The 57,671-nt window shown below is 39.7% G+C and carries 49 protein-coding genes and 1 pseudogene (1 of these 50 running past the window's edge); 28 read left to right on the forward strand and 22 right to left on the reverse strand.

The window, feature by feature from the left end:
- Positions 1 to 225: 225 nt before the first annotated feature.
- From U2718_RS22095 to U2718_RS22125, 7 genes are all read right to left on the reverse strand, one after another.
- Positions 226 to 702 carry an NUDIX hydrolase gene (locus tag U2718_RS22095; protein ID WP_342002328.1) on the reverse strand — a complete coding sequence of 159 codons (477 nt, stop codon included), beginning with the start codon at positions 700 to 702 and terminating at the stop codon, positions 226 to 228.
- A 175-nt stretch (positions 703 to 877) separates the two neighbouring features.
- On the reverse strand, positions 878 to 2,104 hold the full coding sequence (locus U2718_RS22100; RefSeq protein WP_342002329.1) for an MFS transporter: 1,227 nt from the start codon (positions 2,102 to 2,104) through the stop codon (positions 878 to 880).
- Positions 2,105 to 2,165: 61 nt separating this feature from the next.
- Entirely contained in the window at positions 2,166 to 2,948 is a 783-nt protein-coding gene (locus tag U2718_RS22105; RefSeq protein WP_342002330.1) for a sulfite exporter TauE/SafE family protein, read from the reverse strand.
- 166 nt (positions 2,949 to 3,114) lie between these two features.
- A complete protein-coding gene (locus tag U2718_RS22110; RefSeq protein ID WP_342002331.1) occupies positions 3,115 to 3,807 on the reverse strand; it encodes an HAD family hydrolase in 693 nt (230 codons plus the stop codon).
- A gap of 35 nt (positions 3,808 to 3,842) precedes the next feature.
- Positions 3,843 to 4,742 (reverse strand): DMT family transporter, encoded by a 900-nt coding sequence (locus tag U2718_RS22115; RefSeq protein ID WP_342002332.1) that lies wholly within the window; start codon positions 4,740 to 4,742, stop codon positions 3,843 to 3,845.
- A gap of 139 nt (positions 4,743 to 4,881) precedes the next feature.
- Complete coding sequence (locus U2718_RS22120) at positions 4,882 to 5,781, reverse strand: CmcJ/NvfI family oxidoreductase (protein ID WP_342002333.1); 900 nt, start codon at positions 5,779 to 5,781, stop codon at positions 4,882 to 4,884.
- 88 nt (positions 5,782 to 5,869) lie between these two features.
- The gene (locus tag U2718_RS22125) at positions 5,870 to 6,541 is read right to left on the reverse strand and encodes a glutathione S-transferase family protein (protein ID WP_342002334.1); all 672 of its coding nucleotides are present in this window, start codon (positions 6,539 to 6,541) and stop codon (positions 5,870 to 5,872) included.
- A gap of 433 nt (positions 6,542 to 6,974) precedes the next feature.
- On the opposite strand from U2718_RS22125, the gene U2718_RS22130 reads away from it, so the two are divergent.
- The gene (locus U2718_RS22130; protein WP_342002335.1) at positions 6,975 to 7,187 is read left to right on the forward strand and encodes a hypothetical protein; all 213 of its coding nucleotides are present in this window, start codon (positions 6,975 to 6,977) and stop codon (positions 7,185 to 7,187) included.
- 15 nt (positions 7,188 to 7,202) lie between these two features.
- Here the strand turns inward: U2718_RS22130 and U2718_RS22135 are convergent, their stop codons facing one another.
- The 5 genes from U2718_RS22135 to U2718_RS22155 form a co-directional block, all read right to left on the reverse strand.
- On the reverse strand, positions 7,203 to 8,471 hold the full coding sequence (locus U2718_RS22135; protein ID WP_342002336.1) for an MFS transporter: 1,269 nt from the start codon (positions 8,469 to 8,471) through the stop codon (positions 7,203 to 7,205).
- A gap of 129 nt (positions 8,472 to 8,600) precedes the next feature.
- Positions 8,601 to 9,647 (reverse strand): ABC transporter substrate-binding protein, encoded by a 1,047-nt coding sequence (locus U2718_RS22140; RefSeq protein ID WP_342002337.1) that lies wholly within the window; start codon positions 9,645 to 9,647, stop codon positions 8,601 to 8,603.
- A gap of 106 nt (positions 9,648 to 9,753) precedes the next feature.
- The gene (locus U2718_RS22145) at positions 9,754 to 10,152 is read right to left on the reverse strand and encodes a ferredoxin family protein (protein WP_342002338.1); all 399 of its coding nucleotides are present in this window, start codon (positions 10,150 to 10,152) and stop codon (positions 9,754 to 9,756) included.
- Positions 10,149 to 11,777, reverse strand: a complete 1,629-nt coding sequence (locus tag U2718_RS22150) for an FAD-binding protein (protein WP_342002339.1) — start codon at positions 11,775 to 11,777, stop codon at positions 10,149 to 10,151. Before U2718_RS22150 ends, U2718_RS22145 begins: the two co-directional genes overlap by 4 nt.
- A 252-nt stretch (positions 11,778 to 12,029) precedes the next feature.
- The gene (locus U2718_RS22155; protein WP_342002340.1) at positions 12,030 to 12,209 is read right to left on the reverse strand and encodes a hypothetical protein; all 180 of its coding nucleotides are present in this window, start codon (positions 12,207 to 12,209) and stop codon (positions 12,030 to 12,032) included.
- Between the two features lie 45 nt (positions 12,210 to 12,254).
- On the opposite strand from U2718_RS22155, the gene U2718_RS22160 reads away from it, so the two are divergent.
- The 4 genes from U2718_RS22160 to U2718_RS22175 all read left to right on the forward strand — a co-directional run bounded on the left by U2718_RS22160 (position 12,255) and on the right by U2718_RS22175 (position 18,313).
- Positions 12,255 to 13,544 carry an MFS transporter gene (locus U2718_RS22160; RefSeq protein WP_342002341.1) on the forward strand — a complete coding sequence of 430 codons (1,290 nt, stop codon included), beginning with the start codon at positions 12,255 to 12,257 and terminating at the stop codon, positions 13,542 to 13,544.
- A 392-nt stretch (positions 13,545 to 13,936) separates the two neighbouring features.
- Positions 13,937 to 14,998 carry a formylglycine-generating enzyme family protein gene (locus U2718_RS22165; protein WP_342002342.1) on the forward strand — a complete coding sequence of 354 codons (1,062 nt, stop codon included), beginning with the start codon at positions 13,937 to 13,939 and terminating at the stop codon, positions 14,996 to 14,998.
- Positions 14,988 to 17,345, forward strand: a complete 2,358-nt coding sequence (locus U2718_RS22170) for an arylsulfatase (protein ID WP_342002343.1) — start codon at positions 14,988 to 14,990, stop codon at positions 17,343 to 17,345. Before U2718_RS22165 ends, U2718_RS22170 begins: the two co-directional genes overlap by 11 nt.
- A 92-nt stretch (positions 17,346 to 17,437) precedes the next feature.
- Complete coding sequence (locus U2718_RS22175; protein ID WP_342002344.1) at positions 17,438 to 18,313, forward strand: bile acid:sodium symporter family protein; 876 nt, start codon at positions 17,438 to 17,440, stop codon at positions 18,311 to 18,313.
- Positions 18,314 to 18,373: 60 nt separating this feature from the next.
- Here the strand turns inward: U2718_RS22175 and U2718_RS22180 are convergent, their stop codons facing one another.
- Positions 18,374 to 18,979 (reverse strand): nitroreductase family protein, encoded by a 606-nt coding sequence (locus U2718_RS22180; RefSeq protein WP_342002345.1) that lies wholly within the window; start codon positions 18,977 to 18,979, stop codon positions 18,374 to 18,376.
- A 336-nt stretch (positions 18,980 to 19,315) separates the two neighbouring features.
- Here U2718_RS22180 and U2718_RS22185 point away from each other — a divergent pair, with 336 nt between their 5' ends.
- Positions 19,316 to 20,005 (forward strand): SDR family NAD(P)-dependent oxidoreductase, encoded by a 690-nt coding sequence (locus tag U2718_RS22185; RefSeq protein WP_342002346.1) that lies wholly within the window; start codon positions 19,316 to 19,318, stop codon positions 20,003 to 20,005.
- 155 nt (positions 20,006 to 20,160) lie between these two features.
- Here U2718_RS22185 and U2718_RS22190 read toward each other — a convergent pair whose 3' ends face one another.
- Positions 20,161 to 20,541, reverse strand: a complete 381-nt coding sequence (locus U2718_RS22190) for a hypothetical protein (protein WP_342002347.1) — start codon at positions 20,539 to 20,541, stop codon at positions 20,161 to 20,163.
- A 309-nt stretch (positions 20,542 to 20,850) separates the two neighbouring features.
- Complete coding sequence (locus U2718_RS22195; protein WP_342002348.1) at positions 20,851 to 23,151, reverse strand: FAD/NAD(P)-binding protein; 2,301 nt, start codon at positions 23,149 to 23,151, stop codon at positions 20,851 to 20,853.
- Positions 23,152 to 23,413: 262 nt separating this feature from the next.
- On the opposite strand from U2718_RS22195, the gene U2718_RS22200 reads away from it, so the two are divergent.
- The gene (locus U2718_RS22200) at positions 23,414 to 23,728 is read left to right on the forward strand and encodes a DUF433 domain-containing protein (RefSeq protein WP_411813350.1); all 315 of its coding nucleotides are present in this window, start codon (positions 23,414 to 23,416) and stop codon (positions 23,726 to 23,728) included.
- A 43-nt stretch (positions 23,729 to 23,771) separates the two neighbouring features.
- On the opposite strand, the gene U2718_RS22205 is transcribed toward U2718_RS22200, so the two are convergent.
- Positions 23,772 to 24,266, reverse strand: a complete 495-nt coding sequence (locus U2718_RS22205; protein ID WP_411813351.1) for an NUDIX hydrolase — start codon at positions 24,264 to 24,266, stop codon at positions 23,772 to 23,774.
- A gap of 205 nt (positions 24,267 to 24,471) precedes the next feature.
- On the opposite strand from U2718_RS22205, the gene U2718_RS22210 reads away from it, so the two are divergent.
- The 4 genes from U2718_RS22210 to U2718_RS22225 all read left to right on the forward strand — a co-directional run bounded on the left by U2718_RS22210 (position 24,472) and on the right by U2718_RS22225 (position 27,347).
- A complete protein-coding gene (locus U2718_RS22210; protein WP_342002351.1) occupies positions 24,472 to 25,128 on the forward strand; it encodes a class I SAM-dependent methyltransferase family protein in 657 nt (218 codons plus the stop codon).
- Between the two features lie 2 nt (positions 25,129 to 25,130).
- Positions 25,131 to 26,351: a glutathione S-transferase family protein gene (locus tag U2718_RS22215; RefSeq protein WP_342002352.1), complete on the forward strand. Its 1,221-nt coding sequence runs from the start codon at positions 25,131 to 25,133 to the stop codon at positions 26,349 to 26,351.
- A gap of 115 nt (positions 26,352 to 26,466) precedes the next feature.
- Entirely contained in the window at positions 26,467 to 26,799 is a 333-nt protein-coding gene (gene cutA / locus U2718_RS22220) for a divalent-cation tolerance protein CutA (protein ID WP_342002353.1), read from the forward strand.
- 374 nt (positions 26,800 to 27,173) lie between these two features.
- A complete protein-coding gene (locus tag U2718_RS22225; protein ID WP_342002354.1) occupies positions 27,174 to 27,347 on the forward strand; it encodes a hypothetical protein in 174 nt (57 codons plus the stop codon).
- A gap of 196 nt (positions 27,348 to 27,543) precedes the next feature.
- Here the strand turns inward: U2718_RS22225 and U2718_RS22230 are convergent, their stop codons facing one another.
- The gene (locus U2718_RS22230) at positions 27,544 to 27,666 is read right to left on the reverse strand and encodes a hypothetical protein (RefSeq protein ID WP_342002355.1); all 123 of its coding nucleotides are present in this window, start codon (positions 27,664 to 27,666) and stop codon (positions 27,544 to 27,546) included.
- 635 nt (positions 27,667 to 28,301) lie between these two features.
- On the opposite strand from U2718_RS22230, the gene U2718_RS22235 reads away from it, so the two are divergent.
- The 5 genes from U2718_RS22235 (at position 28,302) to U2718_RS22255 (ending at position 33,275) form a co-directional block, all read left to right on the forward strand.
- Positions 28,302 to 29,372: a Photosystem Q(B) protein 1 gene (locus U2718_RS22235; RefSeq protein WP_342002356.1), complete on the forward strand. Its 1,071-nt coding sequence runs from the start codon at positions 28,302 to 28,304 to the stop codon at positions 29,370 to 29,372.
- 1,067 nt (positions 29,373 to 30,439) lie between these two features.
- Entirely contained in the window at positions 30,440 to 31,126 is a 687-nt protein-coding gene (locus tag U2718_RS22240) for an NYN domain-containing protein (RefSeq protein ID WP_342002357.1), read from the forward strand.
- Positions 31,127 to 31,893: 767 nt separating this feature from the next.
- Positions 31,894 to 32,814, forward strand: coding sequence for a phosphorylase (locus U2718_RS22245; RefSeq protein ID WP_342002436.1), 921 nt, complete (start codon positions 31,894 to 31,896; stop codon positions 32,812 to 32,814).
- 67 nt (positions 32,815 to 32,881) lie between these two features.
- On the forward strand, positions 32,882 to 33,085 hold the full coding sequence (locus U2718_RS22250) for a hypothetical protein (RefSeq protein ID WP_342002358.1): 204 nt from the start codon (positions 32,882 to 32,884) through the stop codon (positions 33,083 to 33,085).
- A gap of 19 nt (positions 33,086 to 33,104) precedes the next feature.
- Complete coding sequence (locus tag U2718_RS22255; protein ID WP_342002359.1) at positions 33,105 to 33,275, forward strand: hypothetical protein; 171 nt, start codon at positions 33,105 to 33,107, stop codon at positions 33,273 to 33,275.
- A 62-nt stretch (positions 33,276 to 33,337) separates the two neighbouring features.
- Here the strand turns inward: U2718_RS22255 and U2718_RS22260 are convergent.
- Positions 33,338 to 33,575, reverse strand: a pseudogene (locus U2718_RS22260) (Tn3 family transposase); the annotation flags it as partial.
- A 743-nt stretch (positions 33,576 to 34,318) separates the two neighbouring features.
- On the opposite strand from U2718_RS22260, the gene U2718_RS22265 reads away from it, so the two are divergent.
- From U2718_RS22265 to U2718_RS22305, 9 genes are all read left to right on the forward strand, one after another.
- Positions 34,319 to 35,701 (forward strand): AAA-like domain-containing protein, encoded by a 1,383-nt coding sequence (locus U2718_RS22265; RefSeq protein ID WP_342002360.1) that lies wholly within the window; start codon positions 34,319 to 34,321, stop codon positions 35,699 to 35,701.
- 273 nt (positions 35,702 to 35,974) lie between these two features.
- Complete coding sequence (locus tag U2718_RS22270; protein WP_342002361.1) at positions 35,975 to 38,281, forward strand: TOMM precursor leader peptide-binding protein; 2,307 nt, start codon at positions 35,975 to 35,977, stop codon at positions 38,279 to 38,281.
- Between the two features lie 134 nt (positions 38,282 to 38,415).
- Positions 38,416 to 38,598, forward strand: a complete 183-nt coding sequence (locus U2718_RS22275) for a hypothetical protein (protein WP_342002362.1) — start codon at positions 38,416 to 38,418, stop codon at positions 38,596 to 38,598.
- Positions 38,599 to 39,091: 493 nt separating this feature from the next.
- On the forward strand, positions 39,092 to 39,532 hold the full coding sequence (locus tag U2718_RS22280; RefSeq protein ID WP_342002363.1) for a hypothetical protein: 441 nt from the start codon (positions 39,092 to 39,094) through the stop codon (positions 39,530 to 39,532).
- A 236-nt stretch (positions 39,533 to 39,768) separates the two neighbouring features.
- The gene (locus tag U2718_RS22285; RefSeq protein WP_342002364.1) at positions 39,769 to 40,824 is read left to right on the forward strand and encodes an amidohydrolase family protein; all 1,056 of its coding nucleotides are present in this window, start codon (positions 39,769 to 39,771) and stop codon (positions 40,822 to 40,824) included.
- Positions 40,821 to 46,586: an AAA family ATPase gene (locus U2718_RS22290; protein WP_342002365.1), complete on the forward strand. Its 5,766-nt coding sequence runs from the start codon at positions 40,821 to 40,823 to the stop codon at positions 46,584 to 46,586. Before U2718_RS22285 ends, U2718_RS22290 begins: the two co-directional genes overlap by 4 nt.
- A gap of 482 nt (positions 46,587 to 47,068) precedes the next feature.
- Positions 47,069 to 47,602 carry a ferric reductase-like transmembrane domain-containing protein gene (locus U2718_RS22295; RefSeq protein ID WP_342002366.1) on the forward strand — a complete coding sequence of 178 codons (534 nt, stop codon included), beginning with the start codon at positions 47,069 to 47,071 and terminating at the stop codon, positions 47,600 to 47,602.
- Positions 47,603 to 47,667: 65 nt separating this feature from the next.
- On the forward strand, positions 47,668 to 48,717 hold the full coding sequence (locus U2718_RS22300) for a WD40 repeat domain-containing protein (RefSeq protein WP_342002367.1): 1,050 nt from the start codon (positions 47,668 to 47,670) through the stop codon (positions 48,715 to 48,717).
- Positions 48,718 to 48,866: 149 nt separating this feature from the next.
- Positions 48,867 to 50,255, forward strand: coding sequence for a vanadium-dependent haloperoxidase (locus U2718_RS22305; RefSeq protein ID WP_342002368.1), 1,389 nt, complete (start codon positions 48,867 to 48,869; stop codon positions 50,253 to 50,255).
- A gap of 83 nt (positions 50,256 to 50,338) precedes the next feature.
- Here U2718_RS22305 and U2718_RS22310 read toward each other — a convergent pair whose 3' ends face one another.
- Complete coding sequence (locus U2718_RS22310; RefSeq protein ID WP_342002369.1) at positions 50,339 to 50,464, reverse strand: hypothetical protein; 126 nt, start codon at positions 50,462 to 50,464, stop codon at positions 50,339 to 50,341.
- A 313-nt stretch (positions 50,465 to 50,777) separates the two neighbouring features.
- Here U2718_RS22310 and U2718_RS22315 point away from each other — a divergent pair, with 313 nt between their 5' ends.
- Positions 50,778 to 52,214: a hypothetical protein gene (locus tag U2718_RS22315; RefSeq protein ID WP_342002370.1), complete on the forward strand. Its 1,437-nt coding sequence runs from the start codon at positions 50,778 to 50,780 to the stop codon at positions 52,212 to 52,214.
- Positions 52,207 to 53,826, forward strand: coding sequence for a CHAT domain-containing protein (locus U2718_RS22320; RefSeq protein ID WP_342002371.1), 1,620 nt, complete (start codon positions 52,207 to 52,209; stop codon positions 53,824 to 53,826). The genes U2718_RS22315 and U2718_RS22320 overlap by 8 nt, the downstream gene beginning before the upstream one ends.
- Before the next feature lie 218 nt (positions 53,827 to 54,044).
- Here the strand turns inward: U2718_RS22320 and U2718_RS22325 are convergent, their stop codons facing one another.
- Positions 54,045 to 54,962, reverse strand: coding sequence for a DUF3365 domain-containing protein (locus U2718_RS22325; protein WP_342002372.1), 918 nt, complete (start codon positions 54,960 to 54,962; stop codon positions 54,045 to 54,047).
- 342 nt (positions 54,963 to 55,304) lie between these two features.
- On the opposite strand from U2718_RS22325, the gene U2718_RS22330 reads away from it, so the two are divergent.
- Positions 55,305 to 56,369, forward strand: a complete 1,065-nt coding sequence (locus U2718_RS22330; RefSeq protein ID WP_342002373.1) for a DUF1822 family protein — start codon at positions 55,305 to 55,307, stop codon at positions 56,367 to 56,369.
- Positions 56,370 to 56,570: 201 nt separating this feature from the next.
- On the opposite strand, the gene U2718_RS22335 is transcribed toward U2718_RS22330, so the two are convergent.
- Both U2718_RS22335 and U2718_RS22340 read right to left on the reverse strand, forming a co-directional pair.
- The gene (locus U2718_RS22335) at positions 56,571 to 56,903 is read right to left on the reverse strand and encodes a hypothetical protein (RefSeq protein ID WP_342002374.1); all 333 of its coding nucleotides are present in this window, start codon (positions 56,901 to 56,903) and stop codon (positions 56,571 to 56,573) included.
- A gap of 25 nt (positions 56,904 to 56,928) precedes the next feature.
- A protein-coding gene (locus U2718_RS22340; RefSeq protein WP_342002375.1) for a hypothetical protein crosses the window boundary here: on the reverse strand, positions 56,929 to 57,671 show its 3' portion. The gene runs 127 nt beyond the window's last position; 743 of the gene's 870 nt are visible here — the last part of the coding sequence; its start codon lies off the right edge, out of view; it ends in the stop codon at positions 56,929 to 56,931.

Below are 57,671 nucleotides of genomic sequence, written 5' to 3' on the forward strand. Positions count from 1 at the left end.
TGTTCGTGCAACTGTGCGATCACTTCTTCTTCTGTTGCACCATAGCGCGGTAAGGTATGACTATAGCCAGCTAAAGAGGATAAAATCAGTCACTTGTTCAGAGATTCCAGGTGGAAATCCCCGTGTAGCATCGTAAATATCAGATACACGGTCAAATGAAATTGTTGAAGTCATAATTTTTCCCTTTATGAATAGTTGATTGGTAAATAGAAGTCAAATTTGTAATTAAGTAATTTGCAATTTGCCAAGCTTTTTTAAAGCTAAAAATAATGAGCTAACATGTAATGCTTGAAAAAATTCACCGCTATCAATAAGTTCAATAACTTTATTTAGTGGGAGTAAAACCACATTAATATCTTCTGTCACATCTAATTTAACAAAACTTGTCAGCTCAACATCTGTGGCTAAAAAAGAATGAATTAAATTAGTGTGAGTTGCTGAATTAGGTGATAGTTTACCTATCTCTAAAAAATTTTTGCCTGTATATCCTGTTTCTTCTAACAATTCACGTTTGGCTGCTTCCACTGGAGAAATATCTTCTGCTTCTATAGAGCCACCAGGAAATTCTAAAACTGTTTTTTGAATACCGTGACGATATTGTTCAACTAATACAACTTCCTGATTATTTGTTAGAGCTACAACATTTACCCAAGGTGAATATTCAAATACATAAAAAGGCTCAACTATTTTACCATCTGACATTTGGCAGGTGTCAACTCTTAATGATAGCCATTTATCTTGTACTAGATATTTATAATTTAATAGAGTCCAATTAAATGAAAGCATATGAGTTAAGGCAGAAATGTTTTGATTAATCTAAGTAATTATTTCTAATGAATTTAAATAACTAATAATTGAGCTTCTTTCTCTAATAGCGTTAAGAACTATCTACATTTAAGTTCAAGCGAACTAAGTCACGGAAAGTAGAAATTTGTTGCATAAAGATGATTGAACCTGCAATACAAATACTTCCACCGAAGATGACAGTGTTGACAACACCGATGCGGCTTGCCAATGCGCCAGCTATCAAGTTACCTAACGGGACTGCACCTGTAGAGGCCATCACATAAAGACCTGTGATTTGCCCGCGTTTTTCATCGCTGACTAACAACTGAAGTAAAGTACGTCCGGCAATTATCTGCAAAATAAAACCGAAACCAGATGTCAACAGTGAGAAGAAGGAAAGCCAGAACCCACGGGATAGAGCAAAGGCAATCAAGCTCACACCCATAAAACCTATACCCAATGCCAAAACTTTGCCCAATTCATGTACATTTCGATGCCTAGTTAAATAGATACCACCAGCTAAGGTTCCTAAACTGGATGCTGTCATCAAGAAACCGAAGGTGTTAGGCCCGCCGTGCAAAATCTCTTTAGCAAAAATCGGCCCTAAAGCTAAGTAAAATCCCCAGACACAGCAGACTAAACTTGAACCAATCAAGATAGACCGAATTGGCAAAAATCCTACAGCATAGTTAAAACTAGCTTTCAATTCTTCTATCGGTTTACGTTTAGAAATGACAGCTTGTTTAGGAGCAAGTCTGATTACTAGGAGGGCAATAATTACGGCAATGTAACTAATACTATCGAGCAAAAAACACAGCCCTGCTCCCAACCTTGCAATTAACAAACCTGCGATCGCTGGGCTTACCATACTCGTCACACTCACAAGAGATGAGTACAAAGCCAAAGCATTACCGAGATTTTCTTTACTAACTGTTTCCGGTAGAAAAGCTTGCCGAGTGGGAATATCAAAGGCGTTGATAATCCCTAACAACACACCAAGAAAAGCAATGTACCAGATGTTAATCGTACCGCTCAGAGCCAGCCATGTGAGAGCTAGAGACCGCAGCATCCCCAAATTTTGAGCGACAAGCAGAATGCGGTGACGATTAGTGCGATCGGCAATGATTCCTCCTAGAGGAATTAAAAGCAATGTAGGAATTTGGCTGGCAAAACCCACTACACCTAATAACAAAGCAGAATCAGTCAGGCGATATACAAGCCAACTAGTAGCAACCTGAGTCATTGACGTACCAATTAAAGAAATCACCTGGCCTGTGTAGAACAAGCTAAAATTCCTAGAACGAAAAGCACGGAACATAATTTGTGATTTTTTGGTATCTGTCGCTATACATCATTCCTAAGTTTCCAGCCTCTACTCCCTAGCCACGTACAAAAAAGTAGATGGTCATACTAAAAGCAACAACTATGACAAATCTGCGAATTAAATGAGGTTCAAGTTTACGCGCATAGTTGGCAGTTAAATAACCACCCAAAGAACCACCTACTGCCATCAAAATTGCCTGCTGCCAAGCAATTACATCTGCAAAAATAAACGGAATAATAGCAATGCCATTAATACAACTGCCTAAAAATGTTTTAAAGGCATTCATTGTATGAATACTTTTAATACCTAAGAATGATAAAGTTGCCAGCATTAAAATTCCTAAACCTGCGCCAAAAAAACCACCATAAATTGCGATCGCTAGTTGTGCTAAAACTAAATTCAATAAAGGTACAGAATCAGATGTTGCTTTCTGGCTTTGAATTTGTACCCATCTTTTGAAAGAATTGCTAAAAGTAAATACAAGGGTTGCCAATAATAATAAATATGGAATCAGTCTTCTAAATATATCTGGCGAAGTATACAACAAAGCTACAGAGCCTATAAAACCACCCATGAGACTAATACCACACAAGAGCAAGAAAACTTGGCGTTGAATACCCAAATCTTTACGGTAGGCTCCTGCACTAGCTAAAGCAGCTACCCAAATAGCTGTATTGTTTGTTGCATTAGCTATGACAGGCGGAACACCTATAAAAATCAGTGCAGGAAAAGTGATGAAACTCCCACCACCGGCTACAGCATTAAGTCCACCTGCTAAGAAGGCAGTGCTGAATAAAAGTAAACTATGGAAAATTGTTACAGGGTGTGAATCAATCATGTTCACCAGATGAAAAATATTTGGGTGAGGTTAAGGAAAAAATAACGAAAGATGATTGTGATTATGGATTGAATGTATAAATAAAGTTGGCAACGGTTTCACGTTCAATCCAGCCTTGTTTACGATAAAATTCCCGTTGATATGCGCATCTGATTGTTTTGCTTTTCTAATTTTTGCATTTAACATGAGTCTCTAGTCTCAGTTCATAGCCATCAACAAGTAATCTGGCAATTTCATCTGGAGTATGGACAATCAAATCAGCACCGTTTTTCTTTAACTCTTCCTCAGTTCCGTAACCGTAGGTGACACCCATTGCAGTAATGCTATTGCGTTTCGCTCCGATTATGTCGTGCGAGCGATCGCCTACCATCACCACAGCCGAAGGAGAAAGCTGTTCTGTTACTAAGATGTGATGAATCAACTCAGATTTTACACTCCGGCTTCCGTCAAGTTCACTACCGTAAACACCATCGAAAAGCGACGACAAGCCAAAATGTTCAATGATCCGAGTGGCATAAATATGTGGTTTAGAAGTCGCAACAAAGATTCTATAACCAGCAAAACAAATAGTATCTAATGTTTCTAAAATCTGAGGATAAAGGGAGTTTTCAAATAATCCTATCGTGGCAAAGCGACTGCGATAAAGTGAAATTGCCTGTGCCAAAACTGTGTGATCTGAAGTATTCAATAGTAGCGAAAAACTATCTTTAATTGGAGGGCCAATACACCAATGTAATTCATCAGCATCAGGTGATTTTTGACCAAGTTCAGATAGAGCAAACTGAATACAGCGAGTAATACCAAGCTTGGGATCTGTCAAAGTTCCATCTAAATCAAAAAGGATAGCAGAAGCAGACATATCTCATGATTTTTAATTCATACTTTAGAAGACTTTTATAAATTACTACGCCTACGTATAAAGCCTTCTCCACTCAGCAGCCCGATACCTAATGTGACAATACCAATTCCCAAGCTTTGAATCACGTTTAAAGTTTCGCTAATTGTTGCCCATGCAACTAGCGCCGTCAATGCTGGACTGCTAGAACCGATCATTGAGGCAGTAGTTGCACCAATCATCCGAATTCCCAGATTATTCAAAGTGTGTCCAATAAAACTGACTACTCCCGAAAAAATACTGCCAATCCACAGAGGTGTCCAATCAAGTTGACTACTAGGAAACGGCCACAATAATAAGCACACACCAGAAAGCAATAGAGTAGAAGCAAAACTAATCCAGGTAAAGGGAACTGGATGGAATTTTTCCAAACATTTTTGGGCAATGATGTTATAAAAGGCGTAAACAATCCCGGCACCAACGCTAGCAAAAATGCCAATCATAATTTCATTAGTGCCGGAAACAGCAGAAGATTGGGGAATAGTTAAAACGCCACCCACCAGAATAATCCCCATCACCAGCCAACCCAAGAGCGTAGGGCGATCGCCAAAAAATCTCCAAGCAAGCAGCGCCGTAAACACGGGATAGGTAAAGAACACAGTCATAGCAATTCCAGTAGGAATTAAGCCAATCGCAATATAGAGTGAGGCAATATATACAAACATCAGCACTCCACAGCCCAATGCTTGGATCAAAACATCAGTGCGTTTGCGGCTGAACAACTCTCGAAATTCTTTTAGGGCAGATGGATATAGCTTGAATGTTAGAGATGCCATCAGTGGAACCACAAACAGCATTCGCATAAACATCAGCAAGAATGAATTCTGCAAATCTGGTTTAACGTATCCACCAACTAAAAATAAACCCAGTACAAGATGTTCTGAAAACAAAACTCGCACAGTAATGTTATGAAACGCCAAGACAAAGGAGGACAGAAGAACCGTCAGAATACCCAACTCGCCACAAAGGTTTCTTGAGACCTGAAAATATTGCTTTGCACTCTATTATTGTAAAAACTCAGCGTACCTTTGCGCTTACTCAGCGTGCCTTTGCGTTTAAAAAATTTCGATTTTCACCGTAAAAAACAAACGTCCGCAACTCAATACTCTCCCGTGGAGGCGCATCTGGCGGACTAGTTGGATCGTCAAACGCAGTATGGGCTGCAAAACGTGCGTATGCTGTTGCAGAATCGAAACACTTAATCAATAGTGCCTCCTCTCTGTGCATTTGCGGAAAGTAAAACCATTTATGTTCTGAATTATACGTTATTGCATATGTCTCGCCGATGCGATCGCGGTACACGAGATCGCCAGCCACAAGATCCTTTGACGCAATACTTTGCGCATCACACACTGCTAATGGCGATTCTTGGATTGGTTTAGCGATCGCTCGCCAAACATTAACTATGGCAAAGCGCTGTTGCAATAGTGTATCAATTTCTGCATCATCTATTCCTCGCGCTGCTAATTCCAAACAGGCGCGAGTATAGCCAGATTTGGCAGTGAAGTCATTGTGTACGCGTCTGACAGGTTCTTTAATACTATTCTCACCTGGCTTTGACTGACTGGCATTACGGAGGGTGTAATCGAATATCACCACCTTCGTTGCACCTGTCACCTCTTGTAATAATTGCTCGGCTTCTGGGTAGTAAACGCGGCGTAATTCCTCTTCATCGTAGAAGTCGCGGACACTGGTACGATGTCGAGTAAACGCAAAACCTTCCCTATCTAACAAGATGTTCTCTGAGATAGAACGAGCATTGTAAATTGGCAACTTGTACGTCTGATAAGTTCCATTGCTGCGAGGAATCCCTGCGGGTGGTTCGTAGGTGTAGTTAACAGGTTTTTCTGCCATTGGGATCAGGTAAGTGAGGTTAGCCTCCACGTATGGCAGTTCTTGGGAAATAGATTTTTCTAGAACTTGGTTGTTTAAGCTCATAGTTCATTCCTTTTGAGATTTTGGTTACTTATTTAGTTAATACTCAAGAGTTAATGAATCCTCACTCCCATCACCACATTCCTGTGTCCTATTTTTGTGCTGCACCAACGGAAACAGGTTCACCAAGAATTTTGGCGAATCTTTGCAAATAGAAGTCCACAGGATTTGCCACTGCTCGAATTGAGGAGCGATCGCGCACCAGATTCCACCATGTCTGCAAACGAGACGTTTCTGTTGGTAGTGTGAATTTGCGGAAGTGTTCTAGTAGTGGTAAACGTTCAAACCAGGGATAGAAGCTGATATCAACTAGGCTAAACCGCTCTCCCAACCAGTAATCACCTTTGCCTAATCCTTCCTGCTCAATATATAGAAGTGCTTCGGTGAATTCTTTGCGCCCCTGTTCCTGCTCTTGACTATCTTTTCCACGCAGGAATTTATTAAAGGCTGGGACAAACCGAGTATTGGCGTAGTCGATCCAGATGCGAGCGATCGCTTTTTTGGCGGGATCGGGGGGTAATAACGGTGGTTCAGGAAAAACCTCATCTAGATATTCATTGATGATGGCAGATTCGTAGATTGCAACATCCCCATGTTTGATAGCTGGAACTTTGCCATAATGCGAAATCTGGGTGTATCCATCTGGTTTGTTCTGTAAATCAATTTCTATGGGGGTGAAGTCAATGCCTTTTTCCAGTAAGACTACACGAGTGCGTTGAGAGAAGGTAGATGCTTTGGCAAAGTAAAGTTGTATGTTACTCATGAAATTCTTTCCTTGTAATTATCGTGAATACAGGCTATTTGAAATTGCACAACTCAAACTGAAGCAATAATACGGAAGCGAGATGTGTTGATTAGTGCAGTTAAATAGTTGACTGGCAGGTGTGTACGTCAGTTAGATGATATATTACAGTTTGTCGGTCTATTTAACGTAGTTTAGATATTATACAGTTTTTTCGAGAATAGAATCTTTTGTAAAGAACAATTTTATGTATAGCTAAATCTTAGTTCATCTAAATAAATTATCTAAATTGGAAGCTCATATTATGGGCTGGAATCACACCAAAAATTCTTCGTGCTTTGGCACAAAAGTTCTCATAACAAAAATTAGATTATGAATTAGTTAATTTTTATTTAAGAATTACTAAATAAACAAGCTTCAATCATTACTAAAGCCAATAACTTGAGGAGCAGGCTTGCAAAACTCAGAGCGTATTCAAGTAGGAGATAGAGTTCAGATTTTATATCCCACCTATGTAGCGGGAAAATATGGGATAGTTTATGGTCGAGAGTCAAACTCAAATAATCAAGCAAACCAACGATGGTTGATTCAAGTAGAGGATGTGGATTCGTCTAATATTTTAGTGTCGTTAATTTTGGGTGAGTTTATCTTGATTAAATCAGAATGAGTTGAAAATCCAAAGTTAATGATTTGCCACTTGCTTTGTCCCTAACTGAATTAGCTTCACCATCTGGGGCAATTGTTGCATGAATAGCACCGAACCCACGATACAAACTACACCACCTAAAATCAGTGTATTAGGAGCTTTCAAATAATACGCCAGAGTTCCTGCTAGCAAGTTACCAAAAGGAGCCATACCCATAAAACACATAGCATAAAAGCTCATCACCCTACCTCGTTTGCCATCCTCCACAATAAATTGCAGCACTGTATTACTAGCAGCTACCTGAAGAGTAGAACTCCAACCAACCAGAACCAAAGCTAACTGAGAAATCCAGAAGACTTGCGAGATAGAGAAAAAGATGAAACCAATTCCCATAATGGCTGGAGAAAAAGCGATGAGTCTTTCTAAACCCACTACACGATGGCGAAAGCTTAGGTAAACACAAGCAAACACCGATCCCATTGCTGCTGCGGCAGTTAAAAAGCCTAAGGTTTCCGAGCCTCCGTGCAGAACTTCTACTGCAAAAATGGGGAGAAGTGTTGTGTAAGACATACCGACTAAACTAGCTACTGCTAGTAACAGCAGGATAGAACGCACAGGTAGGAAGTAATAGGCATACAGGAAGCCTTCTTTCAACTTTTGCCAGGTATTGCCTTTCTGTATTTCCACGGGATGTAGTGTAATTTGCATAGCAGAGATTGCCCAGATAGCCACAATATAACTGAGGCTATCGTAAACAAAGCAGAATCCTGCACCAAACTGAGCAATCAAAACACCACCAATTGCAGGGCCAAACAAACGCGCACCATTTAGGAAAGCTGCATTCAGAGCGATCGCATTTCCCATCAGTTCACGACTAACCATATCACTAACAAATGCGTGACGTACAGGTACATCTAACCCCTTCAGCAAACCCAACAATGTACTCAGAACCAGCAATGTCCAAAAATTTGCCCAACCCAAAAATGTAATCACTGTCAGAGTTACAGATATAGAAATACCGACAATCTGAAGTAAGAGCAACAAGCGATGACGATTGTAGCGATCGGCTAAAATACCTGAAATTGGAGCTAGCGCAAATACTGGCAGTTGTCCAAAAAACCCTGCTAATCCCAACAGTAAAGCCGAATCAGTCAATTGATAAATCAACCACAGAATTGCTACTTGGGTCATGAAGTTGCCTGTCATAGACAAACCTTGTCCAGCAAAGTAGAGGCGATAATTACGCGATCTAAAAGCAGGTAGATCTAGATTAAGCTGGAATGCCAGTTGCTTTAGTAACTTCATAGAGGCGTATAAAATCTAGTAATCGCAAGGTTTAGAGTATGGGTTAACCTCATCTAGTCCTGTCAAGGTGAGTAATAAATCTCTTAATGAATTCTCTGTGTTCTTTGTGCCTCTGTAGTTAAAAAAATTTTAGGGATTCGAGATTTGCCAATCTTTGATATCAAAATCTGACTTCAACAATTTCTGATCGGCTAGAAACTGCTTTGTCGAATTCAGTAGTTTCAATCCTTGCGGTGTAAAAGGCTCAGTCGGATAAAGGTCTAGTGGATAAGATTCCTTAACGATCACCAATGGTACACTCCCACTTGCCTGAGCCGCAAACTGATAAAATTCCTCTGGACTTGCTTTGATATCTTGTAAGGCTTGTTGTCTAATCTGGTTCCACTTTTGCGGCAACTGTGGATAACGAGAAAGGAGATTTTCCGTTACGACACTTACCCCTGTCCCTACCAATCCCTGATGATCTTTAGCTTGATCGATGACTGGAAATCCTTGAGCAACTAACATTGGCCCAGTTCCCATCGCAAATGGATAGGCTGCAATATCCCCTCGCTCAAGTGCTGCTTTGGCATCGGCAGATGAAATTTGCACTACATTTACATTTTTAGTCAGTCCCTTGTTGTCTAACAGACCCATTAGATATCGATGCGGATAAGTGCCTTTTGCAACTCCTATCTTCGTACCTTTGAGTTGTGCTACTGAGCGCGGGCCATTTTTCTTGGTCACTAACCAGGCATTTTGACCAACCCGCGTTTGATTAATCAATCGAGTTGGAAGCCCTGCCGCTCTACCTACTAGAGCTGGAGTATCTCCATACAAACCCATATCTAATTGATCGCTGACTAGAGCTTCATTTAGAGATGGGCCTCCTACAAAGGGAAAAAACTTTACTTCAGTTATGCCCAAGCTTTTGAGTGCTGGAGTTAATGTCCCCTTTTTCAGCGCCCAACCCTCAGGCCCTATTGGCAACTTGCTTTCAGAACTGATGAAGCCGACTCGTAGAACCCGTGTTTTCGCCTCTGCTGGATTTGCTTTAGTATTTGATGAGGCTACTGCTGAGTTATTTGACTGGCTTTGTTGGGAAGTACAACTGGTGAGGGTAAATAAAAGTGCAACAGTTGTGACTGAAGCTAAAAGACGATTCAGAAAACCGCGCTCAAGTGCGTAGGTACTCATAAGACTGAATATAGAGACAGTGGGTGACGAGTAGTTCCCCGATTTCTTGAAGAAGCCGGGGAACTGAACACTTTTAAACTTGACGCACTACTAGGAAATTTCTCAATTACGAATTAGTCTGCTGTGTTCCCCAAGGAAGAATCCTGCCTTGAGCATCTGTAGTCAGGTTGTTGCTACTTTGCATAACTGGATAGTAGTAAGCAGACTTCTCATTTTTAGCGGCTGGGGTGCGTCCTTTTCCCCAGCCTACGTTTTTCCGATAGCTGCCAAGCAAGCCAGCTGCTACCAAAGTATCTTCATCCACTGGAACCGATCGCTCGGCATTGGGATCGACATACAATGCATCTACGGGGCAGTAAAGTTCGCACATATAACAAGTTTGACAATCACTCTGGCGGGCGATTTTGGGCGCACGTCCCGGTACTGCATCGAAAACATTGGTAGGACAGGCAGTGACACAAAGATTACATTTAATGCAGCGAGATTCACTGATTAATTCAATCACAGTGCTACTAACTCCCTATTCACTAGTTCTTGTTCAGGCTTGGCCCAGACTGTATCTAGTCCACCGCTAATTAACCGATATTGTTGGTTAGAATCTTGATGGGGATAGTCCTGGTGTTTGTGCATTCCACGAGTTTCTTTTCTTACTTGTGCTGAAGTATACATCCAACGTGCAGTAGCAACCATTGCAGCAGCTTCTCTTGCTGGTAATGCTTGGCTATCTGCTGGGGCAGCACTATAGCGGATTTCTCGCCACAAAGTATGCAGCCGTTCTAGGGAATCTTTCAAACCGCGTTCGGTACGAAAGAGGTTGCGATCGTAGGGTAATACTTCTGCTTGCACAGCGCGGATAATTTCTTGGGGGTTAAAAGTATGGCTACTTTCAGAACTAACGGCTGTCTGTCCAAATGAATGCACCTGTCTTTGGTTTGCTTTTGCTCCCAATTGACAAGCATATTCAGCTGCTGCTTGCCCTGCCCAATAGCCAGAAGACATTGCCCAAGCAGCATTGTAACTACCGCCACCTGTAAAGCCTCCACAGATTAATTCCCGTGTGGCTGCATCGCCAGCTGCATAAAGTCCGGGTACTGAGGTAGCACAGGAATTATCCACAATCCGAATCCCGCCAGTACCCCGTACTGTGCCTTCCAAACGTAGAGTGACTGGAAAACGTTGGGTGAAGGGATCAATTCCACTCCGGTCAAAAGGTAGGAAGAAATTATGCTGGATAGTTCGCATCCAAGCCCTGACTTCTTCTGGGGTTTCGTGTAAACTACAGTACACTGGTTGAGTTAGTAATGTCTTGGCAATTACAGAGCGTCCTCTTTGAGAACCAGCGCCTTCAATGACTGTGCCATCTTCGTAGGTAAATGTTGCCCAGCGATAGAAAGCTCCCTTAGTGACAGAAGCAAAGGCAGGGGTAAGGGCATAGGCATTGGAAAATTCCATCCCTGACATTTGCGCCCCAACTTCTGCTGCCATTAAATAACCATCTCCAGTTAGGACATTGCAACCTAGAGCTTTACTCAAGAAAGCACAACCACCAGTGGCAATTACAACTGCTCCGGCTCTTACTGTCCAGCGTCCACCTGCTTGACGACGTATTCCCTTCGCTCCAGCTACTGCTCCTTCCTGATCCATCAGTAATTCCAAGGCAGGGCTATGATCCAGAATTTGCACTCCGGCTCTGTTGACTTGCTTACGCATCAAGCGCATATATTCTGCCCCTTGCTGAAGCGAACGGTAGTAAGGTTTTCCCTGTTGATCCCAAGGAAAAGGATAATCCCAGCTACCTAACTGATGCAGATTTGCATAAGTTCGATCCAAAACTCGCTCCATCCACGATCGCTCAGATAAAAACCCTCCTAGAGCTTCCCGACTCGCCATCGCAGTTTCCCGTTGCTCAGGGTTAGCTACATACCACACACTGGTTCCACCTGATGCAGTTGCTCCACTAGAACCACAGTAGCCTTTGTCTACTAAAACAACTCGGACTCCCTGAACCGCCGCATTATAAGCTGCCCAAGCACCCGCCGGGCCACCACCAATAACTAAGACATCAGCCTCTATATTTAGATCGGAGACAGTAGCAGATGTTTGCTCAGACACTAATTGACTGGTGCTCACTAGCTCTCACCCCTCTATTTAACCTAGTAATACCTATTAAAAACACAGGCATGACTAAGAAAAGCCAGCTGTGCATTGCCTTTGAAAAACTTGAATGAATTGTTCTTACAGTTTTTACAGTATTTACAACAAAGCTTAAAATACTACTTATCTACCGATTTATCGGTGATTTGTTTAGCAGTATTACACGACCCCAGATAAAATTCAAGCCTTTCAGCAATAAAATTTATGAATTACTAATTTTATGTTTTACTAATAATTAGCAAACCTAAATAAATGAAGATGCGATCGCCCCAAAACTAATCTGTCTGGGTTAAAGATGGCTGTCAATGTTTCTGGGCATAGTTTAAGCAGTATGGCGTGTAATCCTATATCAGCAGATCGCACGAGTCCAAAGACCGGAGACACACCATGACAAATGATGTGATTCAACTTTATTTATGCTCGTGGTAAGAAGGTTTAGGGAGGCAATAAGCAGTGGGGTTCTGGCTAAAAAAGAAGATTTATTTTTATTTACCCGCATTCAAGTCACGTAACTTTCGGCTCTTCTTTAGTGGACAAACCTTGTCCCTGTCAGGAACCTTCATGACTCAGGTGACGATTTCCTGGTTGATTTATGACTTGACTAATTCTGCTTGGTTGTTGGGTTTAACCGGGTTTCTGCAATTTGTACCGACATTATTTCTCGCTCCATTTTCCGGCGTTTTATCCGATCGCTGGAGTCGGCGAGATTTGCTGATGTTGGTGCAAGTGTTGGGGATTATTCTCTCTTTTACCCTAACCACACTTATCTTTTTGGGGTTTGTCGATTTCCGATTGCTGATGTTTGTCAGTATTTTGGGAGGATTATTGAAGGGATTGGATATGCCAGTTCGGTATGCGATCGTGATTGAAACAGTGGACGATAGAGCCGATTTGGGCAATGCGATCGCTCTCTATTCTGCCATGCTTAGTAGTTCTTTGTTTATTGGCCCAGCGATCGGTGGTGTCTTGCTGGCAACTATTGGAGCCAAATATTGTTTTCTCTATGACAGTATTAGTTACGCGATCGCCCTGCTAACACTAACAGCGATGAGATTGCAACCAACTCTCCAACCAGATACACCCCAAATCAACGACACATGGCAGAAATTGCAAGAAGGATTTAGTTATGTCTACAGTACAGTGCCAATTCGGACTATTTTATTGCTGTTGACATTGCATGGTTTAGTTGGCATTTCTCACATGGCACTACTTCCCATCTTTGCAGCTGATATTCTCAAAGGTGGCGGGGGGACAATGGGCTTGTTGAGTGCGGCCAATTCTGGAGGTTCAGTCATTGGCTGTGCCTATCTTAGTTTGCGTCGGCAAGTGTTGGGGTTAGAAAAGTTAATTGCCTTGTGTCCAGTCGCAATTGGCATGGGGTTAATTGCTTTTGGTTTGTCCAGAGAAATCTGGCTGTCGTTGCTGATGTTGGTAGTTGTGGGTGGTGGGGGAATGCTCCAGGTTGCTTGTAGTAACACAATTGTCCAAACTCTAGTAGCAGATGATAAGCGGGGCAGAGTCATGAGTCTCTATTCTCTGGCTGTGATTGGTACGCTGCCCTTGGGTAACTTGCTCGCAGGCATTCTGGCACAGTACATCGGTGCGCCAAATACGGTGATGGGGTGTGGAATTGTTTGCCTTGGACAGGCGGTCTGGTTTTCCCGAAAGTTGCCCCTGTTGACAAGTTGGATTAAGCTCAAAACCAATTCCAGTGGCGAGTTATCCAACCCGGCAACACCTTGAATTGCCCAATCATGCTTGACTTATTTTTTCACAAGATGTAATTTATCAATATTAGATTTAACATCGGTAAATCTATCAATTTTTAGTATTCTTCAAGAACAATAAAATATTTCTATTAGCAATTAGTTCTTCTATTGAAGAATTTAGGACTTACGGAAAATCCCTCTAAAAACCTCTTGACTCCGTGTTCTCAGCGTCGCGCCAGTTGCTACAAGTCTCTTAACCCGCAAGGGCGTACTGGCTTCTCTGTGGTTTATTATTCCATAACTCGTGCGTAAGTCCTGTAATTTTGAATTGATTTATTTTATATTGATTATTTTTGGATAAACTCAGTATTAATTTTTTCAGACTTACGTAAGTTTTGAGTAAAGTCAAATCTTGTTAAGGAATTAATGAACTATAAAAGTTCAGTTGAAAGAGGTAATCTTCCGAAGATTAGATATGGGAAACAATTTTATTTCCTAACACTAATATTCATTCAAGGAGTAGCGATCGCGCTCCTATTTATAATTCCCTTTGCCGATGCCACCACCTCTAATCCCTGTCTACCAGGAATGGCAATGATTCCAGCAGGCACATTCACAATGGGATCAACTCATTCTGGTTTGAGAGAAGAACTCTCGGCTGAAGAGGTAACAGTTAGTTCTTTTTGTATTGATAAATATGAGGTGACAAATTCACAGTTCGCGGCATTTGTCAAAGCAACAGGATATATAACAGTTGCAGAGCGACCTTTACCCAAAGAACAGTTTCCCGACTTGCCAGATGAGCAGAGATTACCGGGCTCCTTAGTGTTTGAAATGGCAAAGCCAGGAGCAAAGTTGCTGAGTTGGTGGCATTGGACGACTGGAGCAAATTGGCAACATCCCTTTGGCTCTGAAAGTGCGATCGCGGGTAAAGATAACTATCCAGTTGTTCACATTGCCTACGAAGATGCAGTAGCCTATGCCCAATGGGCAGGAAAATCATTGCCTACAGAAGCCCAATGGGAATACGCCGCCCGTGGGGGGTTAGATGGTGCAACTTATGCTTGGGGCAATCAATACTCTGAGAAAAAAGCCAATACCTGGCAAGGAATTTTTCCCTTTTTCAACACCAAAAGTGATGGTTACGTAGGAATTGCTCCAGTTGGTTCCTTTCCACCCAATGCTTATGGTCTTTATGACATCACAGGTAATGTCTGGGAATGGACTTCTGATTGGTATAAGTCAGGACATAATGACAAAACCCACAGTATTAATCCTACAGGCCCACAGCAAAGTTTTGATCCGAATAAACCTACCGAAAGCGCTTTACACGTTATTAAAGGAGGCTCTTATCTGTGTGCGCCCAACTATTGCAGTCGCTTCCGTCCAGCAGCACGAGAATCTCAAACGCCCGATACTGGTACAACCCATATTGGATTTCGCTTAGTTAAGAACTTGACTACAGAAAGGATGAAGAATGAAGTCTGAATACAAGCTATCAAAAATAGCAAAGGGGATCGCCTTATCTTTGCTCATCACTTTGTTGATGGTAAATAGCCCTGTCCTAGCAGCCACATCAGAAGTTTTACCTGTTACCCCACCAGAGTTCAAGGGTAAAATCGGCATCACCTACAAAGAGTCACAGCCAGATTTTCCCCAACCAATTACCGCCCCAGCCAAAGCGCCCAACATCTTGCTAGTGCTATTAGATGATGTGGGCTTTGGACAAGCCAGTACTTTTGGCGGCCCGGTGGAAACTCCTAATTTGACTCGCCTAGCCGAAAGAGGACTACGCTACAACCAATTCCACACCACAGCCCTGTGTTCACCTACCAGGGCAGCACTTTTAACTGGACGCAATCACCATTCAGTCAATACAGGGGTAGTTGAGGAATTAGCCACAGGTTATCCCGGCTACACAGCAATTTTGCCCAAAAGTGCTGCTACCATCGCCGAAGTGTTGCGGCAAAATGGTTATAACACGGCTGCATTTGGTAAATGGCACAACACCCCAGACTATGAAACTAGCGCCGCTGGGCCTTTTGATCGTTGGCCTACAGGATTGGGATTTGAGTACTTTTACGGTTTTCTTGGTGGTGATACTAACCAGTGGAGTCCTGCCCTGGTAGAAAATACCAAACGAATAGAGAAACCAGCCAATAAGCCAGATTATCATCTCACTCCTGACTTAGTAGACCATGCGATCGCCTGGATTCACAACCAACAATCCATTGCTCCAGACAAACCCTTTTTCACCTATCTGGCTACTGGAGCCACCCACGCACCCCATCACGCCCCCAAAACTTGGATTGACAAGTACAAAGGTAAGTTTGATCGAGGCTGGGATAAATTACGTGAAGAAATCTTTACTCGTCAGAAACAACTGGGTGTAATTCCTGCTAATGCCAAACTTACTCCCCGCCCCAAAGAACTGCCAGCTTGGGATTCCCTCTCAGCAGAAGAAAAGAAACTCTCTGCTCACATGGCGGAGGTATTTGCCGGATTTTTAGCTCATACAGATTATGAAATTGGCAGGTTGATTGATACAGTTGCTCAACTTGGTGAACTAGATAACACCTTAGTCATCTATATAGTCGGAGACAACGGTGCTAGTGCAGAAGGTGGTTTAACAGGTACGGTCAATGAATTGAAATTCTTCAATGGTGTACCCGAAAATCTATCACAACTGCTAGCTTCTTATGATGAATTGGGTAGCCCCAAGACATTCAACCATTTTCCTGCGGCTTGGGCATGGGCAGTTAATAGTCCCTTCCAATGGACAAAGCAAATCGCCTCTCACTTTGGTGGAACTCGTAATCCCTTGGTCATTTCTTGGGGTGAAGGTATTAAAGACCGACGAGGTGGAATCCGCAGCCAATTTCATCATGTCATTGATATTGCACCCACCATTTTAGAAGTAGCGGGAATTACTACCCCCAAAGAAGTGAATGGTGTCAAGCAAAAACCAATTGAAGGTACTAGCCTAGTTTATACCTTCGATCATCCTGATGCTCCTTCCCATCGTCAAACTCAGTATTTCGAGATGCTGGGCAACCGAGCCATTTACGATCGAGGATGGGTGGCGGCGGCTCGTCATAGACGCTTACCTTGGGAACGGACAGTAAAAGCTGACTTTGATGCAGATCCGTGGGAACTGTATAACATTGCAGAAGATTTTAGCGAAGCGAACGACTTAGCAAAAGAGAATCCCGACAAGCTAGAAAAACTGCAAAAGCTCTTTTTTAAAGAAGCCCGCAAGTACAATGTCTTACCATTGGACGATCGCGCTCTAGAACGGTTTGATGTCAAAACCCGCCCCAGTTTCACCGCCGGACGCACGACCTTTACCTACTATCCTGGTGCGGTTGGCATCCCAGAAGGTAGCGCTCCAAACCTGAAAAATAGATCCTTTAGCATCACAGCTAATGTAGAAATTCCGGAAAGGGTAGCTGAGGGTGTTCTCTTAACTCAAGGCGGACGCTTTGCTGGTTGGAGTTTTTTTCTTGAGGATGGTAAGCCCACCTATGCCTACAACTATGCCAATGCTGCTCACTACATTATCCAATCCCCCGAAAAACTACCCATCGGTAAATCTACACTCCGGTTCAACTTTGATTATGATGGCGGTGCTGTTGGTGCAGGCGGAACCGGGAAACTATTCATCAATAATCAACAGGTAGCCGAAGGACGCGTTGAAAAAACCATCGCTTACCGTCTAGCCCTAGACGAAACTTTTGATATCGGTAGAGATACAGGTACTCCCGTTGTGGATTCCTACCAAGTACCCTTTGCCTTCACCGACAACTTACAGCAAGTCACCCTTGAGTTGAAGTAGTAGAAATTGGGGAGATGAGGGAGAACAAGCAGGGAGCACAGTTCCCAGTCCCCAATCCCCATTCCCCATCGCCCATAATCCCCTCACCAATCATGAATGAAATCTTAGCAGTAACTGATAAACTTGCACTCTTCACATTTATTGTGTTCACCATGTTGGGTGCAGGTTTAGGTCTGACCATACAACAGATTTGGGAACCACTGCGCAACCCCCGTCTAGTCATACTATCTCTGCTGACAAATTTTGTACTAGTGCCGCTGTTTGTATATTTACTGCTGCAAGTAGTACATCTAAGTGAACCACTAAGAGATGGCTTGCTGATTATGGCGGTAGCATCAGGGCCTCCAGCATTACCTAAACTAGCTCACATAGTCAAAGGAAATATAGCTTTTTCTGTAGGATTAATGATGTTACTTATGCTAGGCACAATCTTCTATATGCCGATTGTACTGCCCTTAGTTGTGCAAGGGGTACAAATCAACTCCTGGGAAATTGCTGAACCTTTATTGTTGATGATGGTTAGCCCGTTTTTGATTGGGTTATTTATTAAAGCTAAATTTGCTGCGATCGCTCCCACTCTTCAGCCGATTTTATTCAAATTATCTAATGCTGGATTACTTTTAGGTCTAGTAATTAGACTAGTAATTCATACTAACGATATCATCGGCTTATTAAAAACAGGTACAATCTTTGTTTGTGCAGTATTTATTCTCTTCTCCTTTAGCATAGGTTATCTTTTAGGCGGGCCTGGTATCGATACCCAGCGAGTGCTAGGAGTTGGAACGGCTCAACGCAATTTTGCCGCAGCATTATTAGTGGGTACGAGCAATTTTGACGATCCAAGCGTGGTGAGTATCATCATGGTGACAAGTATATTAATGATGGTGATAGTTCTCACTGCTGGGCCAAAATTCACAGTCATTGAGGAAGGAAAGGTTTTAGAAGTAGAACAGACACAACTTTCATAAAACCTTATGTTTAGAACCTAGTAGCTTCCCCACTGCCTGTGTTTCTTAAGAAAATCGACTTTAGTCTAACAGTAAAGGCGAAGTGTTACCCCATTGCTCGGTAAAGACAAATTCCTTTAAGGGTTTGCGGACACGGAGTGCCAGTTCACGATCGCGTAGCCCATCAGAAAGGCTCTGTGGATCGCCAGCATAACCGATTGCGATCGCAGTTGCAGGCTCATAACCATCTGGAATCTGGTATTGTTTTCTGGCACTATCTACATCAAATCCTGCCATCTGATGCACAGATAAACCCAAAGCAGTTGCTTGAATTACCAAGTTTTCGATTGCCAATCCGACATCATGAAATGCATGTCGATTGGTTTTTCCATCATTGGTGATTGTTTGAGCAACAGCAATGATGAGTACGGGAGCATTTTTTGCCCACCCTTGATTGAACTCTATCAAAGTACTAAGTAAAAGGCTATATTGCGTAGGCTCATCTTTGGTGGCAACGATAAAACTCCAAGGCTGATAGTTGTAGGAAGAAGGTGCCCAACGAGCCGCTTCTAGCACAGAGAGCAGTTTATCTTGCTCAACAGGGCGATCGGCAAAAGCTCTGGGACTCCAACGACTACGAATCAATTCATGAATAGGGTATTGTGTTTGAGCAAGTTTCTCAGCCATATTCAGGGATTTCCTTGTTGATAGAGTATTTATCTAAATTTGCAGGCGTGACATATTCATGAGTGCAATACTGATTGCTATGTTGATAGCGGTTGCAAACGCCTTGTAAAAGTCAAGAAGACTATATTTTTGAACAATAAATTTAAATAATACGATAGATTGATAGATAATTAGTAGTTAGTTTATAGTACTGCATGAATAATAGGTCAATCAAGTGTTAGCTGTTGACCAAAGCAAGGGTAGATATGGAAGTAGGTTTTAGGCTAATCACAGATTGCTTCTAAGAAGAAAATCTTCAATTTCAAAGCTAAACAAGTGTCTAAGAGAAATTGAGCAATGTCAACAACAGCATTAATTGTCGGCGCAGGAAGCGGACTGAGCGCATCCCTCGCCCGTTTGTTTGCAAAGGAAGGTTTCACTGTTGCACTAGCAGCACGACAAATAGATAAACTTAAAGGTTTATCTGATGAGATTGAAGCCGTCAGTTTTGCTGCTGATGCATCTAAACCAGATGACGTGAACCAGCTATTCCATGATGTTGAATGCAAACTAGGAGCGCCAACGGTAGTTGTATATAATCCTAGCTGGCGGGTACGAGGTTCACTAGTCGAACTTGACCCTGCCGATGTTGCCAAAACACTAGAAATAACGGCTTATGGTGGCTTTTTGGTAGCACAAGCAGCTGCGAAACGTCAGTTGACTGTAGGTGAAGGCGCTATTTTTTTTACAGGTGCTTCTGCCAGTGTTAAAGGTTATCCTCAGTCTGCACCGTTTGCGATGGGTAAATTTGCCTTACGAGGTTTGGCTCAAAGCATTGCTCGTGAACTGGCTCCTAAGAATATCCATGTAGCGCATTTCGTAATTGACGGGGCAATTCGTTCTGCTACCCGGATAGAGCCAGACGATCAACCAGATAGGTTACTTGATCCAGATGCGATTGCTCAAACCTACCTTAACATTCTCCGCCAACCTCGCAGTGCTTGGACATGGGAAGTTGAATTGCGACCTTGGGTAGAAAAATTTTAATTTTAAAAGATATCTTTGTTTATCTATAGAAATCCAGTTTAATTTCTGAAAAAAAGTTAAGTATTTATAGGGGAGACAGTTTGCGATGTAGATTTTCTTCCCGCAAAACTGCCGTTGTGTTATGACTTTAGTCTAACGCACCAAACCCTTGAAAACTAATTGGATAATGCTGCCAAAAAACTCTTGTAGTCATTATAGTTAGGAAAAACATAAGTTGCTCCTTCTTTGTATAAGGCTTGGGCTTCATTACCAGAAGCAATACCAATAAATGAATATCCTAATTTCTTAGCAGAACGAATGTCCCAAATACCATCGCCGACGTAAACAACATTAGGAAACATCTGACTATAATACTTTTCTGCTCTAGAATGTGCAATCGTCATGATTCCTTCACGGGAATCGTCGTCATCAGAGAAAGCATGGGGAATATTTTCAATAAGAAGATTAGCAGACTTGAGCTTGAATATCGCTGATGCAGCCCAACCTCCTCCAGCATAGACTAACTCATGCTCAGGAGATACAAGTAGCCTTTTCAATATCTCAAATGCACCTGGTATCGCTTTAATCCCATCGCGTGCTTTTGCACCATCAATTAACAATTCTAAAAAACGTTTTTGAAATGTCTCAACTTCTATAGATGAAGGAAAGCGACCAAGTTGACTTTGACAAACTTCCTTTAATATACAAATATTCAGTTACATGAGTATATGATGTCCAATCATTTGAGATTTGTGAAAAGCCGAATACTTCATGCAATGCACGTAAATATGATTCATCATCTAAGTTATTAGATTCAGTGAGAGTGCCATCAATGTCAAACATCACTAATTTCATCTTCGCCTGGTTTAAATATACATAGCAAAGTAATCATTGTAGATTTCCGTATTAGTCATGACTGTGAGTTCTATTTGTTTCTGTTCTTCATCTGTAGCCGGACTAGTTGCTGTCTGAGCGCTTTCTTGAGGAATAAAATCACCACAGTATTCATTCGCAGGTACAGCGGCATTCATCTTTTGGGGATAGCTCAATTTGAGATTATTCATGATTGTAATGAATTGACTGCGGCTGCGATCGCTAAATCTTGGATTGAGGCGCTTTTCTTCGCCAATGGTGGAGACTGTACGTCCTTTGTAGTCATGGGCGGGATACACCAAGGTATCGTCTGGTAAGGTGAATAAGCGTTGCGTTACTACATCATATAGAGTTCCAGGATCGCCTCCCTGAAAATCTGTGCGTCCACAACCACGAATAAATAAGGCATCCCCAGTTAACAGATGGGTTTTGTTCACTAAATATGCTATGTGACTGGCGGTGTGGCCGGGTGTGAAAATTGCTTCGATGATTACAGATCCCACTTCGAGGATTTCCCCACCGACAAGGGAGCGATCGGCTTTCGTGACAGCAGTGTTCTGGGGAACTATCACCTGACAGCCTGTTTTTTGCCTGAGTTTGCCTGCCCCTGTGATGTGATCGGCATGAAGGTGAGTTTCCAGACAGTAGCGTAACTTTAATCCCAGGTCATCTAATGATTGCAAATCGCGGTCTACTTGCTCTAAGACAGGATCGACTAGAACCGCATCTCCTGTCTTGCTATCGGCAATCAGGTAAGTGTAGCTACTGGTTTCAGGGTCAAAAAATTGACGAAATAGTAAATTTGACTGGAGTATCTCTGAAGTGCGATCGCCTGTTTCCTGATTTAACAAAGGCATAGTAGGAATAGGACGTACACGCACTGGCAGTGACTGTAACAAAGTCTTGGATAATTCCTGTGCTTGTAGCCGTAATTCTGGAACAGCAATAGTTTCCCACAAATCACCTTTACGCGGAGTTCCCAAGGTATAAAGCAGTGTTGAAACTTTATCGTCTGCTGCATATATAGCACCGCGGGCATCTGTATCTAGTCCTAAGCCGATCGCATTGGGGCGAATTAATCCCTGCGATCGCAAATTGGCAACCAGGGGATGAGGCGATCGGCGATAATCTGCTGCTACACCTGTACAATTTACTACCCGGCAAACGTGCAAGATAGTATTAGCCTGGGTTTTGCGCTGGCACACAGTCACTGCTACACCGTCAGGCAAAGCTTGATATTCTCGAATTCGCCCGGCAGAAATGGTGAGTTGCCCAGAGTCCAGCATTTGGGTGACGACATCTGCTACTTGTTGAGCAATGCGATGACGATGCATATCCCAATAGGGTGTCACATGACGTAAAAAACGCTGCTGTTCCACAGTCGGTAGTTTTTGCCAGATTTGCTTAGTGATGGGACGCAGAGAATCAATTACCGCTCGCCAGTCGTAGCCTTGGGCAGCTGCAACTTCCACCTCAGTACGTAGCCGACGCAACCAGCCGCGCACACTTTTTGGTGAGGTTTCTGGAGTCAAGAAGGTGGGATAAGGTTGAGCTGCTTGATGTTTTTGGGGAAACAATCCTCGTCGAGACACAGCATAAATTTTGCCCCGATGTTGGCGATCGTGAAGAGATAAAACCATATCCACCATCGTCAGTCCCGTACCAATTAGCAACACAGGCGCATCAGCATCAAGATCGGCTAGGGCATCAGCTGACCAAGCATTCCGTAGATAACTTTGCTCATGACTGTCTGCATTGTCAATTGCCGGAGGTGTAGAGGGTGAATTTCCCAATGCCAACACTACTCTGTCTGCGGCAAAACAGCGACCACTACGCAGAGATATGATCGTGCCTGTTCCTTCAGGCTGTATCCCTACCACTTCATCGGTTAAGCGTTCTAGTCGAACATCACTAGGTGCTGTTGCTTCTGCTTCTGCTAAAACCGATTGAATATATAAACCATAGACCTTACGAGGTATGAAGGTACTAGCATTGACTTCTTCTGGAAAGAATGCTGCTAACTCATTGTGGTTGTACTGAAGCCAACGCAACAGATGCCCCGGATCGTGAGCAAATGCACTCATATTGCCTGCCGATACATTCAGCAAATGACAGTTGGTATCTGTGCTGTAGGCAATTCCCTTACCTATTTGTTGACTGCGCTCAATCAGCTTGATGGTAAGGGGTTGGCTTGCAGTTTTTAATAAGTGGGTAGCGACTAGAGAACCACTAAAGCCTCCGCCAACAATAGCGATCGTGGTTGGAGTATGGGCAATTAAAAAACTAGGGTTCATGGCGGTTTTAGTTAGAATCAATAGTTACGCCTATTTCATAAAGTCTATCTGCCGGGACTAAACGTATTTCCAACCCAGCTAAAAGAATTAAGACTTTATTTTATATAAATTCCTATAATACCCTGCTTTCAGGCATTAAATACATTTAATTGATAAATTAACCGTAGTTTTGGATTGCACAGTAATTATTCCTTTTGTTGCTACATGATAAGTTAGTGATGTGATGCTGTGATAAAACTTATCGACAGAATCGGTACAATTAATGTCTGGGATAATTCTCAAGATATTTACAGCTATGGTTCAAGCAACAGAACATCTTTATATTGTTAAAGATGAGCATATTCTAGGTAGTGAGCCAATTATTAAGGGAACTCGTACATCTGTTAGGGCAATCGTTGAAACTTGGCGGATGGGTGTCTCTCTAGAAGAAATTCCCCAAGGTTTGCCTCACCTAACCCTGGCACAAGTTTTCGATGCGCTGAGTTATTACAGCGATCATCAAGATGAAATAAATGCTTATATTGAACACAACCGCATTCCTGAAGAATTGAGCCGTTGGTGCGATCGCTTGGGCTAATCGTTAATTCGTAGAATCTATTGCTTGTATCTGGAATGATTAACTATGTTGTTACTTTCAAACTCTGAAGATATTGTTCTATAACTGGTCTATCTGGTGGACTCAAATCCTGCGGTAATTCCTTCAAATCAAAGAAACATATTTCATTAGCTTCCTCTTCATCTGCTTTGAGTTCGCCCCTAAACTGTCGTGATATGTAAACAGCCACTACGTTAACCACAATATCCCCATTAGGACACTCATAAATAAGTTCTTGTCCCGAAAACAAGCCAAACCAATCTAGTTCATCCAATTCTAAGCCTGTTTCTTCTAGGGCTTCACGCCTAGCAGTTTCCTCCAAGGACTCGCCAATCTCCATGCTGCCGCCAATCAGCCCCCACTTTTGATTATCCTTACGGTGTTGGAGCAATAGACGATTTTGTTGATCAATAATCAGTACAGCAGATCCGGGAATGATTAGGGGACGATGCCCAACTAGCGATCGTAATTCCCGAACATAGCCCATTTTTAAATTTTTTAATTCCATACTTACTGACATACAAAATCTAATCCGATTCCCTCACCTAAAGTATTTTATGTTACACGCCCTGTTCTCCAGTTACCAACAAAAACTAGTTAAGAAATAAGACTTGATTTTATATGAACTTCTATGCTAACCTGCCTCTATCGATAAACTACGGTTAGTTTATCGATTAACCGTAGTTCATAAATACACATTGTGCATGAAACGGGAATCACCCCTTATGCCAAAAGATTGGTATGAATGGCACGACCTCTACAACACTGAGCCAAAATTGCAACAGCGTCTAGAAATCGTGCGGGAATATATTGCTTATAGCTTGAATGCGTCCCCGGCTGGAGCTATCCGGATAGTAAGTGTTTGCGCAGGTGATGGACGAGATTTACTAGGAACCTTAGAAAATCATCCTCGTAAAAGAGATGTCTATGCACGATTAGTTGAGCTAAACTCGAATCTTGTTGAACGTGGACAAGTAACTATAGAATATCTGGATTTGGCAAACCAAATTGAGTTTATCAATGGTGATGCAACGATCGCCGCTAACTATGTAGGGGCAGTACCAGCAGATATTGTGATTGTCTGTGGTGTCTTTGGCAATCTGGCTGATGAAGCTGAACTCCGTCGCTTGCTGGAGAACCTAAGTTTTCTGAGTAAAAAAGGAACTTTTATTATTTGGACTCGCGGACATTCTAACGGTATTCCCTACTCCGAGAGTGTGCGTAAAATTTTGCATGAATCTGGTTTTGAGGAAGTGAATTTTAAACTCACTTTTACAGGAGATATGGGTGTAGGTATTCATCGTTACAGGAATGAAAATTCACCTGCACCCAAGGAGCAACAGTTATTTGTTTTTTCTGGGATTCCAATTAATGCGAGGTAAAAATGTCTATTCAAGGCACATTATCTAGTTGGGAAAAACTGTTAGATACTGCCCGAAAACATACTTCTGCACGTAGAATAAAGAGGCCAGGACAATCTCCTTCTACTGCACCAATCCCCAGCAGTCTCCATAAACTTCCCCCAAATACAGCACCGCCAGTTCTTCTGTACCGAGATACTAACTCTTGGTGTCCTTTCTGCGAGCGAGTTTGGTTTGCTCTAGAAGAAAAAGAGATTCCATTTGAAACAGAGTTTATTGATTTGAGTAACAAGCCTAAATGGTATACCGATTTAGTTCCCACAACCCTTGTCCCAGCTGCAAAAATTGAGGGGAAGTTGGTGTACGAATCTAAAGATATTCTCTTGGCTTTAGAAGAAAGATTTAGTACTCCTTCACTACTTCCTGAAAATCCAGAGGAAAACGCTGTTGCTAGACAATGGGTTGAAGAGGCAGAAACTAATGGTTTTAGGGATATTGCCTACAAATTCTTAAGAGAAACACCCACAGATGCTCATGAATTGGCAAATTTACAAGCAGAATTTGAAACTAAACTTGATGAGCTAGAGCAAGCTTTAGGTAAATATCCTGGGTCTTATTTTCTCTCAAGTTTTAGTCTTGTAGATATCATGTATAGCCCCCATCTAGATAGATTGGCAGCTAATTTACCTGTATACCGGGGATATCACATCAAGGGAAATCCACGCTTCTCTCGCATCAATGCTTGGTTTGAAGCACTCAATCAACGTCCTGCCTATCATAGAGTCAAATCAGATCATATCACCAACAATTTACTCCTACGTCGTAGATGGGGTGTGGAACCGATTGGTAATCCCTTACCTCTCGATCCAGCAGACAGTGAGAAAATTCAATTTAGAGCGGAAGCAGCCGAAAGACTGAGCGATAATCGAGAAGTTGCGATCGCAGATATTCTCAAAAATTCTGGAGTGCAAGCTTTGGCAGTAGATGGCAACATTTCAGCAGTTCAAGAAGCTGTTGAGTTTCATCTGAGGCTACTGGCAGATTATCTTATTAATGGTAATGGCGCATCTTTACCAGGTGGACGAACAGGTGGTAAGGATAGTCTCGATCCAACCATCGCTGCTGTGGGAGCAATTACGCTTGCCTATGTCAGAAATCGCATCTGTGCGCCACGGGATATGAGCGCTGGTGCTGCAACTGCATTTCGAGCAGCGGCAGATAAAGTGTTGGCATCTGTTTATTAGCGATCGCTAGATTCTACATCTTGCCAATAAATATGTTTGTGCTCAAAACGCATGACAATTTTTCCTATCTTTACATGAACACCATTATTTAGAAAATTTACTTTCTTACTTGTAAATGAAACTCTATTACATTACCTTGAATAATTCAGATGAAGCGCGTCAGATCGGACGTGTTTTGTTAGAGCAAAAACTAGCTGTTTGTGTTAACTGGTTTCCGATTACCTGTGCTTACATTTGGCAAGGAGAAATTAAAGAAGAACCAGAGGTGGTGTTAATTGTGAAAACTCAGTCAGGTTATCGGGATGAGATTGAAAAGGTAATTAACCAGTATATTAACTACACTAACTTTATTGCAGAAATTTTACCTGCGGAAATTAATCAAAACTTCTTAGAATGGCTGAACGCTGAAGTTCCCATACGTTCTTTAGCAAGAACATACGTCAAATAGCAGGAACAGATTTTAAACCACTAACCACTGTACGGGCGGGTTTTAACAAAAATATTTCTGGGATAACTAAATATCTAAATAAACCAGCCCCCATTAACTATTAACCAATGACTAATGACTAACTTGTTTGATAAGAGGTAATCCCTATATTTGCAATATGGGATGCTCAAAAGATTCAAGAAATTGCATTTCCCAAAACAGGTACAACTGTTGATAAACTCAAGTTTTTTTGAACTATACACTCTTGGCTCCATTTAATTACGATACCCAACTTTGATTTTTCCAAGTCGTAAATGAAGCGATTATCCTTTGTGCTAATCGAAGTCCTGGTTTACCTACTACTGATACGTTCGAGCGAGAATTAATGATCAGTTGTGGGATGGCATTATTCAATTTCCGGCTTGCTATACGTAAGTTTTGGTTACAAGAGCGAAATTACAACTTTTCCAGATTCAAGTAACCCAGATATATTAGCCTATATTGAGCTAGGCGAACCTACCCTCGTAACTGCTGATGAGCAGATGCTCTTTGATGCTATTTTCAACTGACGTATCAATTGTAGTAAATTTCAAGACTGGAAAGTTCCTCAATCACTGCTTTCATGGCTGAAAGCAGATGCAGAGTAACAGAGGACATGATTATATATTATTAAAAATAATACGATTTGTCAAGCGATCGCAGAACTAGTAGTACAAAGTGTAGACGCACAACACTTTTATCCTAGTACTAGCCGTCAATTAGTAACTAAATCACCTGTCGTTGCAGTACTAGGCACAAAAAGCCATCTACCTGTAAATTGGCTTCATACTGAACCAGTTCTAGAGCGGATATTACTGCGAGGACAGGCGGTAGGGCTAGCAGCATCATTTTTGAATCAGGTAATTAGACTGCCACAGTTACGAAGCCAATTAAACAACCTAATTTATGAACAAGGCTACCCGCAAGTTCTCTTACTTATGGGTTTTTCTCGTGATTATTTTACCTAGCCTCAGCGCTACTACTTCAAGCTAGTACAGTTATGTTATTACATCACCCAACAAGTCTGAAAATTTTGATTTCTTCTGATTTTCCTTGACATTAGACAATTAAAAAATAGTCTGTCACTTTGATTGAACAAAATAGTACAAAGTATTGCAAAGTTATTTGACTCATGTGTAAGTCTTGATAACACATTTACTACAATAAAAATATAAATAAGATTGGGGATATTTAGTTCTCTCAATACTTATAAACAGAAAGCTAGATGATGCTGTTTTTTGTAAATCAGAGTAAAACAACATAAAATAACTCCTTCAAGAATGGAGTCATCAAAAAAGTAGTCTTTAGGTTTTTTTGCCCATAAATGATGTAGGGTTAAACCTTTGATTAGAACGTTAGTTGTAAGTTCTGTAAGACTGACTTATTGCCACGAAGTTTGCAGTTTTTTAACAAATTAGTTTTTGGTATTTTGCATTCCTTTTCAAAAATTAATACATATTTTCTTCTGAAAGGAGGCATAGACAATGACTACCATTATTCAACGTGGAAAAGAATTTGAACTTACCAAGCAATGGGATAGATTTTGCGCGTGGATTACCAGTACCAATCACCGGATTTATATCGGCTGGTTTGGTGTGCTGATGATTCCTACTTTATTGACTGCTACTATCTGTTTCATTCTCGCTTTTATTGCCGCTCCTGGCGTTGATATGGAAGGTATTAGAGAACCAATCAAAGGTTCTTTGCTTGACGGCAACAATTTGATTACAGCCGCTGTTGTACCAACTTCGGCAGCGATCGGTTTACACTTTTATCCAATTTGGGAAGCTGCTTCCATTGATGAGTGGCTTTATAGTGGTGGCCCCTATCAGTTGATTGTGCTACATTTTTTGATTGGTATTTGGTGCTACTTAGGGCGACTTTGGGAACTTAGCTATCGCCTTGGTATGCGTCCTTGGATTGCCGTTGCCTTTTCTGCACCTGCTGCTGCGGCAACAGCAGTTTTGCTAGTTTATCCTATTGGTCAAGGTAGCTTTTCTGACGGTCTACCTTTGGGAATTACGGGGACATTCCACTTTATGATGGCTGTTCAAGCAAATCATAATATCCTTATGCATCCCTTCCATATGCTGGGAGTTGTAGGAGTCTTTGGTGGTGCTCTATTAAGTGCCTTACACGGCTCATTAGTTACCTCAACACTCATCCGCAGCACAGACGAAAACGAGTCAATAAACTCCGGGTACGAATTTGGGCAAAAACAAACTACTTACAGCTACTTGGCAGGACACTATAGTTACTTAGGACGCCTGCTAATTCCGCCTCTTGCTAGCCGAAATCACCGTGCTTTCTATTTCCTGCTAGCTGCTTTGCCAACAATTGGTATTTGGTTTGCAACCTTTGGCTTTTGCTCGATCGCATTTAACCTTAATGGCTTTAACTTTAATCACTCTGTCTTAGATAGCCAAGGTGCCGTAATTCCGACAGATGCTGATATCCTCAACCGAGCTAATCTGGGTTTGCAAGCAATGCATGCCCTTAACACCCACCATTTTCCACCTATTTTATCTGGCGGTACATCGATCCCAGTTAGTTAACAATTTTCTTTTGCCCTTAGTTGAAATATAGGCACTGAGTTTGTCTTGTAAGGCGAAGTTTAAGGGTGAAAGGGGTAAAAAGGGTATGAGGGTTCCCTGAAGAACTTTCTCCCTATCTCCTACACCCTTGTATAAGAAGGAATTTAAGTGGAATCTGGTCTCAGCCAGTTATTTAGAAAATTTCTCACCAACTGGACATGGCACTACATATAGTTTAGAATGCTCTTGACCATTGCTAGGTAGCCTGTAATTTTAACTAATTCATGGTGTAAAAACTATATTTAAACAAAGTAATTTAAATTCAAAATACTTATCATTACTATAACATATTTGTATTTTTTTTAAATTCAAGTGACTATTAAATAACAATATAGTAGCAAACAGTAGTAATCAATCTAGGGAATTAACTAAGTTTAGAAGTATTATTATATTGATTAAAATCAGTATAATCTTGAGTTTATATCAATTCATAATTAGTAAATTAAATGACTTTTTCACAATCATTGCTTTTTATCCTACTTTCTAGGTGCAAGTCCTTGCTACATCTAGAGTTTTATAAAATACATGAGTATATAAATCAAAGTTTAACACGAATAATTAGGCAGTATAGAGCATTGCCTAGAGTAAGACTATCTCAGTAATTGGTTAATGTAAAAATAATATTATTTAAAGGTTGTTGCTTATTTAACTACCAATCATAGTAATTTCTTTTTGTTGATACATAAGCATCAACTTCTAATTTGAGCAAGACCAATAATCTGATGCAGTAATGATTAGCAAGCTAGGTACAATACAAATAGATGTAGATGCCGATAATTTCCTTCGGTTTCTCTCCCCTTGTCACGCCGCTTGTAGATTGAGCGTACTTCTAGACTAAAGTTCACAAACCAACGGTCAAATCTTCAAAAGCCCTGAGCAAACCATAACTTAATGAATAGTGAAAAAGAAGCCATGTTTAGTTCTACCTAGTTCCGTCATCACATCTCTATGAAAGTTAGGCGCTAGCACAAATGATTTGTTGGTTAGTCTCCTAAAAGACTTTCTTAATTTTAAATTCAGAGGTATCAATGACTTTTACTACTTTTAGCAAACACACAAATCAATATAAGTATTTAAAAGAAAGGCCACAATGGCGGGGAGAGCATCTGATGGATACTGGTATCAAAATTGAAGAGCAAAAGATGCTAGACTCTTCAGTAGAATCCAATATTTTCAATAATTTAAATCGTGGTCGAGTTGCTATTTTTATTGATGGTTCAAATTTATTTTACTCAGCATTACAACTTGGAATTGAAATTGATTATGCTAAACTACTTTATTGTTTAACTGCGGGTGCAAGGTTACTGCGAGCTTTCTTTTATACAGGATTTGATCGGACTAACGAAAAACAGCAGGGTTTTCTCCTCTGGATGCGTCGAAATGGTTATCGTGTGGTTACAAAGGATTTAGCCCAGCTTCCAGATGGTTCAAAAAAGGCAAATTTGGATGTGGAAATTGCTGTGGATATGATGAATTTAACTCCACACTACGATACTGCGGTTTTAGTGAGTGGAGATGGAGATTTAGCTTATGCTGTTAATGCAGTTAGCTACCAAGGAGCTAGAGTAGAAGTTGTTAGCGTGCGCTCAATGACTAGCGACAGCTTGATTGACGTGGCTGACTGCTTTATTGACCTTGATACTATTAAACAATATATTCAAAAAGATCCTTCTTCAGGTTATAACTACCGTCCTCTATCTAACACTAGTCTATAATTGGCAAAACTTAAGCATCTCAAAGAACCCGAAATTTCGATTGGACAGTGAAAATACATTACTTAGGTAAAATGCCGTCCTAGAAATTTTCCAAATCCACCTTTAGGATGCAGGTGACTTTTGTGATGCTAATATTTTGTGCGTGATCAGAAAAAGGTGCTAACTTTATCCCTGGTATCATTTAAGATGGTATTGTTAATATTTCTCTTTACAGAAAATACTGGGCGATCGCCAAAAACGAGCAATCTGAAAAATAAGACGTTTGCACCGCAAGCTTCTCAGTGAGTAATTTCGCGTTTTTACAACAAGAAATAAAGGTTATTCTAATTTACCTTAGGCGTAAATTTGTAGATATTTATTCACCTAACGAATTACAACGATTTTCAGATGAATAGACCACACGATACTGTAAGGGCAGGGTTTGTTTCAATCTCTAGCTTATACCGGGTTGTGTTCAAACATATTAATTTTGGCAGGCAGGGGAGACACTGCGTCTGGAGTGGTTTATTATTCCATAACTCGTGCGTAAGTCCTGATAGATTAAAATATAAACTTTGTATAAATTAAAATAAGTTATACAAATAAACAGAATACTTAAGCGGTATTACTGATGTGAGGCTAGAAAAATAATTTTGCTAGTACAGGCGCGGAATTTCGCGTGTGTGCTGTAATTCATTCAAGCCCATTTGACGGTAAATTTAAACTGAGCAGCTACGTCATCTTTTTAAAACTTTATTATCAACACTTTCACAATGTCTAAAGAAAAGCTGGTAGAAAGTAAAATATTGCTCAAACCTGGAACTTTATGGACAAAAGTTAAAGAGCAAACAGAATATGCTCTTTCTAGTGGTGCATTGATTCCCATACCCACAGAATCTGAATTTATAGAGCAAGATGGCGTACGCTTTCTGGTACGGATTTTGTCTAACCTTGTTCGCAAAGATGAAGCCAAGCGGAAACAACAAAAGCAAAGCACCTCTTCTAGTAAAGATTTTAATCCTTTTCTTCCCTATGAAGAGGATTTATTTGTTGCAGATGTTTCTGATACTCATGTCTGTATTTTGAACAAATACAACGTCGCTGACTATCACCTGCTGCTAATTACCCGTGCTTTTGAGGAACAAGAAAACTGGCTCAATCTCCAAGATTTTGTAGCTATGTGGGCATGTATGGCAGAGTGTGATGGTTTGACGTTCTACAATGCTGGGAAAATAGCTGGCGCTAGTCAGAGACATAAACATTTGCAAATTGTACCACTGCCACTTGTACCAAAAGGCCCTCAAATTCCGATTGAACCTTTACTCATATCTGCTCAATTTCAGAACTCGATTGCAACTATACCCAGACTTCCTTTTGTACACGCTTTCGCACTATTAGATTCCTATTCAGGACAGTCTTTATTCTCAACTGCCGAGAAAACACTCTTGTGCTATCATTCACTGCTTAATGCAGTCGGTTTAGAAGTAGGTGAGGGTAATAGACAATCTGGTGCTTACAATCTTTTAATCACACGAAAATGGATGCTAGTTGTACGACGAGCGCAAGAATGTTTTGAGTCTATACCAGTGAATTCTTTAGGTTTTGCTGGTACTTTGTTTGTGAAAAACGAAGAACAAATGCAATTTCTTAAACAACATGGCCCTATGACTGTTTTGAAGAATGTCGCTGTGCGATCGCTAGATAGCTAAATAAGTACTGAATACTGAAGAATATTAATTTATATTTTACTTTGAATATCTTAAGTTATGTAAAAAAATGTCAGACTCTTTTCCTTTTCAAGACTACTCCCAATTGCGTGAGTGGCACTCAGGCATTCAAACGGCTAATCGCAACAATATTTTCTGTCACTGTCGCAGTTGTAGCTACGAATGGATAGATTCTTCTACAGATGCAATTTGCAATCAGTGCGGTAGCAAAGATGTGGAACATATCTCGTGCTGGCAGTTTCCAGATGATTGAACTTTGAGCAGGTGCATCTATGAAAGTAACGGTTGTGGATGCTGGTATCATGGGGTTATGTGCAGCTTGGGTACTCTACTGTGATGGGCATCAAGTGACTGTGTACGAGCAGGGAAAGCTTCCAAGTCCGCTTGGCTCATGGGTAGATCAACATCTTTTTATACTTGGGGTCATCGTGCCAAAACGGTAAAATTGTACGCTCAGGAATTAAAACAACTGCCCAAATCCTTACTAGGAAAGAGTTTTGGCTAACTAAAAGGGAATTTTTTGGCTCCGCAGAGGGCGTAACTTATCAATATAATCACCAGTCAAATTGATATGCTCCCAACTCATGGGTGACAAATGTTGCAAGTATTCCTCTGGAATCATCACACCTTAAGATTTAAGCCAATTGACTGCATTCTCTAAATACACCGTATTCCACAGCACAATTGCAGCGATCGCGCTTGTTTAATCCACTCGCTCGGAGACATTGGTCTTCAAAGGAACGGTAGAAGCATGATAGTAACAATGGTGTATATCTTCGTAATTGTGAATAACGTCTATCAAGTAAATCTAAATAATCAAAAGACTCTGGACGTGCTAATTTTTCTGCTTCCACCATCGGCACCTTTCGAGGCATGATAAGGCTGAGATTTTCCCCAAAAGTATAGATATAAAATTCTTAGAGCATATCCAAAATTATGGCGAAAAAATCCGGTTTACTGTGTTTGATTTCGGTATTTTCCAGAATCTGACCATACAATCAATGCCACTGAAATTCAAAACGCATCACACCATTTTAGGCATCTCTTTAGGCAGTGGAAAGCATTACCAGGAGATTAATCGCTCAAACCATTACCATACCTAAGTTCTACCCATTCCCGGTTTTATTAAGAAAGAGCCGACTCATGCATAGCATAGTAGTGACAAAAGAGGGTTAATTTTGATTAACTACTTAATATTCTTCTATCACTCTCATGAGAAAGTATTATAGAATCCTTATGCAGCACAAGAATTTTCCAAAGATCTTGATTTTAGTTATTTGCTTAGAAAATAAACTCTCAACCTCTTGGCACATCTAAAGTTAGAAAATAGGACTTAATTTTTCTTTTAGCAGAGTGATGGAAGCTGTCCAGGAGCGCTAATTTGCTTGTGATGGTAGAGCGTCAAAAAACTTCTTCCTTTACTTCCTTCAGCATAGCAGCCGTCTGCCTTCTGTGTTATCAAGCGTGACATTTGCCTGTAATCTCTATGAACCTTGATTGTCTCTTTGAGATTGTTGACCGCCTGCTAATTGAGACCCACAATCGTCCTCTTAATTCCACAGAAAACCTGATTTTGCGTGGTATTTGGGAGTATAGAACTTATAATCAAATGGCGATAGAGGCAGGTTATAGTCCCGGCTACTTTACTAATGTCGTTGCCCCAGAGTTGTTTGGGCGACTCTCCGAGGTCATTGGTCAGCGCGTGACTAAAAAAAACTGTCGAGTGCTGCTGGAGTCTTATGCCATCACCAAAGCAGCCCCAAAGACAAAACCTTTGAGACAAGACCTGACACGATTTCCCCCCACCGTTAACCAGGATACGTCACCCTGCTACCCTAGTGGCTCAGTTCCTCTCGATTCTCCCTTTTACCTCGAACGTTCTTTCCTTGAGGAGCAAGTTTATCAAGAAATTGAGAAACCAGGAGCGCTAATCAGGATTAAAGCTCCCAGAGAAATGGGCAAAACTTCACTGCTGCTGAGGATTCTTGACTATGCGAACCGCCAAGGCTACTGCACTATCAGCTTGAATCTAGAACAAGTTGAGCGGGCAATTCTGAGCGACTTGAATCAACTTTTGCGCTGGTTATGTGCCAATATCGCTCGCCATCTTCAGCGTCAACCGATGTTAGATGAGTATTGGGATGAAGATCTGGGAAGTAAAATTAGCTGCACCCTCTACTTTCAAGAATATCTACTAGAGTCAATTAATACTCCCCTGATCTTGGCGTTGGATGAGGTGAACCAAATTTTCGAGCATCCCCAAGTAGCGAAGGATTTTCTACCTCTGTTGCGTTCTTGGCATGAAGAAGCGAAAAGACTGCCCATCTGGCAAAAGCTTCGTCTACTCGTGGTTCACTCAACAGATATTTATGTTCCTCTCGAACTTAATCAGTCTCCTTTCAATGTAGGGTTACCGATTCAGTTAGACAGCTTCAGCCAACAAGAAGTACAGCAGTTAGCTCAACGCTATGGACTCAATTGGACAGATGGGGAAGGAGCCAGACAATTAATGGCAATGGTCGGGGGACATCCGGCACTAGTACACTTGGCACTCTATCATCTTAGTCGGAGGGAGATAACTCTGTTGCAACTGCTAGAAACTGCTCCTACTGCTACCGGAATTTATCATAATCACTTGCAGCGTCATTGGGCAACATTAGCAAAACAGCCTGAATTAGCACGAGCTTTTGATACCGTTCTCAATGCCACTGAACCTGTTATCTTAGATCCGCTCCTAAGTTACAAGTTAAGCAGTATGGGGCTGATTAAACTTTCAGGTGTTCAAGCGATCGCGGGTTGCGAATTGTATCGGCGATATTTTAGGAAACTTCAATTGCTGTCTAAGTTTGATATTAGTTTGACTAAATGACTATAAATCTCATAAAACTTATCCCAAAACTCATAGAAAAACTAATGAAAAAGTGAATAAATATGTATGTACTTATGCGCTTGCCGTAATGTAAAGATGCTGGAAGCAGTATTTTTATCTTTTGCAGTGCTATTAGGTATTAGTTTTTAGATGATTTTTTTATTAGTTTTTAGATGAGTTTTATGAGAGGAAGAGGATCAGAGCAAAACTAATATAAATATTGCTCATTCAGATTATATTTACTTTTCAACTTTTCAGCAAAGAACTAAAATTATGCTCGATCAACCGCAGTTCAATCCTTGTTATTCTGTTGAAACTATAGAAACAGACAATGTATTTTTGTTGTCTGAGAGAGAAAAAGTCTGGTTAAGCGATCGCCTGTCTTGTAGTTTAGCTGCTTTAATCAATGGCGATCGTAATATTGATGAAATTATTGATACCATTCAACAGTCGCTACTGCAAGACCCAAAATCTTTACAGTCAGCTACCACCTTCTTCCAAGAAGCTCTCAATGTGAGTATTAAAGCTCAATATGCTTTATTACAAATGCAACAAAAGGGCTATCTTGTTCAAGAAGATAACTCTCTTCCATCGCACTTAGACATTTTCTGCCATCATCTCAATATTGCTCCCACAGTAGCCCATCAAAGATTGCGATCGACTAAAGTAGCAGTCAAAATATTAGGTTCGGTTGCTGCTGAAGACTTGATTTCTGTGCTTGAGTCTCTCCAAATTCAAGTAGCAGACGAAGGTGATTTGACAGTAGTTTTAACCGATGATTATCTCAATCCTGAACTAGATCAGTTCAATCAACAAGCCTTAAAATCCCAATCTCCCTGGATGCTGGTTAAGCCATTAGGGACAATAGTCTGGATTGGCCCTTTATTTAATCCTCAGAAAACAGGTTGTTGGAACTGTTTAGCCCAGCGTTTGCGAGATAATAGACCGATTGAAGGGTTTATTCACAGACACAAGCAAATTTCTTCCTCTATAACTCCTCCTTTAGGATTTTTGCCATCGACGGTACAGACTGCATTAGGAATGGCAGCCACAGAGGTGTTTAAGTGGATTGTCCAAGGAGAAAATCAACAATTAGAAAGCAATTTGATTGCTTACGATGCGATCGCACTGCAAACTCAAAATCATAGCTTGGTTAAGCGTCCTCAATGTTCTAGCTGTGGAGAGATGGTAAATGGGTTAACTAAAAACCCCTTACCTGTTGTTTTAGGACACCGCCAGAAAACTTTTACCACCGATGGAGGACACCGTATTTGTTCGCCACAAGAAACTCTCAGGAAATATCAACATCATATTAGTCCTATTACTGGCGTTGTGCGAGAACTAAATAAAATTCCTGGGAATGGATTAACTCATAATTACATTGTCAAACATCATTTTCTCAGTATTTTCGACGATTCAGCTAGTTTGCGCCAAAATTTGGGGGGTAGAAGTGCAGGGAAAGGTAGGACTGAGTCTCAAGCTATGGTTAGCGGTTTTTGCGAAGCGATCGAGCGATATTCTGGGGTGTTTCAAGGGGATGAAATTAGAGAAAAGGGTAGTTACCAAAAAATTGGGGACAAGGCGATCCATCCCAATGTTTGCATGAACTTCAGCCAACAGCAATATCAGAATAGAGAGCAATGGAATATTCAGTGTCAAGGCTGGTTTCAAAAAGTCCCCGAACCTTTTGATGAAGAAAGAGAAATTGACTGGACTCCTGTTTGGTCTTTAACCCATCAGGAATTTAAGTATCTGCCAACGGCTTATTGTTATTATGGCTATCAACCTGACTATAAACCCGACTGTTGGGCTGATTCTAATGGATGTGCAGCGGGTAATACTATTGAAGAAGCGATTCTGCAAGGGTTTATGGAGTTAGTAGAGCGGGATGCTGTGGCGTTATGGTGGTATAATTCCCTGCAAAAGCCTCAAGTGGATTTAGATAGTTTCAACGAGCCTTATTTTCAAAGCCTGAAGCAATATTATCAAACTATTAATCGGGAACTTTGGGTTTTAGATATTACCAACGATCTAAATATTCCTGTCTTTGCTGCTGTTAGTCGAAGAAGCGATCGCTCTGTAGAAGATATTATTTTGGGTTATGGCGCTCATTTCGATGCCAAGATTGCTATGAGTCGAGCCTTGACTGAAGTTAACCAAATTTTACCCAATGTTTTATTTGCCAAAGCTGATGGAAGTACGAACTATCCACCATCATGCGATCGCTTGGCAGTAGATTGGTGGAAAACCGCAACTTTAAGCGATCAACCTTATTTAGTTCCAGACGAGAGAATTGCTACTAAAGTCAGTAGCGATTATCACGATATGGCAAGTGACGATTTACTCGCAGATGTCAAGCTTTGTCAACAAATCGTTGAAAACAATGGTTTAGAAATGCTCGTTTTAGATCAAACTCGTGCCGATATTGGACTGAGAGTTGCCAAGGTAATCATTCCTGGAATACGCCATATGTGGAAAAGATTGGGTTCGGGAAGGCTTTATGAGGTTCCAGTGAAAATGGGTTGGTTGCCAGAGCCATTGGCAGAAGAGCGACTCAATCCTTTTCCGATGTGGATGTGACCTCCTCGCTACTTAGTGATGTTATTTTTCATGAGTTTTTCTATAAGTTTTGGGATGAAGTTTTATGAGATCCATAGACCAAGAGCAAAATTAATATCGAAGGTAATTCACTGCATTTGTCAGCATATAGTGAAATGCCTGAACGCATCGGATATATCGGTTACAAACTCTACAGAGCAGGTTGGAGAAATGGATTATATCGTAATTTGCCTCCAGTTCAGCACTGGTTACTCAGTATTTTTCTGCTCTACCGTCGAGGTTATGCAGAGGGCTTGAAATGGGTCAAAGAATATCACACCCAGAAGAGCAACAAATAGAGATTTTAGTGAATGACATACCTTATGGCTTACAATACATGAGTTTCACTATTGCGGAGGTTTTCTATGAGTTTTTATATGAGTTTTATGAGGTTAATACATCTCTAATTAACTAATATCAATAATACAGGCTGACTATGGTGACTAGATGAAGAGTATGAAAATTTATCTTGGGAGGTAAAAGATAATGTCAGAATAAAACCCTCAAAATATTTCCATCGCCAGCTTTGTTGCCATAGAGCCTTCAGAACCCGATCAGACTCAAGTAAAGTAATTGAATATATCGGCGCGGACAACTTAATTTTTGGTTTGAACTATCCCCACATTGATCATCAGCCTGAAATTGTCAAGAAACTGGTAGGGCTTGAGCAACAGCTACCTAGAGAAACATTACAAAAATTTTTATTTTTGGGATAATCTCGCTAATTACTTCATTTTAGGTTGAAAATATCATCACTAACAATTTTTTTGTTAAAGGAAAAAGGAAAAAGCTATGTCAATATCACACGAACAATTCTCTAAAATATATACGGTCTCATATAATCAAGAACGCTCTACATGTTCCGAGAAGAATTTACTGCTATTCAGTAAAAAAATATCCCAGCTTATTGCACGATCGTGGCTTCCAGGAGGAGAAGAAATTAGGTCAGTATTACTATCTCATGATTCAGAAAAAATACGGAAAATGTTTCAAGAAAATGATATTGAGATAGACATTCTGCCAGACAAAACAAAGTTTTTGGTTGATTGGACTACCTTTATAGGAAGTCTTGAAGACACAATCGATCCTGAGTATTCCTTTCAAATGGTAATAGCATATCCTCCAAAACCCTCCGAGTTTAACCTCTCAGATTCTGATCTAAAAGAATGGGTTGAAGATAACAATGACGACAACACGAAACCTACTCATCCTTATATCCCCGTTACTTGGTGATAATAGACCTAAGTTACATAACTAAATCAATAGACATCTTCAGAAACTAGAAATTTAATCTTGAGCAACGAGTGATAAAAATTTGATAACCTTTTTCTGAGGTGTCTATTCTTAGAAATGACCAAAGACAACTCCGTCTTTCTCAATCTAGCATTTCCAAATAATTCATAAAATTTCCTGCTCCCTTCAAGCAAACTGTTCAAAACTTAAATAAAAACATTATATAGGCTTTTTATATGTTTAATAGATATCAAATTCTTGATGCAGATGCCCATACTATCGAGCCAATTGAGATCTGGAAACAGTACCTCAACCCTCGATTTAAAAGCTTTGCTCCTTTGCCAAATCTGACAATTAAAGGTGCGAAAATTTATCACAAGATTTCTAATCAAGTTAAAAGCAAAATATCCTTAGTCAATAACTTTGATGCAGAGTCTCAAGTCAAAGCCATGAAGCAAATGGGAATTGATATATCATTCATTTATCCAAGTTATGCGTTATGGCTTTTGGCAATTGATACAATGCCCCCCGAACTGGCTCAGGAATTTGTCCTAGCGTACAATAATTGGTTGCGAGACTTTTGTAGCTATGATCCGCAAATCCTCAGAGGAGCAGGAACAGTAAATCTTCATAATCCTGAAGATATGGTGCCAGAATTAAATCGGATAGTAAAGTTTGGCTGGACAGCTGTTTGTATGTTCCCAAACCCAGTTAAAGGGCGACTGCTGAACAACCCTGCTTATGAGCCATTTTGGGCGGAGTGCGAGAAATTAGGAATAGCGGTTGGGATTCATACTGTTGCCCATTGCCGTCTACCAACTACTGGAGCAGATCGGTTTGAGACACATTTTTCGATGCATGCTTGCGCTCATCCGATGGAGCAAATGATGGCATTATTAGCATTGATTGAGGGGGGGGTGTTAGAACGCTATCCTAAACTTAAGGTGGGTTTTCTAGAGTCAGGTTGTGGCTGGCTACCCTACTGGCTATGGCGACTAGATAAAGAGTACGAAGAACTCTACTGGGAGGTTAAAGACAACGTAAAGATGAAACCTTCAGAATATTTCCGTCGCCAGTGCTTTATTGAGATAGAGCCTACTGAACCCTATATTTCCGAGATTATCTCCTACATCGGTGAAAATAACTTAATTTTTGGTTCTGATTATCCTCATCTCGATCACGATCCCAATGTTGTTAAGAAAGCGGTGGCACTCGAAGAACACCTTTCTCCAGAAATTGTGAAAAAGATCCTTTGGGATAATCCCGCTCGTTTCTACGGTATAGAGGAATGATCAATTTCAATACTAACTATCAAGTTATCGCTAAAATTTACGAAAGTGCTAACTCCTTAGTTTATCGAGCCATCCTTAAGTTAAATAGTCAACCTATTATTCTCAAAATCCTTAAAGAAAACTATCCTACCCCTTCAGAGATCACCCGCTATAAACAGGAATATGAAATTACTCGTTCTTTGAATATAGATAGTGTTATTAAAGCTTATGACTTACAGCGATATGAGAATAGTTTAGTAATGCTTTTAGAAGACTTTGGGGGTCAATCTTTAAGTTTATTACTATCTCAGATGCAATTAAGCTTAGAAGACTTTCTTACTATTGCGATTAAGATAACTGAGAGTTTAGCTGCGATTCATAATACTAACATCATCCACAAAGACATTAACCCTTCCAATATTGTCTATAACCCCCAAAATGAACAACTCAAAATCATTGACTTTGGCATTTCTACCCGTTTATCTCAAGAATTTCTAACGGTTCGTCCTCCTAATCAACTAGAAGGAACATTAGCTTATATTGCTCCAGAACAAACAGGTAGAATGAACCGAGGGATAGATTATCGCAGTGATTTTTATTCCCTTGGCGTGACTTTCTACGAACTTCTGACAAATCAACTCCCCTTTAAGACGACTGACCCAATGGAGTTAGTTCATTGTCATATCGCACAACAACCCTTACCACTTCATGAACTAATTCCTGAAATTCCCTTAGGTGTTTGTAATATTATCAGAAAATTGTTAGCTAAAACACCAGAGGAAAGATATCAAAGTGCTTGGGGAATTAAGGCTGATTTAGAAACCTGTCTTAATCAATTAAAGACTCTTGGACAAATTTATCAGTTTCCTCTAGGAAGTCAGGATATTGCCGAGAATTTTCATATTTCTCAAAAACTGTATGGTCGAGAACAAGAATTGAATCAACTTTTAACAGCTTTTGAGAAAGTGAGCCAAGGAGCAACTAGAATGGTCTTGATTTCTGGTTATTCAGGTATTGGCAAATCTGTTTTAGTCAATGAAATTCACAAACACATTACACACCAAAGAGGACAGTTTATTAGTGGTAAATTCGAGCAATTGAAACGAGATATTCCTTACACTGCTATTGCTCAGGCTTTTCAAGACTTAATCCGAAAAGTGTTAAGTGAACCAGAAATAACGCTACAAACTTGGAAAAAGAAAATTTTAGAAGCTTTAGGCAATAATGGTCAAATTATTATTGATGTGATTCCTGAAGTCGAAAAAATTATTGGCCAACAGCCACCAGTTGAACAGCTAGGAGGAATTGAAAATCAAAATCGATTTTATTTATTATTTAAACGATTTCTGGGTGTTTTTTGTCAAAATGAACATCCTTTAGTTATGTTTCTTGATGATTTACAGTGGGTTGATTTACCGTCTCTAAAGTTAATTGAGCAATTAATGTCAAATCCCGACAACCAATATTGTCTCATGATAGGGGCATATCGAGATAATGAAGTTAGTTCTACTCATCCTCTAATGCACACCTTAGAGAAAATTAATCAATCAAAAGTCCCAGTCAATGAGATTACCCTTTACCCCTTAAAAATTAAGCACATTAATCAATTAGTTGCTGATACCCTAAGTTGCTCAACAGAATTTTCAAAACCTTTAGCTGAATTAGTTGCCAAAAAAACTGGAGGCAATCCTTTTTTCCTGACTCAACTTCTTTATTCTTTGCATACAAAAAAATTATTAATATTTTACCCTTCTCAATCTTTTCCTCATGTAGAAGATAATAAACAAGGTTATTGGCAATGGGATATAGAGCAAATTGAAAGCGTGTCCATTACTGATAATGTGGTTGATTTGATGATCGGTAAAATAGAAAAGTTAGATGAAATAACCCAACATGTTCTTAAATTAGCCGCCTGTATTGGCAACCATTTTAATTTAGAAATTCTTTCTAAAGTCAATAATAAATCTCAAATAGTCACGGCTAGAGAAATACAGTTTGCTCTAGATGAAGGATTGGTAATTCCTCTAGACAATAACTATAAAATTCCTCTGCTTTGGAATTCAGAAGATATTTTAAATAAGACTTCAGAAACTTCTTCCGAGTATTCTAAATACATTCTCTACAATTTTTTGCATGACAGAGTACAACAAGCTGCTTATTCGTTAATTCCAGAAACGAAAAAAAAGCAAGCTCACTTACAAATTGGTCGTATACTACTGAAAAATATTAAAGAGGATGAGTTACAGGATAATATTTTTGATGTTGTCAATCAACTTAATGAAGGAGCTGCCTTAATTACTGAGCAATTAGAAAAAGATGAGTTAGCTAAATTAAATCTTCAAGCTGGGAAAAAAGCAAAAGCATCAACGGCTTATGAATCTGCTCTTAAATATTTACAATCAGGGCTAGAACTATTAGCAATGAGTAGCTGGGAAAATCGCTACCAATTAACCCTAGAACTTCATTTAGAAACCTTGGAAATTCTCTACTTGAATGGCAAATTAGATCTAGCTACAGATCTGGCATCTGTTGTCCTAATCAAAGCCAAAAATCTCCTTGATAAAGTTAAAGTATATGAGCTAAGAATCCAATTTTATCGTTCTCAATTTCAACTAGAATTAGCCATAGATAGCGGACTAGAAATTTTAAAACTGCTGGGACTTACTTTGCCCAAAAAACCAAGTATATCGAATATTTTTGATAAACATCTTCAGATAAAATTACTGCTTAAAAAAAAACAGATTGAAGATTTAGCTAATCTACCAACAATAAAAGATTTCAATCAACTTGCAGCTATAAAGATTTTATCGACTCTTATTTCTCCTGCCTATTCAACGGATCGAAACTTATATTATTTGATTATTATTAGCCTACTCTATATCCATATCAAATATGGAAATTCTGATCTGGCTTCTCTCGCATATGTTTTTTATGGCTCTTACTTATGTGAGACAGTTGAGGACATTGACTTGGGCTATCAATTTGGTCAATTGTCCTTAAAAATATTAGATAAATTTAATGCCCATCCGCTAAGAACAATAGTTTTACATATGTTTCATGGTTTTATTAAACACTGGAGGGATGATGCCAATAGAGAACTCAAATCTTTAGTTGAGGCAATTCAAACTGGACTTGAATACGGAGAAATAGTATATAGTAACTATGCTGGTTCAAACTATTGCTATCACTTACTGTTTTTTACTGGAGAAAATTTACAATTTATTAGAAAAGAAGTTAATAAATATATAAATTTATTTTCAAAGTATAATGATAAATACGGATACGATTTTTTTAATTTTTGTGGAAATCTCTGTTCAATTTTAATCAATCTTAATGTTGATAAAACTTTTTTAAATAATTGGAATTGGAATGATAAGGAAATAGATTTTTATATAAACACTGAGTCATATATTTTTGTTTTTTTTGGTGGATTTTTTAAGTACGTACAATTATATTTTTTCAAAAATTATTTGAAAGCTATTAAATATAGTAGCTTATGTGAAAAATATAAAGCTTTTGGGTCTGGTAGTATTTTAATTCCTCAACATAACTTTTATGAATCTCTTATTCTTTTAGCTGTTGCCTCCAAGAATGACAAAAATAAGCAAAAACAATCGCTTCAAAAAGTATCACTAAATCAGAAACAAATGAAAAAATGGGCGTACTATGCCCCAACAAATTATCAAAATAAATACGATTTAGTAGAAGCAGAGAAAGCGCGAGTTTTAGGACAAAATTGGCAAGCTCAAGAACTTTATGAAAAAGCAATTCAAGGTGCTAAAAAATCTGAATTTATCCACGAAGAAGCCATAGCTTACGAACGCGCAGCAGAATTTTATCTCTCTCTGGGTAGAGAAGAAATAGGAAAACTATACCTAAGAAATGCCCGTCATTGTTATTCTCGTTGGGGCGCTTTAGCCAAAGTTAAAGCCCTAGAATCGGAGTACCCACAGTTTCTAATGGATATAAACGACCGAAAAGAAAACCAAAGCTTTAATACAACTGAATTTACTGATGGTACGAATCCCCAAGTACTCGATCTGATGACAGTTACCAAAGCCTCTCAAGTATTAGCTAGCGAAATTAAACTGGATCAATTGCTGGCTAAGTTAATGAAAACTGTAATTGAAAATGGCGGTGCTCAAAAAGGCTTTCTGATACTGGAAAAAGATAGTAGATGGGCGATCGCAGCTGAAAGTACAGTAGATTCTGATGACGTTACTTTAGTGCGATCGCTTCCCATTGACTCTGTAGATGATGATCGCCAGACACCTATCCTACCAGTTGCGATCGTTAACTATGTTGCCCGTACTCAAGAAAATGTAGTTCTTAATAACGCGACTGAAGAAGAACAGTTTATCCGCGATCCCTACATCGTCGCTACTCAACCAAAATCGATTCTCTGTACTCCTTTATTAAATCAAGGCAAACTAAGCGGTATTTTATATTTAGAAAACAATTTAACCACAGGTGCATTTACGAGTGATCGCATTGAAGTTTTAAGAATTCTTTCTGCTCAAGCTGCTATCTCGATTGAAAATGCCCGTCTCTACGGACAGCTAGAAGACTATAACCGAAATCTAGAACTGAGAGTAGAAGAGCGTACTCAAGAACTCTCACAAACCCTAGAAATTCTCAAAGCTACCCAAGCCGAACTGCTCTTTGAAAACGAGTTACTCAAAAGTGCTGAACAACCCTCAACCTTTGATTATCAAGTAGGGGGAAGTTTGCCGATAGATGCTCCCACTTACGTCGTGCGCTCGGCAGACCGTTATCTCTACAAGGCGTTGAAGCGCGGGGAGTTTTGTTATATTCTCAATCCTCGGCAGATGGGCAAGTCAAGCCTGATGGTACGCATGATGCATCACCTCCAGCATGAGGGATTTCGCTGCGGGGCGATCGATCTGACGCGCATTGGCAGCGAAAACGTTACGCCTGACCAATGGTACAAAGGCGTGACAGTAGAGCTATGGCGAAGTTTTGGTTTACTAAGAAAGGTTAATCTAAAAACTTGGTGGCAAGAGCAAGGAGATATTTCTCCGGTTCAGAGGTTGAGTCAATTTATTGAAGAAATTTTGCTAGTTGAAGTTGCTCAAAATGATGATACTATCCCTAGAAACCTGATAATTTTTATCGATGAAATTGATAACCTCTTGGGCTTGAATTTTCCAGTTAATGACTTTTTTGCTCTAATTCGCTCCTGTTATAATCAGCGCAGTATTAATCCAGAGTATCGACGTTTAACCTTCGCTCTTTTTGGAGTTGTCACTCCTGGCGACTTAATTACTGACCACCAAAGAACGCCCTTTAACATTGGTCAGACCATTCAATTAGAAGGCTTTAAAGAGCATGAAGCGCAACCTTTACTTCAGGGATTGACCGAGAAGGTAAGCAATCCTCAAACAGTCTTAAAAGAAGTGTTAGCCTGGACTAGTGGTCAGCCTTTTTTGACCCAAAAGCTATGTAAACTCATCCGCAATTCTTCATCTTTTATCCCTACCAACAAAGAAGCCGAATGGATTGAAAATTTAGTGCGAACAAAATTAATAGAAAATTGGGAATCACAGGATGAACCAGAGCATTTTAGAACCATTCGCGATCGCCTCTTCAAGAGCGAACAATCCGTTCGGTTACTAGAACTCTATCGACAAATTTTGCATCAAGGAGAGATGGTTGCAGTCGATAGTTCACAGGAAAGAGAATTGCTTTTGTCGGGGCTAGTAGTCAAGCAACAGGGAACATTGAGAGTTCAGAACCGTATTTATGAATTGATATTTGTTTGATTTACGAAAAATTCTCATGTATGCTTTAAAAACCACACTTGCGACCGCTTCTGTTGAATTTCCCAGGTGTGTCTTCAATCAGTGATGGGTTCAAGCCCTCACTGATTGCAATTTTGAATTGATTTGACAAATGTGCAATCACTCTACCTCTCACGAGTGAGTTCAAACTGAGTTGGGATGGAATAGTAAAACTATTCGCAAAAAGCAATGTTATTTTTCATGAGTTTTTCTATGAGTTCTGGGATGAGTTTTATGAGTTTCACAGACTAAGAAAAAAACTAATATCAAAGGCAAATAACTGCGATTGAAGCTCACATTCCGCACTCTCAACTGTACATTAATTGAAGGAAAGAATAAAAGTTACGGTTAACTTTACAACTACGTTGAAGGCAAAAATCATGACATTTTTCACACATTTAATAACAATCATTTATTTGAAGTGATATTAAAAGTATCCTTATTAAATTCAATAAAAATTTATCATGATTACAATAGATCATTCTCCGCTATCTAATACATTAGGTGTTCTAGCATTAACTTGCTACATTATTACCTTGCTTCCTACAATTCTCAGAATAGTTTTTCCTCAAATTAAAGAAACTGGTATTCCTAAGTGGCTGCTAAAATACCGTCGAATCATCGGCATTCTCGCATTCTTTTTAGCCTTTTTTCATGGTTTTCTTCTAGTTCAAAAAAGAAACATTGATTTTTTTGATCCAAAGACATTTTGGATTTATTTGCAGGGAATATCTACTTTCATTATCTTTACAATCCTGGCTATAACCTCTAACGATTGGAGTGTAAAGAAGTTTAAGAAGAACTGGAAGCAATTGCACAAACTTACTTACTTAGCCATGTTTCTTTTAACCTGGCATGTGTGGGATAAAATGTCAGGGCATTGGACATATTTAACGCCTATTGCCATCGTATCGATTACCGGAATCACTACGCTATTTCTGATTCGACTTAGTATTGAACGCCAGAATAAGCAACAAAAAAAGATAAATACAGCATAGCAGAGCAAGTTACCAATAAAGACCGCTAAGTAAAGTTGCTAGTTATGATTTGGAGCCTATAGTTAATGTCAAAACTAATCTTCAATAAGGTTTCAGCAGCTTTAGTAATTACCCTAGCAGTCCTGAGCAGCTTTAGTTTTTCTGGTTTGCTTTCACGATTCAAAACTCACCCTTCTACCTTTATATCTTTGCCTAATCTCCAACCTGCTCATATCTTAAAAGGACATTCGATCTGGATTTATGCGATCGCTATTAGTCCGGATGGTAAAACTTTAGCTAGTGGTAGCTATGATGGCACGATTAAGATTTGGAATCTGCATACTGGCAAATTACTCCACACCTTTAAAGGTCATGCTGATGCAGTTAAGTCCCTCGCCATTAGCCGTGACAACGATACTCTGATCAGTGGTAGTTGGGATAACCGGATTAAAGTTTGGAATCTAGAAACTGGGGAATTGCTGCGTACCCTTAATGGTCATGTTGATGATGTGAAGTCTGTTGCGATCGCTTCAAAAGGTTTTCTAGTTGCTAGTGGCAGTGCCGACAAGACGATCAAACTTTGGAATCTCCAAACAGGGAAACAATTACAGTCACTTCAAGATACTGACACTTTAGAGTCTGTTGCCTTTAGTCCCGATGATAGAACCTTAGCCAGTGGTAGTAGTGACGGCACAATTAAAATTTGGCAACTAGACACTCAACAAAGAAAAGAAAGTGCAGTGCTGACACACACTTTAGTCGGGCATTCTCAAGGAGTATTATCTGTTGCCTTTAGTCCAAATGGACAGATCCTAGCCAGTGGCAGTGCAGACAAGACTATCAAGCTTTGGCGGGTTAACGATTGCCGATTGCTGCACACACTGGTGGGACATTCCGCCAAAGTTTTGTCTGTAACTTTTAGCCCTGATGGGCAAATCTTAGCCAGTGGCAGTGCATATAAAACGATTAAGCTCTGGTATCCGCCTACAGGCAAAGCATTAAGCAGCATTGCAGGACACAGCAAACCAGTTTGGTCGGTTGCCTATAGCCCCGATGGAAAAACTTTAGCTAGTGGTAGTAGCGACGAAACCATCAAAATTTGGCCTGTGTCCATCTATAAAACCTTCCCAAGCTAAAACTCAAACACTAGAGAACACGCTTTTAGGGAGACAAAAAGTTAATAGGAGAATGCAAAATGACAAACCACAGTTGAAATCTTTCATCAGTTTTACCAATCCCAAAATCCAAACTAAAAGTCAAACTACAAATTTACTCAAGAGGAAAAATGAAAGATACCGTTGTCATTCCCTGGAACAACATTTACCTGGAAGCTGTACGCAGATTCGGCGGCGCACCCGGCCCCATTGCTCGCATTGGAGCGATGATGCACATTGCAATGTTTGATGCGATTAATGCTCTTTCCGGCAGCCCTTATAAGGCGTATTTGTCTAACCTACCAGATATAGTCGAAGGCGCAGATCCTGCCATGAGTGCAGCCTATGCCGCACGCAAAGTTTTGCTGCAAACGATTAGCACGCTTATCGATCAATCTGTGAGCAGTCCAGGCGGAGTACCCAGTATTTTCGAGCCCTATCAAGTCAATGCAAGCTTTGATCCTGAATCATTTTTACATGATTGCATGAAGACTTTCAAAATGACCTGGAAAGAAGATGCTTCTAATCCCTCGCAACAGTTTGGTGAGGCTGTTGCAGAGGCAATTTTGCAAGAGCGCGAAAATGATGGCTCCCAAAATGCAAATAACCCTCCTGTTATAGAGTTTGGTTTTACTTCAGGTGATTGGCTCCAAACAGGTTCAGGAGGGGCAGTGACACCCCAATGGGGTAAAGTTAGACCATTTGGTGGATGGCAAACTGAACAAGTCAATGATTTTCTACCGAACGCCTTGAACGTCAACAAGTTTAGTAACTACTACGAATTGCTGCAAAGTCGGGATTATGCAGGTCAAGTTAATGAAGTACAACGACTGGGTGAAGCTCATTCCCCAGAACGAACACGAGAGGAAACAGAAATCGCTTTCTTCTGGGCTAACGACCTGAACGGTACTTCTAAACCACCAGGACAGCTCTACGTCATCACTCAAATTGTGGCTAAACAAGAGGGAACCGTACAAAGCCTGCTTGAAGCCGCACGTTTATTTGCACTTGTTGGCATAGCTATGGCTGACGCTGGCATCATTGCTTGGTATGTGAAATATCTGTTTCCTAATGAAATAGACCAGAACAATTTAATTCGTCTGTGGCGTCCAGAAACGGCCATTCGGGAAGCTGGTACTGACAATAACCCCGACACAGTACCAGACCGTAATTGGCAACCTCTCTCAGCGATGGTTGATGGCACGCGTTTCTCACCACCCTTTCCTGCGTATATTTCTGGTCATGCCACCTTTGGTGCAGCACACGCAGCGATGATGCGGCTTTTCTTTGGGCGGGATTCTATCTCCTTCACCGCAACGACCGAAGATCCAAACGCTTTGCGTGATGAGAATGGGATTAAACTCACCCGTACTTTTACAAGCTTTACAGAAGCGGCACGGGAGAACGGTAGAAGTCGGATTTATCTTGGTGTCCACTACCAATTGGATGCCGAGGGCGGCTTTGAGTCGGGGACAAAAGTTGCTGAATTTGCTTTCAATAGAGTTTTGCAATGCGGCTGACCTTAATTAAATAGAAGTAGTTCAATGAGGGTGCGATCGCGCCCTCAAGAATCATTTGTAATAACCTAAGTTGCGCCGCAAAGTCATGCGATCGCCTGCTTGACGAGCATTTCTACTAGTTCTTCCTTCAGCAGATGGTTGAGTCTTTCTCTATCTAGTTTTCTTTGTTCGCGATTGCGATACTCTACCCTTCTTGCCCTTTTTATCAAAAATCTACTACCTGAATTCTTACAAAGAATAAAACTTTATTTTTCAAAAACATTTAACATTTGAAAATGGAAAATAGTTAGATATACTTAAATGTAATCTGATGCTACTTCGACAATTTTAGGCTTTTTATATTTAGTATCCTCGAAATGTAAAATCTTATATTATCGTTCAAGATTTCTGAATTTTCACCTTATTTTTTGAATTTCAATACTTACTAATGGATAATGTTATAGACATATTTAAAAGTATGGAATTAAGAAAATTATTAGATAAAACTATACAAAGAGACTTTAGACGGATAGTGCAGTGACTATGAATGCTTCATCAAGATATTGGAAAATTTGGCTAATTAATCCTGCTGCGGAAAAGTTAGGGTATAAACAAATTCTAGTTCCCATTGCTCAAGAGTTTGCAAATAGTCAAGTCTTTGATTTAGAAGATAATAACGCACAAAATATTTTATTATCGTGTTTTTACATAAAAACATCTCAACAGGATGTAGTTAGCCGCGCTAAAGCAGGTCTTTGCCTCAGATGTTATGTTTCAGAGTCAATACTAAAAGAATGTAAAAAAATAGACTCTTTATTTGGTGGAACCAAGCAATTTACTTATCGGGATTTATTACCGTTTGTTCTCAATGATGATGGACAAAAACTAATTGTTTTAGATCGAGACGGTAGAACTCAACTAATGGTAGATGACAATGGTCAAATTAAAGTATCAAATTATAAGTTATTTTCTGTCACGGTGTTGCAAACATTTAATGCTGATTTACAATCTCGGATGAGCTTGGATAATTGGGCATGTTTACAAACAAAACAAAATTCGGAGTTGAAGAATTTTTTATCTGAGTTTGGTTTTAAGCATCTAAGTGACTGGGCGCTGTTAAATAGAGCTAGAACGAAACAACTTGAAATTTTATTAGCCCAAGAACGCTATGTTGTCGAAGCTTTTCATGCTGTTTATCGTCGAGACAGACAGCAACAACAAAGCAGGGGAGCCAAAAGATGTCCAGATCCAACTAATGCTCAATTGCAGGAAATGTTAATTTATTTGCAGCAGCACCATGTTTCGATTAATACTCCTGCACAGTTGATGAAAGAACTTAAGCAAGTTGCTCTACAGCTAAGAAAATATGATATCTGGAGTTCTAGAGAATCTTTAGATATGTATAATGCTGAAAGCGCTACCTATGTACTAAGACGCGATTTACCTGCTGATTCCCTTAATGAGGTAGATGTAGAACAACAAGAGTTTTTACAGTTTTTACACAAGCATCTTTGTTCAACTTTAGCTGAAACAATTAAGCAAGAAGTAGAAGCTAATATTAAAAAATTACAAACAAGTAATAAGTATGCACCTTTCGTAGACAAATATGTTCAAGGATTGCAAATGTATTACCGTCAGACAATGTCTTTAAAAGAAATTGCTCCCCAGTTGGGGATGACAAGTTGGGATCAAGCAAGAAGAATTTTGAATCCAGGAGAACTTTTATCAAAAGTACGTGCTAAAACGATAGAGCAAATGTTAGAAAGTATTTTAAAAAAAGCCGCAGAAAAAGGTTTTACTAAAATTCCACCATCAGCAAATTATCTCAAAACTCTAACAGAACAAATTGAATCCTATGTTGATGGAGAAATTTTTCAAGAAGCTGCGGAAGAAATCAGAGCGGGAAAAAATCGGACTATGAATAGTGCATATGCCGAGCAACTTCGTTCTTATCTTCTATTTTCAAGACAGAATGAATAAAGCAGTTCTGATCAATATTGGGAGTGGTGATTTAAACAGTGGCTTTCCTAGAGTTACGGTTCAATTATGGGTGAGTGGGTATTCACGACCTCAGCAATTTGTTGGTAGCTTACCTGCTGCTCCAGTTTTGGTGGAACTGTACAGACATTGGCAATCAATATATAAATATCTTTGCAGTCGGTTAGTGGATGCGAAAGAATTCCGCAAGCAACCGATCGCTAAATATATAGATGACGATGAAGATGACGAATTAGAAATAGCAACCGAAGGGATTACTAATATTTCACAAGTTAGTTTTAATGAAGTTTGTCAGCTTTTAGAAAAAAATCTCAATACATGGCTAAATACGCCGACCTTTTTCTGTATCGATCGCCAAGTGCGATCGCAACTCGATCCAGAATCAGAAATTCAGGTGACGCTTGAAACCAATGATGATTTACTGCGTCGCTTACCTTGGCATTGTTGGCAGTTTCTGAAAGATTATCCGAAAGCTGAATTGGCGCTTTCTCAACCTGAATATATCCGTCAGGTACAGAAACAACGATCAACTCAAAAGGTAAGAATATTAGCAGTTTTAGGTGATACAAATGGAATTGATTTAGCAGCAGAACAAAGATTTCTGGAAAATTTGCATGATGCACAAATAAAGTTTTTAGTTAATCCTTCGCAACAAGAATTAAATAAGCAATTGCTTCACCCTCAAGGTTGGGAAATCCTATTTTTTGCCGGTCACAGTCAAACTGAAGGCCAAACAGGAAGAATTTATCTTAATGAAAATGATACGAAAAATAGTTTGACCATCGAAGAATTGCAAGCAGACTTGAAAATTGCGATCGCCAATGGTTTAAAGTTAGCAATTTTTAATTCCTGCGATGGGTTGGGATTGGCAAATAGCTTGGAAAAGTTATATATTCCGACGATAATTGTCATGCGCGAACAGATACCCAATCGAGTCGCGCAAGAATTTTTTAAGCATTTTTTGAGTGCTTTTGCTCTTTCTCATTTATCGTTATATGTATCTGTACGACAAGCACGGGAACAATTAAAAACACTAGAAACTGAATTTCCTGGTGCTTCTTGGTTGCCTGTAATTTGTCAAAATCCTGCTGTCGAACCACCAACTTGGTTAAACATTGGTGAATCGGTTCGTTTAATTCTTTCCTCCGAACAGATATACGCTCTACAAAAGATTTTACTGAATTTGATTGGGCCAATTGCCTCAATTTTATTGCAACAAAAGTTAACACAGGTAGGAAACTCTGAGGATTTGGTGGAGCGATTATTGCCCCATTTATCTTTTAGTCAACAAGTTGAATTCCAACAACAGGTTAAGTTACTTTTAGAACAATCAGAATTTACCTTAGAAGACTCTGAAGATTTGGTTGATGAGCAAGATAAGATAGTTGATGAAGAATTTATTTGCGTAATCGAACAAATTTTAGCTGAGGTAATCGGGCCGATTGCTCCGATTTTGATTCAACAAGCCTTAAGTTTGGGCAATCAAAATCCTACAACATTTGTTGAAACTTTAGCTGCAAAAATTTCCGATCCTCAACTACGCTTGAAATTTCAACAGTGTGTCAAAATAATTCTTAAAGAAGGCAGAAGGTAATTAGATGTAGATACCTGTGGAAGCCGTACCAACGGATACGCCGCTACCGATGGAAGCCCTCCACGTCTACGCGTCTTGTGACTCCATCTAATTTAAAGACCGCTAAATCTGCATATTTAGTGGGATCTTAAACCCAGTTAGGACAAGGCTAATTATGCTTTTCTAAAAACATTATCCTTTCCCTTCTGCCCTCTGCCTTGTCCGGAGGACTGATAAAATTAACGTTGCGCCTGATTAAGTAAATCCATCGCAATCAACAAACTCGATCTCATCCGTTCAAAGGCGATCGCTAATAAACCGATTTCATCTTTAGAGTCTTCTTGAAAGTTGCTACTCATATCACCCGTACTGATAGCATTGGCGGTGTTGGCAATTTTTTTAATTCGCACAATCACAACTTTTTTCAACAAGAAATTAATCAGTAATGCCACTGCAATAAAGATACCAATTACTACGCCCATAACCTTGAAAAAAGCGCTTCTGGCGTTGTCAAACACTTCCTCAGAAGGTACATAGACAATTTGAGTCGCCACAATATCGTTCAACTTCCAGCCAAAACCCCGTTCACCGTAAGTAGCTAACAAACTTTTTGGTGCAATCTCTGGGCTGGAATGACACTCAAGACATTGCTTTTCTTGAATAACAAACGGACGAGCAGTGTAAAACTTTGTCCCATTTGGAGTTGAACGAAAACCAGTGATTTCCTGGCGTTGAGGTTGTGATTTAAACTCCTCAACTAATCTGGTTTCAAAATCGTCTGCTTGATCTATTGGATTGGTTGGATTCAGAGTCGCATCCTTGTAATGAAAGTCTTTATATACAGCGTTTTTACTGAGATAGCGGGAAACTTCTCTTACCGAATAAGTCGGAATTGCTTCGGGAATAAATTCTAAAGCAGTTTCAAGCTTGGGTCTTAACAATGGATTCACGTGGTCTTGAGTATAAAATCTTAATGAATTCATCGTGTACATGAGTAGTTCTGCCTGAATTGAAATCTCATGCTGCGCTCTTTGATAAAGTACATTAGAGAGCGTTACACCGCTCAAGATGATACCGACTAGAAAAGCAAGAATTAAAAGAGTATTAAATTTGGTATTAATATTGATATTTTGAAAGCGAGTATTTAATTTAACCATGTTAATGTTTAAAACTCCCGCTCATGATTCATATTTGGCTAGGTAAAAATATCAGCCTCAATTATTTTAACGATTTCGATGACATCCTACTGAATTAAGGCTAACGCACTCATTACGTATTTATAAGGGCTTGAGATTGTGTATCGTGAGAGTGCATATGCCGAATCACTCCACATCTATATTAAAAAGTGGAGACTTTCTGTTAGGATAGCCGCTATGCGTCTATAAACCTCATTTAAGCACGCTTGGTGCTTACTACGAACTCCTAATAGCCTGTCAAAATCTTTGTTGCAGACTACTAGTAATTTCTTACATTTATTTACCTCCATACAAAAGGTAGGTATGGCGAATTCAACTTCTTCTCAGGATTTAAGACTTTTGCTACCAGAAACTGTTTGGTTAGAACCCGAACATTTTTTATTAGCAAACCAAACCAGTTCTCAACAGACGACTAATGCCAGTAATTCTTGGCAAGTCTATCTTAATACGTTAGCACTACTTGCTTTTGAGGTATGGTTACGCGATCGCTTACCGGAGCAAGTCGTTTCTGTTGATATCAGTGCGATTGCAACTGCTGGTAATCTTAAAGTTGGCGAGTACAAGTTTTGCGCGTTCGCCACCGAAAATTTACTCGATGAGATTGTCAATATACCGCAAGAGTTAATTGAGCAACCACAATTAGCAGCCCATTTTTATGTACTACTTGAGGTATTAGAAGAAGAAGAAGAAGTTGTAATTAGAGGCTTTTTACCTTACAAGAAATTAGTCGAGATGAAAAGTAATTTAGAATTGCCCGTAAGTGACGGTTATTATCAACTGCCACTGTCTTTTTTTGATATTGAACCGAACCATCTATTACTCTACCACCGTTATGTACAAGCATCCGAATTTTCTGTACCTGTTGCGGATACTCAAGTTACTCAAGTCAGCGAAAATTTATCGAAAAGTTTACACTTAACTACCATTAAATTAAGTCAATGGTTACAAGGGGTAATTGATGAAGGTTGGCAAATAATAGATTCTCTTTCCAACCCAGAATTAAGTTTAGCTTTTAGTACCAGAAATATTGAGCAAGGTGCTCAAAGAGCAAAGATTATTGATTTCGGGATAGATTTGGGTAGTAAAAAGGTCGTACTGCTAGTCAATATATCTCCTGACATATCTGCTAGTACTCAAGATAAAATTAGTGTTTTAGCCCAGCTATATCCAATAAATGGAGAAAGATTTTTACCGCAAAATATCAAATTATTTCTGCTATCTAAAGCTGGAAAAAACCTCCAAGAAGTTACTGCTAGAGTTCAAGATAATTACATTCAACTGAAACCTTTTAAGGGCGAATATGGGAAAAGATTTAGTATCCAAGTAAGTTTGGGAGATATAAGTGTTAAAGAAAATTTTGAATTGTAAAATTTGTAGTAAGCACTCTTTGTGCTTACTACAAACTATATGTGTAGCTCCAATTTTAAGAATTGGTATAATTACAGTTATCCCATATAAATTTAGTATAAATTTAGAGATGTAAGTTAACTACATCTCTATCAAGAGATTATATAAAGTATTTCAATGTTTATTTGCCAAAGATATCCCACTCAAAATAGCGTAATTTTACTAAACAATCGTAATAATTCGAGCAATGATACTAGAAATCATCTGAATATTACTAATAATATTCACTGTATTATTCACTCTTTTGAGCGCATTGTCTAAAGATGTAATAGCCCGACTAAGTTCTATCTCTAAAGGCTTCATTCTCGCCAATAGACTTTCTAAATTATGCTTTTCTAATTCGTGAAGATAATTATCATAATATTGTCGCTGGTTAAGAAAAGCTTTTTTCTTTGATTCATCTTGTTCTTTCTCAAATGCAAGTTGAACTTCTGCTGAATAAAGTTTTAATACCTGTTCTCTCATTTTACGTAATAAGTTCTTATCAGTTAACATTGTTCTGATTCTCCTTTTATTTTGATTATTGGTTATTTTCTAATAATGCTAAAAACGAATCAATGTCTCTTAAGGAATTATTGAGACGTTCTGAGTTAATTTTCCCTTCTACAGAAGCTTTATAAATATCTTTAAAATCCTCTAAAGCATAGCTAGCTTGTTCTATTTCTCTAACGTGTTTGTCTATTAAAAATATTTGTTTTCGTTCTTGAATCCATTGTGGTACTAATTCATCTGCAATTGGTTGTTCTTCTATCAGTGGACGAATAACAAGGCGTTGCTCTCGCGCTTGTTGAATTAATTCAATTCTGTATTTCATTGATTCACCAAGCGATTTAAGTATTTCTTGTTGAATTGTTAGTTCTTTAAGAATTGTTGGATTGCGTTTTTCAAGTTCTTCTTTCAATACGCCATCAATTTTAGAGTGAACAATAAGTTTACCTATATTTCCAAATAAAGATAGACGCGGCGATGAACTATTAGCCTGAAGCTTAGAGCCAATCTTTTGAAGATTACTTGTAATACCATCTATTTCTATTTTTGTTTGTTCAGGTGCATCGGAATGAGCAAGTTCTTTTAATTTAGTAAAATAGTCTTGTAAAAGTTGATTATGCTCGCGGATATCAGAAATAGTTGCTAGCATTTCCCGATCCATTCTGTTAGAATCTTGATAATTTTTCAAGGTTTGATTTGATGATCTGTCATTTAGCAATAATTTCTCGGAACTTGCATCGATTTGTAGTTCGCTAGCCTTAATTAATAATTTGT

Source organism: Chlorogloeopsis sp. ULAP02, assembly GCF_038404745.2.
In the GTDB taxonomy this organism is placed as follows: Bacteria; Cyanobacteriota; Cyanobacteriia; order Cyanobacteriales; family Nostocaceae; genus Chlorogloeopsis.

Coding starts and splice junctions, on each gene's coding strand:
- U2718_RS22095 (WP_342002328.1), bottom strand. CDS start 702: ATGTCAGATGGTAAAATAGTTGAGCCTTTTTATGTATTTGAATATTCA.
- U2718_RS22100 (WP_342002329.1), bottom strand. CDS start 2,104: ATGTTCCGTGCTTTTCGTTCTAGGAATTTTAGCTTGTTCTACACAGGC.
- U2718_RS22105 (WP_342002330.1), bottom strand. CDS start 2,948: ATGATTGATTCACACCCTGTAACAATTTTCCATAGTTTACTTTTATTC.
- U2718_RS22110 (WP_342002331.1), bottom strand. CDS start 3,807: ATGTCTGCTTCTGCTATCCTTTTTGATTTAGATGGAACTTTGACAGAT.
- U2718_RS22120 (WP_342002333.1), bottom strand. CDS start 5,781: ATGAGCTTAAACAACCAAGTTCTAGAAAAATCTATTTCCCAAGAACTG.
- U2718_RS22125 (WP_342002334.1), bottom strand. CDS start 6,541: ATGAGTAACATACAACTTTACTTTGCCAAAGCATCTACCTTCTCTCAA.
- U2718_RS22135 (WP_342002336.1), bottom strand. CDS start 8,471: ATGAAGTTACTAAAGCAACTGGCATTCCAGCTTAATCTAGATCTACCT.
- U2718_RS22140 (WP_342002337.1), bottom strand. CDS start 9,647: ATGAGTACCTACGCACTTGAGCGCGGTTTTCTGAATCGTCTTTTAGCT.
- U2718_RS22165 (WP_342002342.1), top strand. CDS start 13,937: ATGAACTATAAAAGTTCAGTTGAAAGAGGTAATCTTCCGAAGATTAGA.
- U2718_RS22170 (WP_342002343.1), top strand. CDS start 14,988: ATGAAGTCTGAATACAAGCTATCAAAAATAGCAAAGGGGATCGCCTTA.
- U2718_RS22175 (WP_342002344.1), top strand. CDS start 17,438: ATGAATGAAATCTTAGCAGTAACTGATAAACTTGCACTCTTCACATTT.
- U2718_RS22180 (WP_342002345.1), bottom strand. CDS start 18,979: ATGGCTGAGAAACTTGCTCAAACACAATACCCTATTCATGAATTGATT.
- U2718_RS22185 (WP_342002346.1), top strand. CDS start 19,316: ATGTCAACAACAGCATTAATTGTCGGCGCAGGAAGCGGACTGAGCGCA.
- U2718_RS22195 (WP_342002348.1), bottom strand. CDS start 23,151: ATGAACCCTAGTTTTTTAATTGCCCATACTCCAACCACGATCGCTATT.
- U2718_RS22200 (WP_411813350.1), top strand. CDS start 23,414: ATGTCTGGGATAATTCTCAAGATATTTACAGCTATGGTTCAAGCAACA.
- U2718_RS22205 (WP_411813351.1), bottom strand. CDS start 24,266: ATGTCAGTAAGTATGGAATTAAAAAATTTAAAAATGGGCTATGTTCGG.
- U2718_RS22210 (WP_342002351.1), top strand. CDS start 24,472: ATGCCAAAAGATTGGTATGAATGGCACGACCTCTACAACACTGAGCCA.
- U2718_RS22215 (WP_342002352.1), top strand. CDS start 25,131: ATGTCTATTCAAGGCACATTATCTAGTTGGGAAAAACTGTTAGATACT.
- cutA (WP_342002353.1), top strand. CDS start 26,467: ATGAAACTCTATTACATTACCTTGAATAATTCAGATGAAGCGCGTCAG.
- U2718_RS22230 (WP_342002355.1), bottom strand. CDS start 27,666: ATGATGCTGCTAGCCCTACCGCCTGTCCTCGCAGTAATATCCGCTCTA.
- U2718_RS22235 (WP_342002356.1), top strand. CDS start 28,302: ATGACTACCATTATTCAACGTGGAAAAGAATTTGAACTTACCAAGCAA.
- U2718_RS22240 (WP_342002357.1), top strand. CDS start 30,440: ATGACTTTTACTACTTTTAGCAAACACACAAATCAATATAAGTATTTA.
- U2718_RS22250 (WP_342002358.1), top strand. CDS start 32,882: ATGTCAGACTCTTTTCCTTTTCAAGACTACTCCCAATTGCGTGAGTGG.
- U2718_RS22255 (WP_342002359.1), top strand. CDS start 33,105: ATGAAAGTAACGGTTGTGGATGCTGGTATCATGGGGTTATGTGCAGCT.
- U2718_RS22265 (WP_342002360.1), top strand. CDS start 34,319: ATGAACCTTGATTGTCTCTTTGAGATTGTTGACCGCCTGCTAATTGAG.
- U2718_RS22270 (WP_342002361.1), top strand. CDS start 35,975: ATGCTCGATCAACCGCAGTTCAATCCTTGTTATTCTGTTGAAACTATA.
- U2718_RS22275 (WP_342002362.1), top strand. CDS start 38,416: ATGCCTGAACGCATCGGATATATCGGTTACAAACTCTACAGAGCAGGT.
- U2718_RS22280 (WP_342002363.1), top strand. CDS start 39,092: ATGTCAATATCACACGAACAATTCTCTAAAATATATACGGTCTCATAT.
- U2718_RS22285 (WP_342002364.1), top strand. CDS start 39,769: ATGTTTAATAGATATCAAATTCTTGATGCAGATGCCCATACTATCGAG.
- U2718_RS22290 (WP_342002365.1), top strand. CDS start 40,821: ATGATCAATTTCAATACTAACTATCAAGTTATCGCTAAAATTTACGAA.
- U2718_RS22295 (WP_342002366.1), top strand. CDS start 47,069: ATGATTACAATAGATCATTCTCCGCTATCTAATACATTAGGTGTTCTA.
- U2718_RS22300 (WP_342002367.1), top strand. CDS start 47,668: ATGTCAAAACTAATCTTCAATAAGGTTTCAGCAGCTTTAGTAATTACC.
- U2718_RS22305 (WP_342002368.1), top strand. CDS start 48,867: ATGAAAGATACCGTTGTCATTCCCTGGAACAACATTTACCTGGAAGCT.
- U2718_RS22315 (WP_342002370.1), top strand. CDS start 50,778: ATGAATGCTTCATCAAGATATTGGAAAATTTGGCTAATTAATCCTGCT.
- U2718_RS22320 (WP_342002371.1), top strand. CDS start 52,207: ATGAATAAAGCAGTTCTGATCAATATTGGGAGTGGTGATTTAAACAGT.
- U2718_RS22325 (WP_342002372.1), bottom strand. CDS start 54,962: ATGGTTAAATTAAATACTCGCTTTCAAAATATCAATATTAATACCAAA.
- U2718_RS22330 (WP_342002373.1), top strand. CDS start 55,305: ATGGCGAATTCAACTTCTTCTCAGGATTTAAGACTTTTGCTACCAGAA.
- U2718_RS22335 (WP_342002374.1), bottom strand. CDS start 56,903: ATGTTAACTGATAAGAACTTATTACGTAAAATGAGAGAACAGGTATTA.